Here is a 57671-nt window from a genome sequence, read left to right as displayed (position 1 = left end):
CATTTGATCCCTTTTTCAACTCTATTTCAGAAGCTTTGAAAAGTACTTTTAACACGGATACGTTTGACTTTTTAGTAAACAATGCCGGAATTGGACTCCACAATTCATTTATAGGAACAACAGAAGCCGAATTCGACCAATTGACTAATATACAGTTTAAAGGCCCCTTTTTCTTAACACAAAAAGCACTAAAGCTCATGAATGATGGTGGCGGAATTGTAAATATCTCAACCGGTCTGGCAAGATTTTCTTTTCCGGGTTATGCGGCCTATGCCTCTATGAAAGGTGCTATTGAAACGCTAACAAAATATCAGGCCAAAGAATTGGGCGAACGAAAAATCAGAGCCAATGTAGTGGCTCCGGGCGCTATCGAAACCGATTTTGGTGGCGGAGTGGTACGCGACAACGAACAATTAAACAAAAACTTAGCTGCAGTTACCGCCCTGGGAAGAGTGGGCTTACCGGACGATATTGGTGGTGTAGTTGCCTTTTTATGTACCGAAGATGCACGCTGGGTAAACGCGCAACGCATCGAAGTTTCAGGCGGAATGAATTTGTAATTTTTATTTTGCGAATCTATAATTAAACCCGACAGGTTTTTGAAACCTGTCGGGTTTGGTAAACGGATTTCGACTATTTCGTTTTAAATAACTTATTGCGGTACTAAAAAACTAAACCCGACAGGTTTTAAAAACCTGTCGGGTTTGTCCTTTTTAATATATTGAGTTAGTAAGAATGCTTTTTAATCTTTTTCGATGATTACATCAAAACCTCCATTTTTATCAAACACCACATCGTAGAATTTGGAGTTTTTTTGTACTCCGACCTCGTAGGTCGTTTTATTTTTATCATCAACTACAACCGCTAGTTCTTTGATAGCACTGGCAGGGTAATTTTTCTTCAGATAGGCTTGTGCTTTTTGTGGCAGCTGACTTAACGGAATTTGCAACTCAAAGGCTTTCAGAACTCCTAAATTATCGTAAACCGCCAACGCATTGGTATTTTTATCCTTTTTGAATTTGGCCTCATATCGAATTTCGTCATCATCATCTCCAACGTATTTTAAAGTCCATACCGGAACTTTACCGGGATATTCTTTCTGAAAAGTAAACACTACTTTTTCGGGTGGAGTCACCACTTTGTTGGGATAAACTTCATTTTGCCCTATTAAAAAGCTGCTATACAAAAAGAGAATCATTAGGAGTAGGTTTTTCATCTGGCCCAATTTTAAATTAACAGTCCTTACAATCACGTATTAAAATTACTACTTTATTCTGAAGAAAAAATGATCTTATAAAAAAATGTTAAAATAAACGGTAACAATGTTCTTTCTCAGGCGTCTTACGAGAAACCAAAACCACAAAAATGAATGCTAGCCTGAAAAATTTTGAAACCTCACCACAATTTTATGCCCGTATAGCCGGTGCCTTATATCTGGTGATTATTGTCATGGGATTCTTCGCCGAGACCTTTGTCAGAAACAAATTGTTTGTGCCCGCAGACGCTAACGCAACGGCCAATAACATTATACATTCACAATTTTTATGGAAAATTGGCATTACGGCAGATCTCATCATGCAAATTTGCGATTTACCTGTAATGATTATTCTCTATTACCTGCTAAAACCCGTAAACCGAAAACTGGCTCTTTTAAATTTATCGTTTAATTTGATTCAGACTGCCGTTTTAGTAGCCAATAAACTCAATCTTCTCGCGGCTTTGTTCTTTTTGGGTGACGCTGCTTATTTAAAATCTTTCCACCCGGATCAATTGCACACCTTGTCGTATCTTTCGATCAAACTGCATGATTTTGGTTTCGGAATCGGATTGATCTTTTTCGGATTTGTATGTCTGCTGGAAGGCTATATGATCTTTAAATCGGGCTACTTTCCAAAAGCAATCGGAGTTTTAATGGCCATTGCCGGAATCTGTTATCTCACCAATAGTTTTGCCTTAATTCTGGCTCCACAACTTTCGAGTATTCTTTTATTAATGCCTTGTTTAATTGCTGAATTGTCACTTAGTTTATGGCTTGTCTTTAAAGGCGTAAAACTTCCTGAATGGAAAGAGAAAATACTATCCTGAAACTTGTAACTAATACAAACATATCAAAAAAGCCTGCCGGAAATAACTCCTGAGCAGGCTTCTTCTTTGAAATAATTGAATTAGTAAGCTTCCTTATTTCCGGTTTTATATGAACTTTATTTATAGTTCAATCCAATATTACATCGGTATTATTTTTTCAATCGATCCGACAATTCTCTCTTGTACGTAATACCAATTGGCAGTCTTTCATTTTTAATCACTACAAAATCTTTGTCTGTTGCTTCAATTTTATCCAGTGCTACGATATAGGATTTATGGATGCGCATGAAATTCTTCTCCGGCAAACATTTCTCAAATTCACTGGTAGTGATAGAAGCCAGATACGTTCTTTTTGTGGTATGCAGTTTCACATAATTGCCAAAACTCTGCGCAAACAAAAGTTGATCTAATTCGATATCAATAAAATAACCATCAACTTTGACTGTAACAGCACTCGCAACAGCTTCTTCTGTTTTCATTTTACCATTTTCCGTCGCAAAAAAACGATCGATCGCTTTCAGGAATCTGGGAAAATAAATAGGTTTGAGAAGATAATCTATAACACCGTAATCATAACTTTCAAGAGCATATTCCGAATAAGCCGTCGTCAAAATTGTACTGGGATGTGTTGGAATAATCTTCAGCAATTCCATCCCCGAAATTTCCGGCATATTGATATCCAAAAACATCAGATCAACAGGGTGTTCCCTCAGATAGTCCATTGCCTCAATACCGTTATACCCCTGGAAAACCAATTCTAATTGCGGATTTTGTTTGATATAATTCGCCAGCACATAATGCGCTGCCGGTTCGTCGTCAACAATTATACATTTTTTAGGCTCTCTCATTCGACAAACTTTTTCAATTGCACTTTCAAATCTACAATGTAGGTATTTTTATCGTCCTGAATGTCTAACTTATAGGCTTTACCATAAATCAGATTCAAACGCTCAATGGTATTTTTTAAACCAATCTTAGTCGAAACCACATCGGTTTTTTTCTTTGGAATGGAGTTCACCACATGCAAATGCAACAAACCGTTCTCAACCGTAATAATGATTCTCACAAAACACTTCTCGATCGCACAGGTTCCGTGTTTGAACGCATTTTCGATAAATGCAATCAACAGCATGGGCGATACTTTATAGGCGTTTTCGTTGTCAATTTTACAATCATAAGTAATCTCACAGCGATAGCCTACCCTTTCTTTTTCCAGCTGCACATAACTGTTTATAAATTCCAGTTCGTCTTCCAGAGAAACACATTGTTTGTTGTTGCTTTCAAGCTGATAACGCATCAACTGCGATACTTTCATGATCAAATCCGGGGTACGGTCCGGAAACTCCAGACTAATTCCGTACAGTGTATTAAAGGTATTGAATAAAAAGTGCGGATTCAATTGTCCCTTTAACGAATTCAATTGCATTTGATTGAACAAAAGCGTCTCGTCCGTCTGTTTTCTATGGATTCGGTAAAATTTAAAAACAATTATCGGACTTAATATACAAACCAAAGTCCCCAAAACACTGGCCAACTGATACACATAACTGCGCTGATGTGAGTTTTGATACAAACGGCAGTTACTAAACATCTCCAGGCTCGTAATCTCATACAAAACAATCGAAAAGAGGAATACCCCTGCCAGTGTCAGAAAAATATAAGTTATAGGGCGCTGTTGTTTAAAAAGTATCGGAAGCAAAAAGAAACGGTTGAATTGGGCGTGCAGGTACAAAACCAAATAGAAAAAAATGCCCATTAATATGGATGTAAAAGAACTGAACAACATCCAGTCGTTTTTTAAGGTATAAATTGTAAATGAAAACGCAACCACGGCAATTTCCTGCCACCATTTGTGATCCAATATGTTTTCGAGTTGTCTCTTCATTCTTAAAACTTAAATAGTTTACAAATTAACCACATTTTTTTAGTTTTTATTTCCATTAAATGACAAATTGAATTGGTCATTTATAATCGTATTACATCATTTAAGAAGGCTTTTATCCGTGCAAGTAAAATAATTTTGAGAGATCAAATTCATACCCATTAACTTTATGTATTTCAAAAAAATTACTTTGTTAGTTTTCTTGATTTTTGCTTGTGGTAGTTATGCGCAAACCCTGTCTTTAAAAGAAGCCATAAAAACAGGTTTGGAAAACTACGGTTCCATCAAAGCAAAAAGCAATTACACCAATGCATCACGCGAGAGCCTCAAACAGTCCAAGCGTGATTACCTGCCTAATCTTAACCTATCGGCGCAACAGGATTACGGAACTGTAAACGGACAAAACGGACCTCTTTATGGTTTTGGAGGTTTAGGAGTTGCTTCGTCAGGATTGCCCTTACCACAACAAAACTGGAACTCCGCTTTTGGCGCTTTGTATCTGGTGAACATGAACTGGGATTTTTTCACTTTCGGAAAAACGCAGGAAAGAATCAATTTGGCTAAAATCGATGTTCAGGCCAAAGAAAAAGATCTGAAGCAGGAACAATTTCAGCAGGAGATCAAGATTTCGGCAGCCTATCTGAACTTACTGGCAAGTCAAAGATTACTCATTTCACAGCAAAAGAACTTGAGTCGTGCCGAGATTTTTAAGAAAACAGCCGTTGCCCGTGTTAAAAACGGATTATTGGCCGGAGTTGACTCGACATTGGCCACTGCCGAGGTTTCAAAAGCCAAAATTGCTTTGAATCTGGCTAAAAATTTCGTCAAAGAGCAAAACAGCAAATTAGTTGATTTGATGGGGGTTGCCCCTCAGGATTTTGTTACAGATACTTTATTTGTGAATCAAATTCCAAAACAACTATTAACAGGAATCGCTTCAGATAGTTTGCATCCTTTATTACAATTATACAAAACAAAAATCGATTACAGCAACCAGCAGGTTAACGTATACAAACGTTTTTACTACCCAACGATGACTGCATTTGGGGTACTGCAAACCAGAGCTTCAGGATTTGATTCGGCTTATGCATCCGATCAGACAGCTTTTACCCGAAACTACTGGGACGGCGTAAACCCGGATCGTACCAATTATTTGGTTGGAATTGGAATCACCTGGAACTTAACCACTCCGTTTCGAATGAGCAGACAGGTAAGTGCCCAGAAATATGTTTCTCAAGGTTTACAGGAAGAATACAACCAGGCCGACAGAGAATTAAAATCGCAGCTGGCACTAGCCGATGATAAAATAAAAATTACGCTGGATAACTATGCCGAAGCACCCATTCAGGTCAATGCAGCACAGAAAGCTTACCTGCAAAAATCGACTTTGTACAAAAATGGATTAACCGATTTAACCGATATTACCCAAACGCTGTACACCTTAAATCGCGCCGAAATTGACCGTGATATCGTCAACAACAATGTATGGCAGTCGTTTTTGCTAAAAGTAGCAGCTACTGGCAATTTTGACTTATTTATAAATGAATTTTAATTACAGATCCTAATGAATTTAATCCGTTTTGCACTCCGCAAACCCATCTCCATCTTAGTATTGGTTGCGGGTTTATTTTTCTTCGGAATTGGTGCCATCAAGGACATTAAGGTAGATATTCTGCCAAAAATGAACCTTCCGGTTATCTATATCGCCCATCCGTTTGGAGGTTATACACCTGACCAGATGGAGGCTTACTTTGCTAAAAACTATGTCAACATTTTACCCTTTGCCAATGGGGTAAAATCAGTTGAAACCAAGAATACACAAGGGTTAATGATCATGAAATTAACCTACTATGAGAACACCAATATGGCACAGGCAGCAGCCGAACTGAGTGCTTTATCCAATAGAATTCAGGCGGCCTTTCCTCCGGGAACACAGCCTCCGTTTATCATTCGTTTTGATGCTTCTTCCCTGCCTATCGGGCAATTGGTTTTAAGCAGTAAAATACGTTCGAATAACGAATTGCAGGATTTGGCCAACGTTTATGTGCGTGCCTCGTTTACCTCCATTCCCGGTTTATTATCTCCGGCACCTTTTGGCGGAAGCCCAAGAACTGTAGAGGTAAATGTTGATCCCGATTTACTGCGTTCGCACAATATGACACCGGATCAGGTGGTTGAAGCCATTCGGGTAAACAACCAGACTGCACCTTCGGGAAATGTTAGAATTGGAGACAAAAACTATATTACGCCAACCAATAATACCATCAAAGAAATTAAGGATTTCGAAAAAATTCCACTATTCAAAGGTGGCGTACAAAACCTGACTCTGGGCGATGTAGCAACCGTAAAAGATGGTGCCGATATTACAAACGGTTATGCTTTAGTAAACGGTAAACGCTCGGTATACATCAGTATTGCGAAAGCGGGAGATGCTTCCACCTGGGATGTTGTTCAGAAACTGAAAGCCGAATTGCCTAAAATTCAGAGTACCTTACCCGAAGACGTAAAATTGTCTTATGAGTTTGACCAGTCTGTTTATGTAATCAACTCCGTTAAAAGTTTGATTACCGAAGGAATTATCGGAGCCGTTTTAACCGGTTTGATGGTTTTGCTTTTCCTTGGAGACAAACGCGCTGCCTTAATTGTAATTCTAACCATTCCGATTTCGATTATTTCGGGTGTTTTATTTCTAAAACTCTTTGGACAAACCATCAACTTAATGTCTTTAAGCGGATTGGCTTTGGCAATTGGAATTTTAGTAGACGAAAGTACCGTAACCATCGAAAATATCCATCAGCATCTCGACATGGGCAAACCCAAGGCACTCGCTATCTGGGACGCCTGTCAGGAAATCGCATTGCCTAAATTATTAATCCTGCTTTGTATATTGGCAGTTTTTGCCCCGGCCTTTACGATGGTCGGAATTCCGGGAGCCTTGTTCCTGCCTTTGGCTTTAGCGATTGGATTCTCTATGGTAATTTCGTTTTTACTGTCTCAGACTTTTGTGCCTGTAATGGCCAACTGGCTGATGAAAGGACACGCCAAACACGAACATGGTCCTGAAATTACAGACGATGAAGCCGAATTTAATGACTGCGGTTTAACTCCCGAATCTGAAAAAGACCTCATCACACAGAAGAAAGCCTACGTTGAAAGAGAAGATACCGACAACAACGGGAAAATTGGCGCTTTCGAGCGTTTTAGAATTCGTTTTATGCGAACGCTGGATCGTTTATTTCCTTATAAAAAAGCAACAAGCTTGATTTACCTGATTGCCATTAGCTGTCTGGCAGCTATAATGATCACTTTTATCGGAAAAGACGTTTTTCCGAAAGTAAATTCAAGTCAGTTTCAATTAAGAATGAGGGCTGCCGACGGAACTCGTATCGAGCGAACCGAGGAAAAATCAATATTGGTTTTAAAAGAAATTAATAAAATGGTCGGCAAAGAACATGTCGGAATTACCTCTGTATATGTAGGACAGCACCCTTCATTGTTCTCCATCAACCCTATTTATCTTTTTACCGCAGGACCGCATGAAGCTGTTTTTCAAGTGAGTTTAAAAGACTACCATGTTGACATGGATGAATTTAAAGACGATCTGAGAGCCCGTATCAAAAAAATCCTTCCGGATGTGAAGCTTTCTTTTGAACCTATCGAACTTACAGATAAAGTATTGAGTCAGGGATCACCTACTCCAATTGAAATCAGAATTGCCGGAAAAGACAAAAAACGAAACGAGCTGTACGCCAATCAAATTGTTGAAAAACTGCAAAAAATACACTATTTCAGAGATGTTCAAATCGGACAGCCTATTCACTATCCGGCCTTAAATATAGACATCGACCGAACCCGTGCTGCCGAATTAGGTGTAGATATGAACGACATTTCGCGTTCGTTGATTGCTTCGACCTCATCATCAAGATATACTGAAAAAAATACCTGGATTGATGAAAAAACTGGTTTATCGGTTGCTGTGCAGGTACAGGTGCCGCTGAATCAGATGAAAAACAAAACCGATATTGGAGAAATTCCGGTACTAAAAAATTCGCTTCGTCCGGTATTAAGCGATGTTGCGAAAATTACACCTACCACAGTCAATGGTGAAAATGACAATTTAGGGGCTATGCCATACATTACCGTTACAGCAAACATCAACCAGACCGATTTGGGGACGGCTTCTAAGGATGTGGCTGCGACAATAAACGCTTTGGGAGAACTACCTCGCGGTTTGTTCATCAACCCAATTGGTTTGAGTAAAGTATTGGAGGAAACATTAAGCAGTTTACAAGTAGGGTTATTGGTTGCCATTATTGTAATCTTCTTAATGTTAGCCGCTAATTTTCAGTCCTTCAAAGTTTCATTGGTCATTTTAACCACTGTTCCGGCAGTAGTTTTAGGTGCCTTATTGATGCTAACGATCACAGGTTCAACCTTAAATTTACAGTCCTATATGGGAATCATTATGTCCGTTGGAGTTTCGATTGCCAATGCCGTTTTATTGGTCACCAATGCCGAACAGCTCCGCAAACGAAATGGCAATGCCTTAGAATCGGCTCGTGAAGCTGCGGCACTACGTCTGCGTCCGATTATCATGACCTCTGTGGCGATGATCGCGGGAATGCTTCCAATGGCGATTGGTCATGGCGAAGGTGGCGATCAGGTTTCTCCGTTAGGAAGAGCCGTGATTGGCGGATTGTTATTCTCGACCGTCACTGTTTTATTAATTTTACCATTAATATTTGCCTGGGCACAGGAACATACCACGACACAATCGGTTTCTTTAGATCCCGAAGACGAAGAAAGTATTCACTATATTTCATCACTAAATCCAAAAAACGGAGTCGCCAAAAAACACTAGTTAAAAGCGATAACCTAAATGACCCATAAAAAAATAAATTTCACCTTTTATGAAAAATAAATTCATACAATCGACCGCATTACTTTTTGTAGCCGTATTTCTTCTAACCGCCTGTAATTCGAAGAAAGAAGAAACCGTTGCAGCCGAAATTGAACCTAAAACAGAAACCTTTCTTTTACAAAAAGAAAAACTGACTACAGCCTTACGCCTGCCAGCCGAATTAACCGGTTTCCAGCAAGTAGACTTGTACGCCAAAGTAAGTAGTTTTGTAAAATTGCTGAAAGTAGACATTGGTTCGAAAGTAAAAAAAGGACAGCTTTTAATCATTCTCGAAGCTCCCGAAATCAGTTCTCAACTGGCGGCTGCCGAATCAAGACTAAAATCGATGGAGGCCATTTATGCCACCAGCAAAAGCACTTACAACCGCTTGTACGAAACCAGTAAAGTTGAAGGAACAATTTCTAAAAATGATTTAGAAATGGCCAACGGAAAGAAAAACTCCGACTACGCACAATATCAGGCAGCAATTGCAGCACACAAAGAAGTATCGATCATGAGAGGCTATCTTGAAATCCGTGCTCCTTTTGACGGAGTTGTAGCCGCCAGAAATGTAAATCTTGGTACCTTTGTAGGACCGGCAGGAAAAGGTTCTGACTTGCCTTTATTGACCATTCAGCAGCAGGACAAATTGCGTTTAGCCGTTTCGGTTCCTGAATTGTATACCGGATATTTACACAATGGCGACGAAATGAGTTTTAATGTAAAATCGTTACCAGACACTTTTAAGGCGACTATTCAGAGAATGTCGGGAGCACTCGATTTAAAACTGCGTTCTGAACGTGTCGAAATGGACGTTCACAACACCAAAGCAAATTTATTACCCGGAATGGTAGCCGAAGTGTTATTACCGCTAAACGCGAAAGACAGCACCTTTGTAATTCCGAAATCGGCTTTGGTAAGTTCGGCCGAAGGTTTGTTTGTGATTAAAGTTGTTAACCACAAAGCCACCAGAGTCGACGTTAAAAAAGGAAGAGAAATCGATGATAAAATTGAAGTCTTTGGCGATCTAAACCTCAAAGACAAACTGGTAAAAATTGCCAGCGAAGAAACTAAAGAAGGTGATGTTATAAACGAATAACCTGCGTTTTAGCTTTCTGTAGTAGTTTATTACAAACTGTACGCATTCTTTAGGAGTGTAAAATTAAAAATTTGCATTCGGACAGCTCTCTATTTGGAGGGCTGTTTTTTTTTTTAATAAATCAGGTAAAAATACCTGATTATTCAAAGTGTTAAATTGATATTTTTGATAAAATAATCAGCCTATATGATATGTAAATTATGCCTACAGGATAAAAAGCCAAAAAGTAATACACACTATTTAAGTGACTTCATTATTAAAACGGCACTTAATGAAGACGGAGTTACTACTCGTGGAAAAGGAATGTATTGGGAAATTAACAGTCGTAAATTAACTGTAGACTTCAAATTCCAACAGCAAGCCTCACCAAAAGCATTAGAAAATCTTTTAAAGCGTAAAACGACAGCCAAAGAAAATATAGATGCAGAAACAAATATTGATTTTACTGTTAGTGATTCTTTTTGCAAAGAATGTGAAGATATTTTTACAAAAATCGAAACTGAATTTGTCTCTAAAATTATACCAAAATTTCGGAATTCTAATCTTAAAAATGTAAGAGAAAAAATATTGAACGAAAAAGAATCTCGTATAGCAAGACTTTTTTTTCTATTGCAATTTTGGAGAACTTCCCAATGTGATTCTGGGTTAAATTTGTCAACACAGCTAAATGAGAAACTTAGAACAAAAATTCTAGCTATAGACAATACTGGCTTAGAAGACATTCCACTTTCTACCACTTATTTGGAAACAATAAGAGACCCTGATGATCGTAATAATGATAATAGTTATAAAACTTTGAATGTTGTATCTGTTCAAGAACGTTCTGATCCTTCCGCAATAATAATGAATGATTTTGTTATCCAGTTATATGAAAACTTACAATTTCCATTTTTTCATTTTTATGGAATAAATAATTTAGATGATTATGAAGACTATTTAAATTATAATCAACCAATAATTAAAATTAAAGTCTTATCTAATGAAAGAAGAAAAGGTATTTTGCGTGCGTATTTTTCGCAAGCGGCTAAACTATTCATTGGTAACCATGCTTTGTTTTTTTTAGATAATTTTACTCAACAATATAAAAAACTACCGTCCAATCATCAAATTGAGCATTATTTAAGGTATATATCAAAAAATAATGATTTAATGAAATTTAGCAAAGAAAATTTGGTACCAAATATTTTAAAATATTTCAAAAGATTCTATAAATATTAATCGAAGCTAAATTAGCAAACAATCATAATAAATTTTAAACTTAACATGATAATTTGATCAATAAATCTAGAATGAAAACGGATAAAAAGCACCAGCATTACATTCCCAAATTTTATTTACGTAATTTTTCTTATAACCAAAATAAAAATGAAATAGGGATCTTCAACATATTTAATAATATCTTCGTACAAAGAGCTAAATTAAGACATCAAGGGTCTAAAAACTTTTTTTATGGCATCGATGGCAAAATAGAAGATGCCTTAGCAAACATAGAGGGAAATCTTGCCGAATTAATTAAAAACATAATCTCTAACCAATCCCTACCAAGAAAATTTTCTATTGAACATATCGAATTATTATCATTTGTAGCAATAACTGATTCTAGAAATCCCGTTCGAATTGATGCAATGAAAAATCATTTTTCACAAATGGAAAAAACACTTCGAGAACTCGATCCAAATGTTGATATAGATAAAATTTTACCAAGATTATCCCACGAAGAACACATTAAACTTTCTTTATCTAATACTCATACTATAACTGAGCACATAGTCGATTTGGATTTTAAACTTTTAGTTAATAAAACATCAAATACATTTCTTACTTCTGACTTTCCAATTGTCAAGTACAATAAATTCCTTGAGTTGAAAAAATGGAAACATTCAAAAACGGGTTATTCACTTGTAGGCCTAAAAATATTCATTCCATTGAGTCCAATCTTAACTGTTGTATTTTTTGATTCTTTAATTTATAAAATAGGAAACAAGAAAGATAAAATAATAGAAATTTCGAGAAAAGAAGATATTGATCAATTAAACATCCTTCAATTTGTAAATAGTTTTAGTACAATTTTTTTTAATGAAGCAATTACTGAAGATTACATTAATTATCTTAAAGATAAATCTCAAAAATATATACGAGCTAATGATCCTAAATTAGAACTAAGCTATATAGTTGAGAAAAATGATGATGTTGATAAGGTATTAGCTGGCAAACAAAACTTAATGATTTTTAATACAACAGATTGTGAAATTAATTTAAACTTAAGCTTTTTAAAAATTCACTCAAACGGAAAACATTATAAACTAGATTCTAGATTTACACAAGTTCGAAAACCATATAAAAAGTATAAATATTAAAAAAACCTCGACCTAAAAAAAATCAAGGTTTTTCCATTTTATATATTTACTCCTCACACAAATAAGGATTCAAAATCTCCGCCAGTTCGTTGAGCCAATAAAAGCTATTTTCTAAATTGGTTCTTTCTTTTTCAAGAATTTCATGTTCTCTGATAACTCCTAAAGCAATTTCATCAAGCTTTTACCGCATTTTTGTCATTTCGACCGAAGGGAGACTCGAGCGATAGCGAACAGGCGAAGCAAATCACACCAGAAACTCCGCAAACTAAGTCGACAATCTTTGTCGCTCCACGTATGTGATTTCTCCCTTCGGTCGAAATGACAAGATTGCACAAACCTGAAACCTGAAACTTGAAACAACAAACCACCACCAAACAACCTTAAAACTTTGCTCCTCAGCGACTTTGCGATAAAATTTTTAAAAATAACTCTCAAAAAAATTGCGAAACCGAATAGTTGCACGTATATTTGCAACTGATTGGTTTCTTAATTAAAATCGGAACATCATGAGACGAGACATTTTTCAGGCCATAGCCGACCCGACAAGACGGTCCATTATCGCTTTGATTGCACTGCAGGCAATGACACCAAACGCCATTGCAGAGAATTTTAACACTACACGACAGTCTATTTCGAAACACCTGCGCATACTTGTAGAATGCAACCTGCTCAAACAGGAACAGCAAGGCAGAGAAATTTACTATTCACTTGAAGTTGAAAAAATGAAAGAGATTGATCAATGGTTAGTCCAATTCATAGCGATTTGGGAAACCAAGTTCAATCAGCTTGACGAACTACTAGTAACACTTAAAGAACAGAAAAAATGAAAAACGATTTGCAATTTGATTTTACCGTAGACAAAGCCACAAAAACGGTAATCATTAACAGAGAATTTAATGCCGAACTTCCGTTGGTTTGGGATGCTTTTACAAAACCGGAACTTCTGGACCAATGGGTGGCACCAAAACCCTGGTCATCTAAAACAAAACACATGAACTTTGAAGTTGGCGGACGAAGATTTTATGCCATGGTAAGTCCGGAAGGTTTCGAGCGCTGGGCCGTTCAGGAATATACTTCTATTACTCCAAAAACCAATTTCAAGATGTTCAATACTTTTGCAGACCAGAATGAAAATCGTGAGCTGCCCGGTTCCGATTGGGATCATAGTTTTAGCGAACAAAACGGCATTACAAAAGTGAGTATCTCAATTTTCAATGAATCTCTGGAGCGTCTGGAAAAAATGATTGAAATGGGCTTCGAACAAGGCTTTAAAATGAGTATTGACAATCTGGATCAATTACTGAAAACTTTATCAGAATAATAAATAGAAACGCTGATGACACGGGTTCGTTTCACGAAAACGCAGATCTACGCAGGTTTTTACGGTAGAAATACTTTGAAGACATCAATTAACTTCTACCTAAATAATATAAAAAAATCTGTGTTGATCTGCGTTTTCGCCTAGCGAATCAGCGTGATCTGCGTATTGGTTTTTCCAACTGCAAAGAGCATAAAAAATTATGCGCAGTACCCCGGAATTAATGACAGATCCAATGGCAAAACAAATCAACGGGTAATGTCTGATCAACTTCATAAAATAAATCTTATTTTTGATTAAGAAATATCTCGATATGGTTGCTATAAAAACATTTGACGAAGCAGTAGATCTGGAACACCCCCGACGTGTTTTAAAATACGTACTGGTTTACTGTACTTCGGGTTCGACTGTTATTTCTGTAGATGAAAACGAGTTTACCTTAACCGAAAATGCTGTAATCACCATCACTTCGGGGCAGATTCATTATTTTAAAAACATCCGCAATGCAACGGGATTTATCTTAGAGTTTACCTATAATTTTTTCTGTAAAGATGATACCGATATGGAATTGATTTTCCACAACGGACTGTTTTGTCATTTTGCCATGAATGAAATGATTGTGGTCGACAACAGCTCATTTATTATTGGGGAATTAGAAGCCATCAGCAAAGAAGTCAAACAAACGCCTTATCAATACCTCATCTCTATTCACAGCCGAATTGAGTTGATACTGGTTGAAATCAACCGAACCAAAATTAATCGCGGCGATGAAATCTATAAACCCGACGCGCTGTTTCTTCATTTTCTGGAAGCCATTTTACAAAACTTCGACAAGAACCTTTCTGTAAACGAAATCGCTGTTCTGATTGGTACAACAGAATCAAAACTAAACGAACTTTCGAAGCTGCATACCAATAAAACAGCTCAAAATGTAATTTTTGGATTAATCATTTCCGAAGCGAAACGTCTTTTTACGTATGAAAAACTATCCGTAAAAGAGGTCGCTTATGCTTTAGGTTTTAATGATCCCTTTTACTTCTCTAATTTCTTCAAAAAACACACCCAGATTTCTCCAAAATCGTATAAAGAAAAAGCAGTTAATTTCTAATGGGACTTTCACTTTAAACACATAGAAACATAGCTTTTAAATACCGCAAAAAAGATTACAAAAAGAGAAACTAGTTTCCCAACTCATAGACAGCCGTGTTCGCTTGAATCTTAGTTACATGCTTTTTCCAAGATTGTCTATTCTTTAGCGTAACCCTTTGCCAGATCTTTGTATCACTAATAATTACTAATAAAATAGTTTATGAAAAGATATCAGGATCATGCCATTTTACTGTTGCGAATGGCCTTAGCAGCAGGATTTCTATCTGCCGTTTCAAGTCGGTTAGGCTTGTGGGGAGAACAGTCTTCGGGTTGGGAGAGTTTTTTAGCTTATACCGAAAAAGTAAATTCTTTTGCTCCAAAAAACTGCATTCCTGCCCTTGCCATTCTATCTACCGTTATAGAGTCACTTTTGGCTTTACTCCTATTGCTTGGCTATCAAACGAAATATGCGGCTGTTGCGGCGGCTATGCTAACTTTCGTATTTGCGCTCGCCATGACCTATTCTTTTGGAGTTAAAGATCCTTTAGATTATTCTGTATTTGCATTTTCAATGGCCGCCTTTCTTTTGTCGACTATGGAAAAATATCACTGGAGTTTAGATCAATTCATTTCGAAAAATAAAACCAACTAAAAAATAAGCAAAATGGAAAAACAAATCACAAGAAGCAGCGAAACAGACTGGAAAATTCTTATTGAAGAAGGTGTAAAAACGGACGGTATTTTTGCCAAATCGCTACACTTTGATCCCACTACAAACAGACCTACTGTTTTTTTACTAAAATTCGAAGCGGGTACCTCCTACCCCAATCATGTTCATCCCGCCGGAGAAGAAATTTATGTACTTGAAGGTGAAGTACGCTCCGGAAAAGACGAGTTAAAAACAGGAGATTATATGTATATGCCGCCGGGAAGTAGTCACTCTGTGTTTTCTAAAACCGGTTGTGTATTACTCTTTAAAGTTCCGGAAGAGGTCGTGATATTAAAATAACCAACATTTCACATTCCACATTTCACAAAAAAACACCAACCCAACCCATTTTGCAGGACCCATTTTTTTATCCGGTCCTGCAAATTGCTTTTTCCCAGGCCTTGCTACAGTCACAAAATATAAAAAAAACTTAAAATTTAATTTCCTTTTTGAATATATGTAGTTAACTACGTAAATTTGAATATAAATTATATTTATGGTATTAGAAAAATCAAAATCATTGATATTAGGCAATCTTTTACAGCGTTTGAATGAAAACCTGAGAAAGGAAGCACAGCTGTTTTACAAAAGTCAGAACATCGATTTTGAGCCCAAGTGGTTTCCGGTGGTGTATGTGCTTTCGCAGAAAAAAGCCATAAGCGTTGTCGAACTTGCACAGGAAGTTGGTTACTCTCATCCTACTACTATTTCGTTACTCAAAGAACTGGAGAAAAAAGAATTGATTGGCTCTGCCAAAGACACCAAAGACGAAAGAAAACGCCTGATTACTCTCACTGACAAAGCCAACGAGATGATCGATCAATTGCAGCCATTGTGGCAAATTATGACCGAAGCTTTGATCGAACTAACCGATACCGAAAATAATTTATTTAAAGCCATAAACGAAGTAAATCAGAATTTGAAAACAAAAAATCTTTTTGATCGAATGACAACAATTAAAGAAATGAAGAGCGACACTGCTCAAAAAGCAACAGAAAATACCATAAAAGTGGAGAAGATTGACGATAACAAATTAGTCGAAATTGCCTTTGCCATTCGCCGACAAGTATTTGTAGAGGAACAAAATGTCTCGCAGGAACGCGAATCTATGGACGATGAAGGCGCCGTTCACTATCTCGCTACTGTTAATGGTTTACCGGCCGGGGCAGCACGATACCGAAAAATGGAAAAAGGTTTCAAAATCGAAAGAATTGCTGTTTTGAATGCCTACCGCGGGCAACGAATTGGTGAAGCAATCCTGCAAAAAATCTTGTCGGACTTAAAAGACGAAGAGAAAATTTATTTGTATGCACAAGTTAATGCCAGTCGCTTTTACATCAAAAACGGATTCAAACAAACCGATAATTTTTTCCTTGATGCCGGAATTGAGCATGTGGAAATGGATTATGTAAAGATGTAAAATGTGAGATGTGAGATGTGAGATGAAATAACAACGAGTCTTTTTTAGCAGGTAACCGCAATACTACTAAGAAAGACTCAATGATTTTTTAAATTCTGAAGGAGACATTCCGGTACTTCGCATCATAAATTTATTGAAATGACTGCTGTCTATAAATCCCAAATCGTTACTAATTTCCGAAAAAGTCAAAGTACTTCTGCTCAATTTCTCACTGACAACCTTGAGTTTCGTTTGCTCGATATAATCCCGTAAAGTAATGTTTAAATGGGTTTTAAAATATTCGCCGATGTAATTGACCGAAACATTAAAATGATTGGCCATTTCTTTTTTCTTCAGCAAATGGGGATTAGCGATATTAAAACGAATGTAATTTAAAATCGTATCAATTTTTAAAACCTCACTGGTACTGGCATGCAGGTTACTTTCGTGCATGTTCGCATCTCTTCGGATGATCTGAATTAATGACATCATCAGACTTTTGATGATGACTTCGCTTTTCAGCTTTTGTTGGGCAACTTCTTCCAGTATTTTTACAATCAACATTTCGCAAAACGTTTTATCCTGTTCAAGAAAAACCAGATTCCCATGGGTTTGATTGTGGTAATAAAACAACTTTTCGATCTCTTCGATTTCTTTCGTATTTGAGAAAAAATTAGGCAGGAAACGCAGGCAATGAAATTTGGTAGGCTCAAGTGTCTTAAAAGAATGATAATCTCTGGGCGTAAGCAAATAAATATCACGCTCTTTATACTGATGATGAATCGAATTTAAGATGTGGTTGCCTGTCCCGTATTCAATATATAGTAATTCGAAAAAGTTGTGTCTGTGCACCTCTTTCTTCCAGGTTAATTCCTCTACCGAGTAAATTTCGAAATCTTTGTATATAAAAAAGGTCTTTTCCATAATCCTTAATTTTTACAAATATAACCTATATTTTTACATCATTTACTAAGTTCGAACCCATTTACTTTGTAGTATACCCATTGGGTGTAATTTAAAATCTTAAACCATACAATATGAAATCAGATATAACAAAAATAGGAGTTCTTGGGATTGGCGGAATTGGTGGTTTTGTTGGTGCTCCTTTGGCAAAAAAATATAAAGACAGTGCTGTCAAAATCATATTCATCTGCAGAGGTGAAACTAAAAACCAAATACAACATGAGGGTTTGCAGTTTGAATCTAAAGGCACTACAGAAACTGTATTTCCGGATCTGGTATCTGATAATCCAACAGAAATTGGAATTTTGGATGTGTTGATCCTAAGCTGTAAATCCTATTCAATAAGCGCGATCTTACAAATCTACAAAGAGTGTGTAGGTCCCGAAACCACAATAATTACCCTGCAAAATGTAGTGAATGCCGGGGAAATTATTCGGGAAGCTTTACCAGAAGCTGGTCAGATTATGGAAGGGTGTATCTATGTAGCTTCCAATGTTAAGAAGCCCGGACATGTTCAGCATATTGGCGGACCAGGGAAAATTTTTATTGGCGGAAAAGAAAATAACTCCCTGATCAATCTCTTAAGCGATGGAGGTTTAGACATTACTTATGTAGCCCATATCAATGAAATTTTATGGAAGAAATATTTGTTCGTTGCGCCTGTTGCAGCAATAACTTCAGCATACAAAGTTACCTTTGGGCAATTATTAGAAGATCCGGATTTGATGCACATTCTTGAAAATATGATGCTCGAAATTCAGTCACTGGCCAGCAGAAGCAATATTCATTTAACCGCTCAGGACATTGAAACTTCTAAAGATTTATTGACTAAATTTCCGTTTGAGTCCAAATCATCGTTACAATTGGATTTTGAAAATAGGAACCAAACCGAAAAACGTTTTCTGGTAGATTACGTTATTGAAAATTCTAATAATCATCAACTTGAAACTCCTTATTATAATCGTGTAAACGAAAAAATAGAAGCAGCTTATGCGGTCTCATCAACAAGTGAAGTGTCTTGAAAATAATACATCGCTAAAGGAGCTTAAAAAGAAGCTTTGTTTTTGTCAATTTTGCAGAGTTGGATTTTTCAATCCGGCTCTGTAAAATTGATCATTGTTTCGGAATTTTACTTCTAATTAAAATTGATAATCTTATAAAAATGATTCGTCTTATCTAGCCCTGATTGCAACGGTATCCTTTTTCTGGCTTCTTTAGACAGAAAAAGATAGAGCGAAAAGCAGGACATCCGGTCTTAAAAACGCAAAAACCTGCTGCTCCTTAAAAAAAATATATCTTTAAAAATCGAGTAAAATAAAGCCTTAACGAGTTTTTCAGAGCATATCTATGACACGATAAGAAAATATTATGACAAAATTATTTCATAATCAGAAAAACCGTCCTACATTTGCCTAACGGTGTTAAACAATTTAATACTCAAATAAAATGGCTAGTAAAGATCGAATTTTAAGACAAAAAGAAGAGACAAGAAATAACATTCTTGGCGCTGCTTATGATATCGTAAAAGAAGAAGGCTGGAATGGTTTGAGTATGCGTAAAATTGCCGACAGAATTGAATATACTGCTCCAATTATTTACGAATACTTTTCGAATAAAGAAGCAATACTTGAAGAACTTACCGGTAAAGGTTTTTTAAAACTAACGAAGGAGTTGCAAACTGCAAAAGATAAGTTTGAAAACCCCGAAGATCAGTTAGAAGCCATGTGGATGACGTACTGGGATTTTGCTTTTAGTAATACTGAAATGTACCAATTAATGTTTGGTGTTCAAATGACCTGCTGTGCACAACGATGTTCGGCTCAGGAAGCACCTTACAAACTGTTCACTTCGGTAATTGCTGAAGTAATGAAGAACAGTAATCCGAGTGAAGATATTATCAAACAAAAATATTTTACTTTCTTTTCTGTTATTCATGGTTTGATTGCCATTAATATCATTAACAAAAGTGACATCCTCGAAACCATTAACGCTCAGATCCTGAAAGATGCGATTGGTGGTATCATAAAATCAATACAATAAAAAAAAAATTTCATTTTTACTTAACAGTGATAAATGATTTAATAGCCGATAATAAAATACCTTTGCCTTGTTACTTAACAGTGATAAATAATTTAATAGAGTAATTTAGAAGCCTTTTTTTCTCATTTTACTTAACAGTGATAAATAATTTAATACCAGTTTTTAGAATAGAACTGGAAGGGCTTACTGTATAGAATTTCAAGCTTAATTGCTTAACGACGTTAGATAATTTAATATAATTAAATATGAATTTCCGGAATGCCAGAATACCGCATCAATTAATCTCAAAAAATGTTCAACAAATTAAAACCAATAGTAAAATGAAAAAGGTTATCATAACCAGTTTTATTCTGGCACTCGTACTAAGTAGTTGTGCAGATAAATCGCAAGCCCCGGCAGCTCCTGCTGCACCTTTATTACCTGTTTTGGCCGTTACAAGCGAAAATACCACTACAGATGCTGAATATCCTGCCTCTATACAAGGAACCGTAGATGTTGAAATTCGCCCTCAGGTGAGTGGAAATCTGGAAAGAGTTTATGTAGATGAAGGTGCTTACGTTAATAAAGGTCAAACTTTATTCAAAATAAACGAACGTCCTTTCCGTGAACAATTAAACAATGCGCTGGCTAATCTTCATGCTGCCGAAGCTGCTTTAATCAACGCTCAGTTAGAAGTAGATAAATTAACGCCTTTGGTACAAAACAAAGTAGTTTCAGATTATCAGTTAAAAACAGCCAAAGCGACTCAGAAAATTGCAGCTGCCAATATCGAGCAGGCTAAAGCAATGGTGGGTTCGGCCAGAATCAACTTAGGATATACCAATGTTACAGCTCCTGTAAGCGGGTACATTGGAAGATTGCCTAAAAAACAAGGAAGTTTAGTTTCGGCAACTGATGTTGAACCTTTAACGAACTTATCAGATGTGCATGAAGTTTTTGCTTATTTCTCTTTGGGTGAAACCGATTTCATCAATTTTAAAGCGCAATACGCCGGCAGCAGTCTTGGTGATAAAATTAAGAAACTGCCTCCTGTAACTTTGATTTTAGCAGATAATAACGCTTATCCTCAAACCGGAAAAATCGATATGGTAGACGGTCAGTTTGATAAAACAACCGGAGCTATTACACTAAGAGCTACTTTTCCTAATACAGGCGGAACTTTACGTTCAGGAAATACAGGAAAAATTCGTTTAGGCCTTCACCATGACGATGCGGTTTTGATACCACAATCGGCTACTGTTGAAATGCAGGATAAAATTTTTGTTTTCACTGTTAACAAAGAAAACAAAGTAAACAAAATGCCGATCACGGTTGTTGGCAAAAGCGGTACCAACTACCTAATCAAAGATGGTGTAAAATCAGGTGATCAGATTGTGTTAAGCGGTATCGACAAACTTCAGGAAGGACAACTTATTCAGCCTGAAAAACCGGCCACAAAAGTTGCCCAAGTAATTACTAAAAAATAATTTTCACGCAAATGTTCAAAATATTTATACAAAGACCTGTACTGGCAACCGTAATCTCCATTTTATTGGTGATCCTGGGGGTACTTGGACTTACGAAATTGCCCTTACAACAGTTTCCTGATATTGCGCCGCCATCGGTTTTGGTAACGGCGGTTTATCCCGGAGCTAATGCCGAAACAGTTTTACGTTCGGTGGCACCTTCTTTAGAAGAATCTATAAACGGTGTTGAGAACATGACCTATATGAGTTCGACAGCCAGTAACGACGGATCTTTGGCTATTACCGTTTTCTTTAAATTAGGAACCGATGCCGATCAGGCAGCTGTAAACGTACAAAACAGAGTGGCTCAGGCCACCAGTCAATTGCCAGCCGAAGTTGTACAGCAAGGGGTAACCACTGCCAAACAACAAAACAGTTTTATCATGGCAATTGGTATGTACACCGACGACGAATCAAAATACGATCAAACGTTTGTGGCCAATTATGCGCAGATTAATATTATTCCGGAGATCAAACGTATTCCGGGAGTTGGATCGGCCAGTATTTTTGGAGGTGTAAAAGATTACTCCATGCGTGTTTGGTTAAATCCAACACAGATGTCAACTTACAAAGTGACTCCAAACGAAATCATGAGCGCGATTCAGGACAAAAGTTTGGAAGCTGCTCCGGGTAAATTTGGAGAAAGAAGTACAGAGGTTTTCGAATACGTAATCAAATACAAAGGAAAGCTAACCAAACCGGAAGAATATGAAAATATCGCTATTCGATCTAATGCAGATGGTTCTGTACTTCGTTTAAAAGATGTTGCCAGAGTTGAGCTTGGTGCTTATTCCTATAACAGTTTAACACGTTTGAACGGTAAAAAAGGAGTTGTAATTGGTATCATTCAGTTGGCGGGTTCAAACTCCAACGATATTCAGGTGGCGATCAACAAATTGATGGTGAAAGCCTCGAAAGATTTCCCTAAGGGAATCAAACATAACATTTTCTATAGTACAAAAGTATCTCTGGATCAATCTATAGAACAGGTGGAACATACTTTAATCGAAGCATTTATATTAGTATTCATTGTAGTATTTATATTCCTGCAAGATTTTAGATCGACATTAATCCCGGCTATTGCTGTACCTGTAGCAATTTTAGGAACGTTCTTCTTCATGCAGTTATTCGGATTTTCGATCAACCTGTTAACGCTATTCGCTTTAATTCTGGCGATTGGTATTGTGGTCGATGATGCCATTGTGGTCGTCGAAGCCGTGCATGCCAAAATGGAGCACAAACATTTGTCTCCAAAAGTAGCTACACATGAAGCAATGCACGAAATAACGGGTGCTATTATCTCGATTACGCTGGTAATGGCTGCTGTATTCCTGCCGGTTGGTTTTATGGAAGGCTCTACGGGAGTTTTCTATCGTCAGTTTGCTTTTACGATGGCAATTGCAATTGTAATTTCGGCGGTAAACGCTTTAACTTTAAGTCCGGCACTTGCTGCCTTATTCTTAAAAGACAATCACGGTGCTTCCGGAGATGCTTCTTATGAGAAAAAAGGATTTAAAGAGAAATTCTTCAGCGCATTCAACAAAAGTTTTGATTCCTTAACCAATCGTTATGTTGGAGGTTTGAAATTTTTAATTCGCAGAAAATGGTTGAGCTTAGGTGGTTTAGCATTAATTACAGTTGCAACAATTGTAATGGTAAAAACGACTCCGACAGGATTTATACCTACAGAAGATCAAGGATTTATTGCAATTGCGGTTAACACTCCTTCGGGAACCTCTCTTGACGGAACACAAAAAGTAATGACTCAGGCAGAGAATTTACTAAGAAACGACGAATCATCACGATTTGTAACAGCGATTTCAGGATTCAATTTATTAACAAATTCAACCAGTCCATCCTCTGCCGTTATTTTTGTCTTGCTTAAGCCGGATGAAGAGCGTGGAAAAATCAAAGGAATCAACGAAATAATGGCCGATGTTCAGGGAAAATTAGGAAGTATTAGCGGCGGAAGTTTCTTTGTATTCAGCTTCCCTACTGTTCCCGGATTTAGTAACGTTGAAGCTTTAGATTTGGTACTACAGGATAAAACCGGAGGCAAATTGGATAAGTTTAGCGGTGTCTCTCAAAGCTTCATCGGAGAATTGATGAAACGTCCGGAAATTGCGGTAGCTTTTACAAGTTTCAAAGCCGATTATCCACAGTTGCAACTGGATATCAATGACGAAAAAGCGAATCAATTGGGTGTGAACGTAAAAGACATTTTACAAACCATGCAAACTTATTTTGGTAGTGCACAGGCCTCTGATTTTAACCGATTTGGTAAATATTACAGAGTGGTCGTTCAGGCTGATATTGCCGACAGAGCTGACCCCTCCTCTATTGACAGAGTTTTTGTGAAAAACAAAACCGGCGAAATGGTACCTATAAATACTTTGGTAAAACTAAGCCGTATTTATGGGTCTGAAACTGCTTCGCGATACAATTTGTTTAATTCGATTTCGATTAATGCCATTCCGAAACCAGGATTTAGTTCGGGAGATGCCATTAAAGCAATCGAAGAAGTGGCCGCACAACAATTACCTGCAGGTTATAGTTTTGAGTTTTCAGGACAAACCCGTGAAGAGATTTCTTCCGGAGGACAATCCGCAACGATATTCTTACTGTGTTTGATATTCATCTATTTCTTACTTGCTGCACAGTACGAAAGTTACATTTTGCCTTTGGCCGTAATCTTTTCAATTCCTGCAGGTATTTTTGGAGTATTTGTAGCCATTGGTTTAACCGGAATTCAAAACAACATTTATGTACAGGTAGCTCTGGTAATGTTAATTGGACTGCTCGCTAAAAATGCGATCCTGATTGTAGAGTTTGCCGTTCAGAAGAGAAAATCAGGCCAACCCCTGATCAGAGCTTCAATCGATGCTGCAAAACTGCGTTTGCGACCAATTATCATGACGTCACTGGCTTTTGTTGTGGGATTAATCCCGATGATGAATGCCAAAGGACCATCAGCACAAGGTAACCATTCGATTAGTATTGGTGCCGCCGGAGGTATGATTTCAGGGGTAATTCTAGGATTGTTTATCATCCCGGTTTTATTCATCATCTTCCAACATTTACAAGAAAAGGTTTCCGGAAAACCGGTAGCCGTAATTCATAACGAAGAAAAATAAAAATGGAAAACTATATCACAACAGTACTCGTAGCCATTATCATTGGCATCGGATACATCTCCTATAAAATTTCAAGAGATCTTGAAAACAGAAAAGATACTTGTACAGAAATTTAATGACAGCATTTAAAATGAAAAATCATATAACCAAAATCGTAATGATCGCTATTTTGATCACTACCTTAATATCCTGTAAGGTTTCGAAGGATATTGAAACTCCAAAAGATGCATTTCCTGAAAATTTCAGGAATGCATCGGTTTCAAAAGATACGGCCAGTATCGGAGACACGGAGTGGAAAAACTTCTTTACCGAGAAAGATGTTATTCAGTTAATCGACAGTGCGGTTGCCCGAAATAACGATCTGCAAATTGCTACTAAAAACATCGAGATTGCACATTACCGATTTACACAATCGAAATGGGGAAATGTTCCTGAGGTGAATTTATCGGTAGCGGCTAGCAGCAGCAATCCGTCAGACAATAGTTTTACCGGAAAGAATTTAGGTCAGGCATTGGGTCAGAATCATATTAATGACTTTACAGCCGGTGCCACACTTTCGTGGGAAGCTGACATTTGGGGGAGAATAAAGAACCAGAAGAAAGGGGCTTTTGCCGGTTATCTTCAATCAGAAGAAGTTAAAAAAGCTTTGCAGACCACTATTGTTGCCAATGTTTCGAAAGGATATTACAATCTTTTAATGCTGGACGCCCAACTGGATATTGCCAGACAAAATCTAAAATTAAACGATAGTACCACCAACATTATCAAATTAAAATACGATGCAGGTCAGGTCACTTCCTTAGCGATTCAGCAATCAGAAGCACAAAAATTAAACGCTGCACAATTGATTCCGTTATTGGAACAAAACATAGCGATTCAGGAAAATGCCTTGAGTGTTTTAACTGGCTCTTTTCCAAACTCAAAACAAAGAAGTCTTCGTTTGAGTGCACTGGAAGTTAAAACCAATAATTCGATCGGAATTCCATCTTCATTAGTAAGCCGCAGACCGGACGTAAAAAGCGCCGAACTGGCTCTTCAAGCAGCCAATGCGAACGTGGGAGTCACAAAAGCCAATTTATATCCTGCCCTTAGAATTACTGCTCAGGGTGGTGTAAATTCATTCGAAACCAGCAATTGGTTCAACATTCCAGCCTCTTTGTTCGGAACTGTTGCGGGAGGACTGACACAGCCTTTACTGAACAATAAAAAGGTGAGAACACAATACAATATTGCCGTTGCCGAAAGAGAAAAAGCTGTTTTTGGTTTCAGACAAGCTGTTTTAGTTGCCGTTAGTGAGGTTTCTGATGCTTTGGTAAAAGTAGAGAAACTGCAGCAACAGGAATCGTTTTTGCAACAACGCGTAAAAACATTACAGCAGGCTATAAAAAATGCCAATCTGTTATTCAAAAATGGTATGGCGGAATATCTTGAAGTGCTTTCTGCGCAATCGAATTTATTGCAAAGCGAACTGGAACTCGCCAACATAAAAAGAGAGCAACTATCTGCCAATACCGAGTTGTATCGTGCCTTGGGTGGTGGTTGGAAATAATACCCGTTAATTATTTATTTTTTGAGATGAAAACGCTGTGAGACTTTTAGTTTCATGGCGTTTTTTTATGGAGTGACGCATGGTAACGCGGATTACACAGATTCGCTTTGCGAAAACGCGGATTTACGCGGATTTTTTATTCTCGCAATCTTTTATGCGCAATCTTGTCATCCTGACGAAGGAAGGATCACACAAGTAACTCCGCAAAGTATTTCACTAATCTTTGTCGACTCACAATTGTGATTTACTTCTCCTCTTCGCTATCGCTCGAGTCTCGTCCTTCAAAATGACAAAAAGGAGAGAAAAAAATCAGCGAAAATCCGTGTCTTCGCGCTAGCGAATCCGCATCATCCGCGTGCCCTATAATCCGTAATATTTCCTTACTTTTGAAATTGTCAAGCCTTCAAAAAATGGCTCCAGACAATGAATATCGCATCGAATATCAATAAAAAATAAAACAAACCTCTTAATCAATACATTAAAACCCATGAAAAGAATCGCATGCATTGCAATTTTAGCATTACTATTTACAAACTGTAAAGAAAACAATTCGGAAAAAGAAGTAAAAGCGACAAAAGAACCGGTAAAGACAAATTCTACTGTAAAAAAAGTAGAAGAGAAAAAAGAAGATTGTAAAGACATCGAAGTAGAAATGGGTTCCGGAAGAGAATGCATCCTAAAAAACACGGATCTTGCTCAGGTCTATCAAAACATTATTCAAAATAAGGAGGTTGAAGAATCTGCTTATTTTTTAAGTACAATCCCCAACGAAAGCAAATCTGTACCCGTAAATAAAAACGGATTGATCTCCATTGATTATGAAATCACTAAAGAAAAAGTCATCATTACTATGAATTATGAAGGTGGTGTAACCGAGGTAACGCTTGAAAAAATAAAAGATACCATTAAAAAAAGTATTTATCATTATGCCGATTAAACTCTAAAATAAAGAGATTTAGACCGAAACGGTAAAGAACTTTCCTCATTAAACCGCTATAAAACGTAAAAGTTTTTTGGCGGTTTTTTTTCTCACAATGGTTGATCTTTCCTTCGTGAGAATGACAAGATTGCGCATAAAAAAATCAGCGAAAATCAGTGTCTTCGCGATAGCGAATCCGCGTCATCCGCGTACCCTATAATCCGTAATATTTCCTTATTTTTGATAGGTAAAACTTCAATAAAAATGTCAAGCAATCAAGATAAGTACCTCAATGATTTGAAACTAAAATTCGAAAGCTACGCTCCGATTTCGGCAGCTTCCTGGCAGTTAATCGAGGACATTACTGAAATTCAATCCATTAAAAAAGGAGAAGTTTTATTAGAGAGCGGACAAATTGCTAAAGAAATTTATTTTGTAGTCAAAGGCGCTATGCGGGCTTTTATTACTGATGCCGCGGGTAATCTCTATAACAAAAACATTTTCCTCGAAGGTCATTTTGCTGGTTCGAAGGCTTCGTTGTTACAGCAAACTCCCTCTCATTTTACCATTGAGGCACTCGAAGATTCTATTTTAATTCAGCTTGACTACAAAAAATACAGAGCGCTCATCGACCAGCACAACGATCTGAAAAATTATTACATCGCCTACTTAGAAAAAAACTGGGTGATCGAAAAAGAACAGCGCGAAATAGCACTGGTCATGCAAAATGCTACCGAAAGATACCTGCATCTTTTGTCGAACCATCCCGATCTTTCAGAGCGCATTCCGCTGCTTCATATCGCCTCGCACTTAGGAATTACGCCTACCCAGCTAAGCCGTATCCGAAAAAATCTCGAAAAAGATTTGTAAATCAACATATGTAAAGGTTTCCCATAAAAGCCCGAAGTATCTTTGTCTTATATTCTTATAACTAGTATCAAAATGAAAAATGTAAATTTAATCGAGGACAACATAAACAATCTTACTGAATTGTGGAAAACCATTAGCGGCTCTTTCCTATCCTATCATACCACTCCACTTTTTGAATATAGCAAAATCGAAAATTCAGGCTGGCCCAATAAATTGTGGTTTCGAAAAGACATCTCTGAAAAGGATGTTACCGAAATTAGTACAATCCTGCAGGCCAATTCAGAACTGGCTTTTGCTTATTGGGACATCTTCGGAACCAAATCCTACGAAGTACTGGATGCCTATGGTTTCCAATTAAAAAGCGAGCAGGTAGCGATGGCTTTAAAGTTAGATCAGAAATTTTCACTGCAACACCAACTGACTTTTAAAAGAGTTTCCACAGAGCAGGATGCTAAAATATGGTCCGATTTGTATCCCCATGCTTTCGGTTATGTGATCAGTAAAGAAATTCTGATTCATAATCATCAGGATGTTCAGTTCTATCTGGTTTCTTTAGACCAACAGCCCATCGGAACTTTTATGCTGTTTCAGACTCAAAACACAGTTGGAATTCATGGTCTTGGGGTCATTCCGGAAATGCGCCGAAAAGGTTTCGCCGAAGAAATCATGAAATATGCACTCAATCTTTCTATCGATTTAAATGCAGATTATGCCTTATTACAAGCCTCTGCCATGGGAAAAGATATTTACACCAGATTGGGTTTTGAAGATTTGTTTGTTATTAAAAATTATGTTTTAAACAACAACTAAATGCTCTTTGGGGTGAAATTAAAAATTCCAAGTTTCAGGTTTCAGGTTTGCACAATCTTGTCATTTCGAGGAACGAAACTCGAGCGATAGCGAATAGGCGAAGCAAATCACATACGAGGAGCAACAGAGATTGTCGACTTAGTTTGCGGAGTTTCTTGTGTGATTTCTCCCTTCGGTCGAAATGACAAAAGTGAATAATTGGAAAGTGTATGAAGCGAGGAGACCAGGCTGAGCAAGAGGTTTTCAGGTTTCAAGTTTGCGCAATCTTGTCATTTCGAGGAACGAGAAATCACATTAGTGGAGTAACAAAGATTGTCGACTTAGTTTGCGGAGTTTCTTGTGTGATTTATTTCATCTATTCGCTATCGCTCGAGTCTCCCTTTGGTTGAAATGACAAAACTGAGTATGAAGTGAGGAGACTAGGCTGAGCGAGAGTTTTCAGGTTTCAGGTTTCAAGTTCCAGATTCCAAAAATCTAATTATCAAATTATCAAATTATCTAATTGTCTAATTGTCTAATTGTCTAATTACCCTCTCTCTGTCCCAAATGCCCCTAAAATAGTCGTAAATGTGTATTCCATCCAAAAGATAAGAATCGTAAGTTTGTAATGAATTAATTAACAACCTTTTAAAAACAACCCCATGAAAAAAGCGAAAATTATTTTTTGGATTACCACTACTATTATCTTTTTATTCGAAGGCGTTATGCCGGCTTTAACTTCACAAACCGAATTGGCTAAAGAAGGAATCAAACATTTAGGCTATCCTGAGTATTTCGGAAATGCCTTAGTCATTTTTAAAATTCTTGGAGTTTTGGTGCTCGTGATACCGTCAATTCCAAAAAACGTAAAAGAATGGGCTTATGCCGGTTTTGGTTTCGACTTCATATTTGCCTCCATAAGCCATGCTGCGGTTGACGGAATCAATTTTCAGGCCTTTTTCCCTTTGATCTTTTTAGTAATTCTGGCGATCTCTTACGTCTATTATCATAAAATAGAACGTTACAAAAACATCGCTTTGTAAACGTTTGGCGTGATGATAGAAGTTTATAAAACAAATGTTCAGGAAGTGGAGCAATCGCTTTTGATTGTGAGGAAACTTCTTGAACATTTTCCTGATAGTCTTATTAATTTTGATTTAGAAGACTGTGATAAAATTTTACGCATACATGCATCGTCAATTTCGAATCAAAAAATAATAGAACTTCTTGATTCCTATGGTTATCACTGTGAAGTTCTGTTATAATTTTTTAAAACAACACAAACAACTGATTTATAAAGTTTTGTAAATAAAATTTGTAAATTTGAAATACTATCAACCCTCAAACCTTAGCAGATGAATTTACCGGCCGGACATCAGACCATAATGCCTTATTTAATTTTAAATGGCGCCTCACAATTTATAGAATTTACTAAAAAAGTATTTAATGCAACAACTTCTTCCGATCATGTACTGCGCGAAGACGGAACGGTTATGCATGCCGAAATTATCATAACCGGAAGTACTATCATGGTCACAGACGTAGTGGAAGACTGGTCCAGACAAACCGCTAACCTATTTGTCTATGTCCCAAATGTCGATGAAACCTATAAAAAAGCATTAGAAAATGGTGCTACGAGCATAATGGGAGTCAGCGATAAAGAGTATGGCAGAACTTGCGGCGTTACCGATCCGTTTGGAAATGTCTGGTGGATCACTACAATTCTTTCTTAAAAACAAAAAACACTTATGAAAACGGAATTAAAACAAGACATTACCACTACTATTGGACAATTTTACGATACGCTTTCTCTTTTTACGCAGAACGAAGTAAATCAAGTACCGTTTGAAGGAAGCTGGACTGGCGGACAGGTTGCCCGCCATATTATAAAATCGACCTCAGGACTGCGTCAGGTTTGCGAAGCGAATACACAAAAACTTCCCGCCAACTACGACGAAAAAATTCCTCTAATCAAAGAGATATTTCTCAATTTCAGCACCAAATACAACTCCCCTGATTTTATATATCCCGAGGATCGCGAATATGATAAAACCGAGCTGCTTTCGAGTCTTCAAAGAATTGAAAAGGAAATGCAGGATATTGCTGAAAATTATGATTTAACACTCACTTGTATGGATTTTGAAATACCGGGTATTGGAAATTTAACGATCTACGAATTATTAAACTTCTGTGTCATGCACTCCAAAAGACATTTAAATCAATTGAAAAACGTTTATAATGTTGTAAAAAACTAAATATGAGATCCAAAACCAAAACCATTTTAACCGCCTGGCTCGTTGCCGGGACATTAGACCTGACGGCAGCCATTACAGTTTATGCTTTTATACTCCAAAAAACCACTGCAATAAAACTGCTGCAATCCATTGCAAGCGGCGTTTTTAAAAAGGAAGCCTATAGTGGGGGCTCGCTAATGGCACTCTTCGGTGTTGGATTCCATTACTTAATCGCACTAAGCTTTGCCTGGTTTTATTTTATCATTTATCCCTATCTGCCATTTCTCAAAAAAAGCGCAATTGTTTCCGGATTCCTCTATGGAATATTTGTCTGGATCATTATGAATTTAATTGTATTGCCAATTACCTTCCCTGTGCTTCCCGAAAAACACTTAGATTTCCCGCTATTCCTGTCCATGTTGATTCTGATGTTCTGCATCGGACTTCCCATCGCACTTATAACGCGAAAATATTATAGTTTTCAGACGCAGTCCTAACGGTAAACCTGAAATACAAAACGTCAAAAATCCCTTTTCATACAAAGGGATTTTTTTGTTTTTGCCCCCTAACGTAACTTTTCTACTTTTATTTTACTGATACAATGTTAATTATATAAACATCCGAAAAAGTTGTGTAAGATTTATACTTCAGTAATGAGGTAACTTTAATCTTTGATACTAAAAAGGAAATCAGTCTTTTAAAAATTCGTATCAGCCGATTTTTGATTTAATTCTTAAAACACAACATTTTGATTCTCACTATAAAAAATACATTCACCGAAATAGGAAATGCAACTTTGTTTGCCAAGCAGTTTTTTAAGGAGGTTTTTGTGCCTCCTTATGAGGCCAGAGAGTTTATCAAACAATGTTATGCCATTGGCTATAAATCATTGCCTTTGGTAGCCATAACCGGTTTTATTATGGGGCTGGTCCTCACGCTGCAATCACGTCCGACACTTGTTAATTTTGGGGCCGAATCATGGTTACCCGGAATGGTAGCTCTTTCGCTCATAAGAGAAATTGCTCCTGTAATTACGGCTTTGATCTGCGCTGGGAAAATTTCCTCCGGAATTGGTGCCGAACTGGGCTCGATGAAAGTAACAGAACAAATTGATGCGATGGAAGTCTCCGCTATTAATCCGTACAACTATCTGGTAGTGACCCGAATTTTAGCCTGCACGCTAATGGTTCCTATCTTAGTCATTTTTGCAGATGCGGTAGGGATACTAGGTGGTTATGTCGGAATTAATATTCATGGGGATGTTAATTTTTATCGTTATCTGACTCAGATTTTACAGTCATTGGAATATTTAGACCTCATTCCCGCCACGATTAAAACTTTCTTTTTTGGATTCTTTATCGGAATGATAGGATGTTTTAAAGGATTTAATGCCTCTAACGGAACTGAAAGTGTAGGTAAAGCAGCCAATTCAGCAGTTGTAACGGCTTCTCTCAGCATTTTTATTATCGATATGGTTGCCGTTCAAATAACCGATTTATTCTTTTAACCATGATTAAAGAAAAAGAAAATAAAGCCACGACAAAAGTAAAAAGCAAAACTCCAATCATAGAGATTAGGGATTTGCACAAGACTTTTGGTACTGACAATACCGTTTTACAGGGTGTAAATCTGACCGTAAATAAAGGAGAAGATTTGGTGATTCTGGGACGTTCGGGCTCCGGAAAATCGGTCACCATAAAATGCATCGTGGGACTAATAACCCCGGATCAGGGTGAAATAAGAGTGTTTGACGAAAATGTACTGAACCTGACCAAACCATAACTCAATAAAATCAGAGTCCGAATTGGTTTTTTATTTCAAAGTGGCGCTTTATACGATTCCATGTCGGTACGCGAAAATCTGGCTTTCACTTTACAAAAACACAAAAGGGATTTGACGCCCGAAGAAGTCGAGCATGAAGTGATGGAAGCGCTGGACAACGTAGGTTTGAGTGATGCCATCGATAAAATGCCCGCTGAATTATCGGGTGGAATGCAAAAAAGAATCGGCTTGGCCAGAACCTTGATCTTACAGCCGGAAATCATTTTATACGACGAGCCTACAACTGGCTTAGACACTATAACCTCCCGGGAAATAAGCGAATTAATTCTGGACATTAAGCACAAGCGCAAAACCACCTCGATTATTATTACACACGATATGGCCTGCGCAAAATTGACTGCCGACCGGATTATGGTTTTGAAAGATGGCGTCATACATGCCGAAGGAACTTATGAAGAACTGGAAAAAAACGAAGATGAATGGGTGCGCTCATTCTTTGAATAAAGCAAAATAAATAGTAGAAATCATGGATAAACAATCTGGATATACCTGGAAATTAGGAATGTTTGTAGCAATTGGATTGCTACTTTTTATAATGGCCATTTACTTTATAGGGAAACAAAAAAATCTCTTTGGCTCCACATTTCACATTAGCTCCCGATTTAAAACCGTGAGTGGTTTGGAAGTGGGCAATAATGTTCGCTTTTCGGGAATTAATATCGGTACGGTTGAAGAAATCAGACTGATTAATGACTCGTCTGTAGTGGTTTCGATGGTCATTAAAGACGATGTACGGGAATTTATCAAAACTGATGCCCGCGCCAGTATTGGTTCGGACGGATTGATGGGCGACAAAGTCCTGACTATTTCTCCCGGTGTAAAGTCACAAAAGGCTATTGAGAACAATGGTGCCATAGCTTCAATCGACGGAATTGAAATGCAGGACATCATGAAAAGTGTCAAGAAAAGCGTTGATAATGTAGGGGTAATTTCAAACGAACTGGCCATTTTCAGTCATAGCATGAACAACGGAAACGGTGCTTTGGCCAGATTGGTTCGCGATGATAAGATGGCCAATAGCGTTTCGAATACCCTTTCGAATCTTGAAAGTGGTACCAAAGGTTTTAGTGATAATATGGAGGCTGCCAAAAGCAATTTCCTGTTGAGAGGATACTTTAGAAAAAAAGAGAAAGAAAAGGAAAAACAGAAAGAGGAAGCCAAAGAGAAAAAGGAAGAGCAGCAGGAAAAAGCCAACAAAGAGAAAGAAGAAAAAGCTAAAGACGAGAAACAAAAACAGGAAAAGCAAAAGGAAGAAGAGGCTAAAAAAGCAGCTGCCGGGAAAGAAAAATCATAGTTGTTTTTGCCAATAAATAAAAACACAAGTTACACATCCTTAGATATTTACCGTCAAAAACAAACAAAGATATAACATAACAAAAACTACAATGAAAACGAAGAAACAAAATAAAAGCAGTACCTTTGAGAAATTCGCCACCCATGTTTCTAAGGCGGCAGGAAGTACTCCTGCTTTTATTAGTGCCTTTTTGATTGTGGTCGCCTGGGCAATTTCGGGGCCCTTTTTCGGTTATTCGGAAACCTGGCAACTGGTGATTAATACCGGAACTACTATTATTACTTTTCTGATGGTTTTTTTAATTCAGAAAGCGCAAAATAAAGATTCACTTGCCATTCAGTTAAAACTAAACGAGCTGGTTGCTTCCAACGAATACTCAAGCAACAGCCTGGTAGATATCGAAAGTATGACGGAAGAAGAAATGATTATTGTGCAGAAATATTACCAACATCTTAGTGCGCTTGCCAAAAAAGATGAGAGTATCAGAAACTCGCATTCGATTGCAGAAGCCCACGAGCAGCACCAGCGCAAAGACAAAACCCGAACAAAATCCCGTACCCCAAATCGCACTAAAAAATGAAACTACGATCGACCGAAACTTTCTGGCTCCTGAGGAATGCTATGAAAACTAGCTATCCTTCTATCGATTCCAACAAAAACACAGCAATTTTAATCATCGGCGGCGGAATAACCGGAGCCCTGATCGCCTATAAATTAATTGCTGAAGGAAAAAAAATTATATTGGTGGATCGCCGTGATATTTGCAACGGTAGTACCGCGGCCAGTACAGCTTTACTGCAATATGAAATTGATGTTTCCTTACACGAACTCATCGAAATGAGAGGGTTAAACTGTGCTCTTGACAGTTATAGAAACGGTAAAAAGGCAATTTTTGACCTCCGAACGATAATCGATACCATAAAAAGCGACTGTCAGTTTGAATTCAAAAAAAGTATTTATTATTGTTCTTTAAAAAAAGATCTTCCCTTTCTTAGAGCCGAATTCAATACCCGAAAAGAACACGGATTTGACGTGAACTGGCTGGAAAAATGGGATCTCGAAAAACTGGGTTTAAATGCCCTAGCAGCAATCGAATCTAAAACTGCGGCTGTGATGGATCCTTTTAAACTCGCCAATGATCTGCTGATCTACTGTCAAAAAAAAGGTATGGAAATTCTGGACAGAACTAACATTACTGCTATAGAAAAGCAAAACGGGAAACTGATCGCCAGTACCGAAAACAACTACAACATTACCGCAGACCACATCATACATTGCAGTGGTTACGAAAGCACCGAAACGCTCAAGGAAAAAGTGGTAGACCTGAAAAGTACTTATGTCATTGCCTCCGAAAGCCTGCCCGTTCTGCCGGCAGCGTTCCGGAATGCTATTTTCTGGGATACCTCCTCTCCTTATCTCTATTTCAGAGCGACTTCCGACAATCGCATTATTATGGGCGGTGGTGATGAAGAATTTAAAGACCCTGTAAAACGCGATAAATTATTACCCAAAAAAGAGCAGCTTTTATTGAAGAAGTTCCAACGAAAATTTCCGGATATTGATTTCAAAATCGATTATGCCTGGGCCGGAACTTTTGGAGAAACAAAAGACGGACTTCCTTATTTTGGGAAACCCGACCCCCATAAAAATGAGCATTATGTACTGGGTTTTGGCGGAAACGGAATTACCTTTAGCGTCATAGGCATGAACTCGATCCTGGACTCGATTAACAATACCAAAAATCAGGATTTAGATTATTATAGGTTTGGAAGATAGCTTTTTTTTGAGGGGCAAAGAGGCAAAGATTCAGAGTGGCAAAGGTTTTTGTTGCATTCTGAAAGTTGGTTATTTAAGCTGAACTGCAAATGCAGCAAACGTTATTTTCCTCTCAAAGTTTTAATGAAATGCTTTAAAATTAGAGTTTAAAGTCTTTACTTTACTACAGTACAAACGCACTATTCATGAAAAGTTTTTCATTTTCTCCTTTATCCGACAAAGAGGCTACTATTTTGATTTTAGGGACTATGCCCGGAACAAAATCACTGGAACTGAACCAGTATTACGGACATAATCAGAATAATTTCTGGAAATTTATGTTTGCCATTTTGAAAGAAGATTTCTCGAACGATTATGAAATTCGAAAAGCGTTGCTGCAAAAAAATAATATTGCCGTATGGGATGTTTTACAACATTGCGAACGAGTGGGAAGTCTGGATAGCGCTATAAAAAATGAAACCGCAAATGATTTTGAAACGTTTTTGCAACAGCATCCCAAGATCACCACTATTCTTTTTAACGGACAAAAAGCGGCGGCATTCTTCAAAAAATATGTTCAACTGAAAAAAGCCTACCAGCTCATCACCTTACCCTCTACAAGTCCTGCAAACGCTGGTAAAACCTATCAGTCTAAACTGGAGGAATGGAAATTTGCCCTTGGCTCACAACACCATAATCCGGACAGCCTTCAAACCCATTAAAATACTTCCTTAAAAGTATCGAAAACCTCTAAAACCTTCTAAGGATTAAAGTATAGCAGAAACATTTGTTGGCTTAGTCATTTTTTGGAAAAAGTTAATCTATTTTAGGGTAGCTTTGTTATATCATTCAAAACCAAAACGATATCATTATGAAAATTCAAACCTATTACAATCATATCCGGTTTTATACTCCACATCATTTTGTTTATTATCCGGTTTTAGTCTTATTTTTAGGAAGCAGTATTTACTTTGCTTTCACTACCGAAAACACTCTTATTTGGTGCTTTATCAGTGTTTGTTTTGTGTTTTTATTCTGCCTTGCGTATATGCTGCGCCAGCATTATGCCCTGACGCTTCAAAACCGAATTGTACGATTGGAACTTCGCTATCGCTATTTTACACTGACCGGAAAAAGGCTCGAAGAATTTGAATACAAACTAACCGACGATCAGATTTTTGCTTTAAGATTTGCTCCCGATAACGAAATTCTGCCTCTTCTTCAGGATGCCCTTAAAAACAACCTCAGCGGAGACGCTATAAAAAAAGCCATCGTACACTGGAGAGCCGATTACAACAGGGTATAAAAAAGCAATTGGTCTCTCATTCACCTGGCTTAAGCCCCCATTACCACTCAGCTCTTTCTTTTCTTATTGAATAAAATATAAATTAGAAAAAGAATCACCCAAACCATTGCAATCACACCAAAAAAGAGCGCTATAATTGACGGATGCAGATAATTGGGTTCGTAAAACAGCCTCTCAAGAGTTGAAAATTTCTCCGTTAATGCTTTTCGGTCAAAATTGTTTCGAATCGTATTCAGTACCTCATCCTTATGGTCTCTAAAGTAAAAAGCATCTGCCGCAAGCTGCTTCGGAACGATATTACTTTCGATTTTATACTTTTTCAGAAGTGTATCTAATTTTTGAAAATTCAACTGTAGCGAATCTTTCCCGTATTTGTACAACAATTTATATCGTTGCACAGCAGCTTCCAACTGTTGTTTTTCAGGTGTAACTCCTGCTACAGGTTTAAAAAGCGACTTATTTTCGAGAAAAATACAAATGCTATCATCGTACTGAGGGCGTACTTCCTGGCCTTTAAAGATAATTTCGGTACTGTCGTTAATGGTCTTTTTGGTTATAATTCTTCCGCTAAGTTCTTTTTTATCAAAACCTAATTGATCCAGAACGCTACTGGTCACCGTCGAAGCTTTATCAAAATCTTTGGTCAGTACTTTTAAAGTGTCGATACTATAATATCTGCTTTCTGTATTGTAATACCCATTTGAGATCAAAACACTATCCACTTCCTCCACCACCGGATATGGTTTTGGATATAAAATATGAACCGGATTAAACAATTTCTCCGAACTGTACGAGGTATAATTGTATAAAAACGGATTCAAAACATTCAGTAGCGTTTTGTCTTCATTTAATTTATGCTCTGACAGTTCAATTCGTAATTTGGCATTCAGTCCAAAACTGTAACTGATAAAAAAGGAGAAACTCAAAAAACAAATCAGCAGCAATAACAGGCCGATTTTAAACAAGTTGCCAAAAGCATAGTCCTTTCGGGAATGTTTTTTAACTAAAAAAATCAGGAAGAAAAATAAAAATAAACCGCTGATAAAAAAATGGGAAATGGAAACATCATCATAAAATTTGAATCTGTAAAATTCAAAGTAGGGGTTGATAGCGGCAAGACCTTCAAACTTAAAAAAGCCATATAAAAAATAGCCTAAATGAATCAACAACAGCACTACAAGTGACTTTACGAAAAATTGCTTTAATTTTTTATCCATATTGTATTTGAGAATTTACTCTCAAATATAGCCAATCCGATTTAAAAATGAAATTTTTCTACGCTGGCGCATAAAAAAACAGAGCCTCTAACTCAGGTTAAAGGCTCTGTTTTTTTTTAGAAAAAGCGTCTTTCCGTAAATTCCTCTGACGAAAACTTTATTATTCTGATCGTTCCAATTGAAGAACAACGTTTTGATAATGGGTGCTTAACGAGAATAATTGTTCGGCAAAAATCATAATGGCCAGCGGAATAAAGAAAAAGGACAGTAAGTTTTCCTGATATAAAAAGTAGGTCGTTACCATAAATATTCTCAGGTATTCCAGATAGTAAATCCATCTTCTTTGTTCCAATAGTGCACCACAATATACCAGGGTTACCAGAATAATTAAAAGCACAAAAACTTTATCCGGCAGGTACAGCCAGTCAAAATAATACGTAAAAACGGTTAGAAATAAAGTACAGATTCCAAGCTGTATATAAAGATAGTTCTTAAACCGAAGTCTTTGATGCGGGTTTGCTTTGTCCTGTAAAAAACGTTTCTCCAGGGTTGGCCGAATGTCCTGATCCATATGCGCGGGACTGCCAAATACCGCCTTCCATTTTGCTTTAAATCCTGTAGAGCGTTTCCACAATTCATAGATTTCAAAATAATAGTGAAAATGCTGCCACAAAAAGCTATAGCTCTTGAGCGGATGTGTTAAACCGTACTTTGGTTTTTCTTCTTCTTCCTGAAAAGTTCCAAACAAACGATCCCAAAAGGTAAACATATCACCATAATTTTTATCCAGATACTTCTCGTCAGAAGCATGGTGTATGCCATGAACAGAGGGTGTTACAAAAATATACTCCAGCCATTTTATTCTGCCTATAAGCTGTGTATGCGTAAAAAAAGAATAAGCTCCGTGCACGATCAGCATGGTAATGACCATTGACGGATGAAAACCAAGCAGCGGCAGTACACACCAAAACCCAGTTCTGATTACCGCCTGAAAGGTTGTAATTCTGGCTGCTGCCGTAAAATTAAACTCTTCGCTATGATGATGCACGATATGTGCGGCCCAGAAAAAATTGACTTCGTGCCCCAATCGATGGTACCAATACCAGACAAAATCAGTCGCAAGAATTAAGGTAATCCAAACAAAAGCATTGCTTGGAATGTCAAAAATTCGATAGTTATCATAAATCAAATAATACAATTGGTAAAAACTGGCTGCGATAAACAAATTGATTAAACGCTCTGCAATACCAATGCTGATATTTGAAACTGAACTTTCATAATTAAAAATTTCCGGTCTCTTTCGGCGCTGTGCAAGCTTGTACTCTAAAAAGAGGAAAAGAAAAAAAGCTGGCATCGCGAAGGCTAGAAAATTAATATGTTCCATTCTAAAAATTACTTTATTAATTCATAAAAAACTTAAAAAAACACTTCAACCTGTCGAACAAGATTATTCAACAGCTTACTACTCCTCTTAAACAAAGATATTTTCATCAATTAATACCTTCTCTTTTGAAAATACTATTAATCAATGAAAACAATCTTTATGGACTAAAATCTAATTTTTAATTCTGCTTAAATTTTGGAGTATCCAGTGCCACTTCTTTTACGGATTGTGTGTCGGCCACTTTTTGCAACGCAATAATATAGGCTGCAATACGCGGCGTAACATTGTGTTTGGAAGCGATTCTAAAAACCGTTTCAAATCCTTTTTCCAATATATCTTCTAAACGCGTATTGATCTGGTGAATTCTCCAGGACTCTAAAAGCGAATTCTGAAGCCATTCAAAATATGAAACCGTAACACCGCCTGCATTGGCCAGAATGTCCGGAACTACCAAAACATTATTGTCGTGCAGTATTTTATCGGCATCCGAAGAAACCGGTCCGTTGGCACCCTCCACAATAATTTTAGCCCGAATGTCGTGAGCATTCTTTTGTGTGATTACATCTTCTTTGGCGGCAGGAATCAGTACATCAACATCTAACAACAACAAATCTTCGTGTTTAATGGCAACGGAATTCGGATATCCTTTAATACTCTTATTGTTCAGGTTGTAATACAAAATCAATTCCGGAATATTAAGTCCTTCAGGATTGTAAAATGCTTCAGAAACATCACTAACCGCTACAACTTTTAGTCCTTTTTCAAACAAAAACAAAGCCGAATGCAATCCCACATTTCCGAAACCCTGAATGGCTACACTAGATCTCGCAGGTCTTAATTTTAATTTTTCGAGTGCCAGTAAAGTTATAATACTAACTCCTCTTCCTGTTGCTTCTACTCTACCCAATGAACCTCCGGAATGCAAATGTTTTCCGGTCACTACGGCGTGAATTGTTTTACCATGAACAATAGAAAATTCATCCATTAACCAGCCCATTTCGTCGGGTCCCGTTCCCATGTCCGGTGCCGGAACATCCTTTTCAGGTCCAAAAATATCCGACAGGGCTTTGGTGTACGCTCTTGTAATTTTTTCCAACTCACCTTTAGAAAGCGTTCTGGGATCGCAAATAATTCCGCCTTTTGCTCCTCCAAACGGAATGCCTGTTACAGCTGATTTCCAGGTCATCCAGGCTGCGAGTGCCTTTACCTCATCGAGATTTACTGCGGTATCGTATCGAATTCCACCTTTTGAAGGCCCTAAAGCCGTATTGTGAATAACGCGATAGCCTTCAAAGTTTTTTTCGGAACCATTGTCTAGTGTAATCGAAAAGTTAACGACAATTTGTTTTTCCGGACGCTGAAGTTTTTGCCTGATCGCTTCATCTAATTTAAGAATATCAGCCGCAACGTTAAAACGATCAATCATCGATTGAAAGGGATTCTGTTTTATTAATTCTGCACTCATAACTATATATCTTTTAATTGGGGATTTAATTTTGAACTTTATGTTTTAAAAAGTGTTTTTACTATTGGTAAACTCCTGCACTAGCAAGGGATTTTCCTGAGACAGCATCGCATCATAATGTTGGTATTTCTATTAGACCTCATTTCTTTAATTTTTTGACCGTTCTAAAAAAAGCCTTTCATGGTGCATGAAAGGCTAAAAAAAAAAATAATAACAAGTACTTTTCTATTAACGCCATTTCATCGCATAGTCCTGCATGCGGCACATCGTGAAGCTGCATAAAAATGTGATGATATATTGACTATAGTTTCTCATTGTTATTGCAAATCTATAAAAATATTTTATAAATTCTATAGAATTAGTAGAGTTTATTTTTAAATAGTAACATACAACCGCAAAAACAGCTGTAAACTAACGATTTAGCGCCATAAAAAATTTATTTGAATTGCGAAAAAACAATAAAAACAATCGCTATTAGCGCCAGAAAGATTCCGATAAAGTTAATTTTAGATAGTTTTTCTTTAAAAAAAAGCAAGCCGACAAGACTTCCTAAAATGATAACCCCCATGTTCATTCCTGCAAAAACGGTTGATGGATTTTCGGCGAAAGCCTTATGTGCTTTTAAATAGAACAATATGTTTCCGAAATTAAAGATTCCGACCAGAGCACCAAAAAGAATGTTTTTAGACTCCAGCTTTACTTTTTTAACGCCAATTTCATAGATCGAAATTAAACATGCAACCCCAAAAGCGATACAAAAAACAACAAATAAAGACGTTGGATACGGCAAAGTGGTATAAAGTGCAATTTGCTTAAAAAGGATATCAATGATCCCGAAACCTACTAATACAACAGCAGGGAATATCCATTTATTTTCGGTGTTTTCCGATTGCTTTTTCAAGATGAGCAAAAGGGCCAAAAATCCAATGATCAGCCCAATGACTTTATAAGAATTAAATTCTTCCCTAAAGATCAGCCAGGCCGCCACAATTGGTATGAATAGTGATAATCGTTGGGCAGCGTCAGTTTTTACAATTCCCATATTTTTGATGGAGGCCACCAGAAACAAAAAAACAACCGGTAACAAAACTCCAATAGCGATGTAAATACTCCAGGGTGCTGCTGCGTCAACTTCACTCAGATTTGGACTAAAGCTAAAATAACACAGTGTTAAGGCCACAACATAATTAAACGCTATAATTTGAGTGGGTTGTGTATGGTATTTTCGGGTAATTTTAAAAATTACACCAACAATCACACTGCACAATATACTGAGAACAAGAAACAACATAGGATTATATTTTGAATGCAAAAATAACGCTTAAACTCCTTTTGTTCTATTTTTTATTTCTTTTATTCCTGCCTTTCTGATTTCTACTTGTATAATTTTTCCTTTACCGTTTTTAATAAATTCCAATGTTATATCGTTATTGTCTGAGCGAAAGAATTTTGTTGGTGATTGCGGCAGCAGTTCAATGGTATAACCCGCATAATACAGCTTGTTTTCTTTTTTTACAATTTTGATATTTTCATATTCGCCTATATACTGATCGTAAACCTTAGCATCTGCAGCTACCTGAATGTGTTTGTACGGAAGCTCGGTCTCTTTCCCAAAACATATTCCGGCCAGACCATAAGAGATATAATACGATTTTGACTGATTGTTGGATAAAACAGTAATAAAAACTTTATCGTCAGTAAATTTATTAAAAGAGGTCATTGCCCCATAAAAACCTCCATCGTGCGCAATTAACGAATGTCCCTGATTGTAAACCGGATTGATCATTAAACCAAAACCAAAATTTTGCGCATTATACGATGTAAACATCTTTTTCTTAGATTCTTCCGACAGCAAAGTCTCACCATCGAAAAGCGCTTTATTCCACAAATTTAAATCGTCAACCGTTGAATATATACCGTCATGACCAAGATTAAAATTCCAGTTGATGTAGGGGTTTTTAGTCAATTTATTGTCCTTAAAATAATACAGTTGAGTCATTTTATCGACAACGGCATCATTAGTCGAAACTCCGGAATTGTACATTTTAGCTTTATCAAATAAATTTTGCTTTAAATACTCGGCATAAGATTGTCCGGATACTTTCTCAACAATGCGTGCTAATAAGTGATATCCAATGTTACTGTAGGCTGTACTGGTTCCTGGTTCAAACAGCAAAGGCTTTTTTGCCAGATACGTATAAATGGAATCTTTATTGAGATCTGTTTTGATCAGATACAATTCGTCAAAATCCATTTGAAAACCCGCATTGTGGGATAACATCATCTTCAAAGTAATCTTATCTCCTTTAGGGAAATCAGCAAAGTATTTACTCAATTGATCGTCTAGTGACAGTTTTTTATGCTCTGCCAATTGCAAGATCGCAACAGCGGTAAATTGTTTTGAAACTGATGCCAAACTAAACTTTGAATCTGTTTCATTTTTTACTTTCCATTCATAATTTGCAAAACCATATGCTTTTTTCAACAGTATAGAATCGTTTTTAGAAACCAATACCGTACCGCTAAAACCATTAACAGCAGATTGTGCGTCCATGTATTGTTCTAGCGCTCTGCCAAGTTCTTTTTGTGAATATCCGAAAGTAAATACCAACAATACGATTAATGTTAATCTTGATTTCATGCTACTTATTTTTACAATTAATGATGATTTTATGGAGTGTTTTATCCAGTAATGCTATTTCTTCTATAGACAGCCCCTGAAGTGCAGTTTGCCGGTTGGTCTCAATAACCGGTTGTATTTCCTGAAGTGTTTTGATCCCTTTTTTAGTGATCTCCAGATTAAATTTTCTTCGATCCTCGAGATGAATGGTGCGGGTGATGTATTCTTTTTTGACCATCAATTCGATCATTCTCGTAATTGAAGCACTGTCTTTAAATACCAGATTTGCCAGTTCGTTTTGGGAAATGTCCGGATTATCGTTTAGTATAATTAAAACCAGGCATTGATCTACCGTAATATCTTTTACAACCTTTGTAATGTTTTTTTGCGCCAGTCTTCGATATTCTTTTATTGCTTTCTCTAAGGAGTACAGCGCTGTTCCGGTTGGATTTTCAAGTTTCATGTTTTTTTTATTTGATACAAATATAATTGATATATCAATATAATTTCAAAAAACTTTAAACCCGACAAGTTTTTTTTAACCTGTCGGGTTTAATGATTCAAATTTTAGTCGCTTTTTAACCAGCCTGTAATACTCATTCTGGTGTTTTGAGTAACCAGAACTTCATGCACCAATTCATTACTTTTAAAGAAAACAGTTTTTCCCTGAGTAGGTGCAATTTTTTGATTGTTATTTTCCTGATGAATCATTAATTCTCCACCATCACTTTCCTGCCAATTGCTGTTCAGATAGCTGATCATCGAGTATTTTCGGCCGGGATTGTTTTTAAACTGATCCAAATGCTTCAAATAAAAATCTCCGGTTTCGTATAACGAATAATGAAATTCATAGCCCGTAATTCCGGTATAACAACTTCTATTCAAATACAATATGAAAGCATCTATTTTATCGAAAAACTCATTTTCAAAAACATTGTTGTGCTTTTTATCCAGCCAGTAAATAGAGTCGCTGCGTATAGCACCATCGTAAGACAGTTTTTCTGAGTTTCCGATTCCTGCAGCCTGCAATAAGCTTTTACGATTTAAATCTATCAGATTTTGCTTTAAATGATTGGCCAGTTCAGGACTTAAAAAATGCTCCGATATTCCAACTTTGTTTTCTATATAACTCGCAATCAAATCTTCAAAACTATCTTCCATTTTTATTTTGGGAAACTGCAAATACAGTCAACGGAGCAAGGTAGCCGAAATAAAACTGGTAATGGGCTTTTTACAAAATAATAAACCCGACAGGTTTTAATTATCAAAAAAATATCGTTTTTTTCTTAAACAACAAACCCGACAGGTTTTAAAAACCTGTCGGGTTTAATAATAAAAATAGATTATAAACTACAGTTTACTGATATAGCTTCCGTACATATCTTTAAACTGATGTCCTTTTGCAAAACGGTCTTTGCTCAGTTTTCGGTATTCGACCAATCCCCACAGAATAAATTCTTTCATGAAATACAGATCCTTTTTATCCAATTGAGGCTGGTATTTCTTTATTAAAGTATCTAAGGGTGTGACTTCATCTAAAATGCTCTGATACTCCGCGTCTGAAGCATCGTCTAACAATTCGAAGCCGCTTTCGGCAAAAAACCACTCGATTACATCTGAATAAGGTGTTTTTTCTCCAGGTTTCTCCAGCTTTTCAATTTTAGGCAGAAGTGTTGGAAATAAAGTTCTGATGGACAAACCAATTAAGTTTTGTGCCACCACAGCAGCTCCCTCCTGCTCTCCTTCATAAACCAATTCTACTTTTCCGGTTATTGCAGGAATGATCCCGACAAAGTCAGACAAACGCAAAGTTGTTTTTTCCAGCCCCGCCTTCAAGGCACGACGCTCGGCGGTACTCATTAAATTTTCGAAAGCAGTAATACTCATTCTCGCGCTTACACCACTTTTATTGTCGATGTATTCGCTTTCCCTCGCTTCAAAACTAATCTGCTCTAAAATATCTTTGGCCAGACCTGGTACGTAAACCGATCTGTGCTGTGTTTCATCCAATTTTGCTTCCTGCTCTGTAATAGCTCTTGCAATGGCAATAGTTTCAGGATAATGCGTCAGGATCTGCGAACCAATTCTGTCTTTTAAAGGGGTAACTATACTTCCCCTGTTGGTATAATCTTCGGGATTTGCCGTAAAAATAAACTGCATGTCCAGTGGCATTCTCAATTTAAAACCCCTAATCTGAATGTCACCTTCCTGCAAAATATTAAAAAGCGCTACCTGAATTCTGGCCTGTAAGTCCGGCAATTCGTTAATCACAAAAATGCAGCGGTTTGCTCTTGGAATCATTCCGAAATGTATCACGCGATCGTCTGCATAAGACAGCTTTAAATTGGCTGCTTTTATAGGGTCAACGTCACCAATTAAATCGGCTACCGTAACATCTGGTGTGGCTAATTTTTCGAAAAAACGCTCGTTTCTGTGCAACCATGAAATCGGAGTATCATCGCCTTTTTCGGCAATTAAATCTTTTGCAAAACGTGAAATTGGGTTTAACGGATCATCGTTAATTTCAGAACCTGTAACAAACGGAATGTACTCATCGAGCAATTCAACCAGCTTACGCGCCAGACGTGTTTTGGCCTGACCGCGAAGTCCTAATAAATTGATGTTGTGGCGGGATAAAATAGCGCGTTCCAGTTCCGGAATCACCGTATTTTCAAAACCGTGAACGCCTTCAAAAACAGGCTTCCCCGATTTGATTTTCTCCCTAAGGTTATTTCGCAATTCATCTTTGATGCTAATACTTTTATATCCTGCGGCTTTTAACTGACCTAATGTGTTTGTATTTTTTATTTCCATTTTTACTGATTGAAAAATTTCTAATTTGCTTCTCTTTTTTAAACTTTTAATGGCCTTTTGTTTCTCTCCCGCTTCGACTTCACTCAGCAGGACATTTGTCACTGCGACTCATTCTTAGGCTTCGCTCAGCAGGACAACAGTGACTGAGACTGAGACTAAACAACTACCTCACTCTCTTCTTCCTATTCGTTTCGTAATCTTCAAAAATCATCTCTCCCAAACCTTTTAATCCGGTGTAAAATGCTTTTCCCTGATTGGCTTCGGTAAAATGATTAACAAAACGTTGCAAATACGGATCGTTTGCAATCATAAAGGTGGTAATCGGAATGTGCAGTTTTCGGGCTTGTTGTGCCTGTGTGTAACATTTATCAACGATGTATTCGTCGAGTCCGTTACTATTCATATAATACGAACCGTCGCGCTCGCGCACGCAGCTTGGCTTTCCATCGGTAATCATAAAAATCTGTTTGTTGGTATTTCGTTTTCTGCGTAAAATATCCATAGCCAATTGAAGTCCGGCAACCGTATTGGTATGATAAGGGCCAACTTGCAAATAAGGCAGATCTTTAATCGGAATGGTCCAGGCATCATTTCCAAAAACCAAAATATCAAGTGTGTCTTTAGGATAACGTGTTGTGATTAGTTCAGCCAAAGCCATGGCTACTTTTTTTGCCGGTGTAATCCGGTCTTCCCCATACAAAATCATGCTGTGACTGATATCGATCATCAAAACAGTGCTCATTTGGGCTTTGTATTGTGTTTCTTCTACAACCAAATCATTCTCGGTTAGCATGAAACTTTCAACACCATTATTAATCTGAGCATTTCGCAGACTTTCGGTTAACGAAATTCGTTCTAAACCATCCCCAAAACTAAACTCCCGAAATTCTCCTGTATGTTCGTCACCATTTCCGGCATGTTTTGTTTTATGATTTCCGTTTCCGGACCGTTTCAAATTGCCAAAAATCTGATCCAAAGCTTGTTGTCTGATGGCGCGTTCTGTTTTGGCGGTAATTCCAAAACCTCCGGTTCCATCAGGTTTCACTTCGTCTTTTATATAACCTTTCTTTTTTAAATCTTCGATAAAATCATCGATCGTGTAGTTTTCGTCCGTTAGCTTGTATTCTTTGTCTAACTCCCGAAGCCAGTTGATAGCTTCGTCAAAATCACCCGAAGTATGGGTGATCAGCTCTTTGAAAATACCAAAAAGCTTTTCAAAAGGAGACTGAAACGGGGCTTCATACGTCTTAAAATAAAAACCCTTTTTAATTTCATTTTTCATAATTCTAAAATTACGCTATTTTAGAATTATGAAAAAAGAAACAGTTATTAATTTTTAGTTAAAAATTTTGAATAAAATCAGCTAAATTTAGCGAGAAGCTTAGTAATTATTCAAACTTTCCATCCAGATAATACCAAGCATTATTTTCGAATTTAAAGGTCGAAAATTCATAATGTATCTGAGGTTTATGATCTGCATCCAGAAAATAAGCTTTAAACTCAACCGTATTTTCGGAATGGCTTAAAATTTCCAGTTTTTGCCAGCTGTTGCTGGTAGCCCATTTTAAAATCTCTGCTTTTGAATAATACTTTCTTTCTGAAACAGCGGTAGTTTCTAAAAGATAATCCGCATTATGCGTAGCATAGGCAGAGTAGCGCGAACGCATTAATGCTAAAGCTGTCGGGGCTTTCTGGTTGTTTTCCAGATACAAACCACAACAGTCTTCAAATCTTAATCCGGTGTCGCAAAAGCAGTTTTTACTCTCCATCAACCTGCTCTTCTCCATTAATTTTTACATGCAGCTGATTCAAGAGCACCTGATACCTGCTGATTTCTCTCAGGTCTTCATCTTCTTCGGCATGGTCCAGCATTTCATCTAAAACTTCATTTACTTCCAGTAATTTGTTGTTAGCTTCTCTGTTATTTTTTGCAGCAATTAAATCTATGATTTCCTGTACACTTATTTTTAAATCTTCGAATTTACTCATGTCTGTTGTTCTATTTTTTTGTTTCAGGTTTCAAGTTTCAAGTTTCAGGTTTCAAGTTTCAAGTTTCAGGTTTCAGGTTTCAGGTTCCTATAAAAACTTGAAACCTGAAACCTTTTTTACTCCTCTTTACTCTCGTTAAACTTTTTAATAATTTCTTTTAGCTTTTCTTTACGTGCAATTTCAGCCTGTTTTACTTTGTTTTGGGCTTTGTGCAATTTGTCGTTGTGCTTTTTGATGTTCCTTTCGTTGTTGCGTCCCATTATATTTCTCTTTTAATTTCTTCTAAAGTTTTCTCGGTATAAATCAGCTCGTTGATGATTTGTTTCCTCAACTCGTCTATGTCTTCATAATCAAAATGTTTCGCCCATGAAGTGAGTTGTTGCAGATTCCGAATCTGTTTGATGCGCTTGGTGGTTTCAAAACTGGTTCTTAAAACAGGTTTTCCATCGTATTTTGGGTTTTTCTTATGCTGGTACGTTACTTTGTTCTGCTCAAAATCGGCTTCAATATAATAAAGCTTTTCTTCGGCATTATCAGGGTAAAATTCGCTCCAGGCAGCAAAACCTATTTTTGTTTTTGAAGGCGTTTCCGGCTCCATAGCAAGCAAACGCCATTTGCTGTTGGCCAATCGACCCCAGTGATTTGACACTCTGTACATCCCGGCTTCTGTATAATAATAGGTACTCCCGGCTTTGCTTTCAAACTGTTTCTTTAGACCTTCAATTTCATTTGAAAGTACTTCGTGAAAAACACAAAAGGTATTTTTGAACGAATTAGGATGTGGCTTGAAGTTTTTTTGCATGTGCAAATATACTGAGATTGTCACGAACTCCCTAAAACAAACATAAATTGATTAACTTTGTACCTTCAATTTTAAAATAAAAAAGTCATGTCTAAAGATTCACACGAAAAAATGTTGCAAAAAGGAGTTTATACGGGCATCATAGAAAAAGATGAAAACAACAACTATTTTTGTGGTGAGTACCTTTTAGATTATAAAATAGCACATTCGAACTTCAACATTGGCGATTGGATTACGATTAAATCTATTATCGAAAATCCGAGCGATATCAGTTATGATAAGTACCCTAAGAAGTCTAAGAACTTTGATAAAGCCAATAACAAACCTGAAAACAAATAAGAGAAACTTCCATCAAAAGAAGGAAAACACACTCACTCACGTTACTATTTTATAAAACGCAAAGTTTGCAAAGCTTTTAGCTTGGTTAACCTTGCGTTTTTTTATATCATTTACCGTAAAATGAATCTATTTTCGGTCTTCCCGTTTCATTTATCCGTTAATACTTAACCGCTAACCTTTTATTTTTTTGATTATTTTTTCGATCAAATCTAAAAAGTTAAAAAAAAGTGTACCTTTGCAAAAAATTTGTCGTTTTGAAGTAAAAAACACTCATTTCAAACTAATAGACAAGAAGTTACCTTTTATTTATGAAAAAAATAGTTGAATACCGCAAGTTACTAAATGTAGACAAAACTGCTGAATTAAAAGATTTAAAAACAATCTATCGTAATGCGATGAAAGAATCTCATCCTGATAAATTTCAAGGTGATGATGCTGGTTTAAAAGCGGCAGAAGAAAAAAGTAAAGCTATTATTGAGGCTTATCACTTCTTGGTAAGTATTAATCCTGAAACGATTAAACTTAATTTACCAGAATACACTGAAACAATTTCGACTTGTTCAATTACTGATTATAAATTTGTTGAAGGTCGTTTGATTATCGATTTCTCTAACGGAAGTGTTTACGAATACATCAGTGTTCCAAAAGCAACTTACGTTAAAATGGTAAATGCTGATTCTCCTGGAAGATTTGCAAAAAGACACATTTTGAATTCTTTCACATGGAGAAAGAAAACAAATCAGGAATAGATTTATACCAAAATATTTACAAAAGCACTCTCTCACAAGAGTGCTTTTTTTATGCATAAAAATTAAAAAAAGCGTTATTTATTTTCATAATAACAATATAATTAAGAGTTTTAAATCAAATCAGGCCAGTAAACAAGCTGATTCTATGCGAATTAAACTCAAAAAAACTATAACAAAATTTTAGGTTCCAAAATTCTTTAAGTTTTATAATTTTAGATACTTTTGTTGCACAAATCAATTAACTAATTAATTTTTTATAATGAAAAAAATACTTTTTTTACTAACCGCTTCTGTAGCGATTATTTCATGCAGCAAAGTTAAAGACGGAGAATACCTAATCACAGGAACTGCAACAGGTATCGAAAACGGAAAAACCATCATTCTTCAGGGTCAGGACCCAACAACAAAAATGGCTGTATCTCTAGACACAGTAAAAGTTGAAAACGGAAAATTTGAAATAAAAGGAAAAGTAACTGAACCAGCTTTCCATACTTTAATTGTTCAGGGAGCTAACGGTCCTATTCCTTTCATCTTAGAAACTGGAGAAATCACTATTGCAGTTGACAAAGACAGTATCCACAAATCTAAAATTTCTGGAACTTACAACAATGACGAGTACGTAAAATTCAATGAGGACATGACTAAAACTCAAAAAAGTTTAGTTGACTTCCAAAAGAAAAACACTCAAAAAATGCGACAAGCTCAACAAGCACAAGATACAGCAACGATCAATGGCTTGATGAAACAATACATGACACTTCAAACAGAAGTTCAGGAAAATTCTAAAAAGAAATATTTAGCTTACGCTGAAACTCACCCAAAAGCTTTTATCTCTGCATTAATCATTCAAAGTATGATTAACGATCCAAGCACTGATGTTAAAAAAGCAGAAGGTTTATACAACTCTTTAGACGAGTCTTTAAAAAACTCTGCTCCAGGTAAAGAAATCAAAACAAAATTAGGACAAATGAAAAATCCTGCAGTTGGTGCATCAGCAGCTCCTGTTGGAAGCCCTAAATGAAGAGCAGATTTTTCAGCTCCCAATCCGGAAGGAAAAGTAGTTTCGCTTAAAGAAAGCTTAGGCAAAGTAACTATCGTTGATTTCTGGGCATCATGGTGCGGACCGTGCAGAAAAGAAAACCCTAATGTTGTAGCGATTTATAAAGAATTACACGCGAAAGGTTTAAATATTATTGGAGTCTCTTTAGACAAAGAAGCTGCTGCCTGGAAAGAAGCTATCGCAAAAGATGGATTAGTCTGGACACAAGTTTCGAATCTGAAATTTTGGGATGAACCAATTGCAAAACAATACGGAGTAGAATCTATTCCGGCAACTTTTATCCTTGACGCGTCAGGAAAAGTAGTTGCTCAGGACTTAAGAGGTCCTGAATTAAAAGCAAAAATAGTAGAGCTTTTAGCCAAATAATAGCTCTACTCTGCATAAACAAAAAAATCTCCCTAGTGGAGATTTTTTTGTTTTTACTCCACTGCTAAAAATCAAACCTTCATTCACAAAGACAAATATTGAAGAAAAGAGATTAAGCGAAACCTATAAAGGGAAATCACCCGCATTTGCTGCAACAACTCCTTTTTTTGGCATCTCAACTAAAATTCACATTTTTTAGCGCTTAAATCCGGAAATAACAATGTTGATAAAGAAACTCAACCTAAAAACAGGAACAAGCTTATTTTCCTTAACAGCGAGCAATTACTAAAGAATACCTGATAGATTTGTTTCGTATCGTTTTCCTCGATACCTCAGGAAAAACGCCTGCTAAACACTTAATAGTTCTAAAAACAGGACTAAAAAACCACAATAAAATCAAAAGAATAATCCTACTTTTAAAAACAATTCCTAAAAACATCTAAAAAAGGTGTTTTTTATTTTATTCAATTCCAACGAATTAAAAAATAACTTTAAGATAACTTAAAATTAAGTTCCTTTTTTGTTTGTAAACATCGAAAACGTTCCTATATTTGCAACCGCTTAGAACAACAAAGCGCAACAATACAAGCTTCGGGGAGATACTCAAGCGGCCAACGAGGGCAGACTGTAAATCTGCTGTGTGAACTTCGCAGGTTCGAATCCTGCTCTCCCCACGGAAAGGCCTAAAAGGCGGAAAACTTAAAGTTTTCAATCTTTTCAAAAAGCCACAAAAAATGTCTGAAGACCTGCAAATTCAACGATTTGCAGGTTTTTTTTATTTTAGGCCTGTTTTCAATATTTATAAATCCTCACAAAATTAAAGGTGCAGAATCGGTGCACTTTCCGGCGCGCTGAAAAGTGCACCAGAAACAGTAAAAATCCCTTATACCATAGGGGTTAACGAGATTAACGACTTGATTTGGCAGTAATATTATTCTACATTTATTAATTTAAAAAGTAGGATTATGTTGGAAAGCAGTTTTGGTTTGGGATTCTTTTTAAAAAGACCCAAAATAGAAAGTAAAGAATGGATCGTATATTTCAGAATAACTGTTGACGGTATCCGTAAGGAAAGCTCAACTAAAAGAAAATGGGATAATACACGATGGGATCAAAGGTTCGAAAGAGCGGTCGGCTCAAAGGAAGATGCAAAGTCGCTGAACTTCTTTTTGGATTCGCTGACTTTAAAAATCAATGAAATCAAAACCGAAATGATGTACAGCGGCAAAACCATAACCGCTGAGAAAATTATGGACGAGGTTCTGGGAAGGACAGCGCCAAAGATTAAGGTGCTCGAAGAATTTCAAAAGCATAATGATGAAATGGAGGCGCTTCTTGGAAAAGGCTATGCAAAAGGCACCCTTGACCGGTTTACCATTACTAAAAACCATTTGACTGCTTTTATAAAATTCAAGCTTAAAAAGCACGATCTTGAATTTGCGGATTTGAATCTCGAGTTTGTAAAGGACTTCGAGTTTTACCTTAGAACTGTACGCGACTGCAGCAACAACACCACCCTAAAGTATATTGCAAATTTCAAAAAGATTGTAATCCGCGCCATTGATAAGGAGTTAATCACCAAGGACCCATTTAAGAACTTTAAGGGACGTAAAACAAAACTGGTAAAAAAACCACTCACCGCACAGGAATTGTACGAACTTGAAAGTCATTATTTCACAACTGACAGGCTCAATGTCGTAAGGGATGTATTTGTCTTCCAATGCTACACTGGCCTGGCTTACATAGACGCATATCAATTAAAGAAAACTGATATCAAAGAAGGCATTGATGGAAATCTATGGATTATGTCCGAAAGGCAGAAAACAAACTCATCATTTAATGTCCCTCTTCTTCCCCAAGCACTGAAAATAGTTGAAAAATATAAAGAGCACCCGCTGTGTATCCAGCGTGGAACCGTGCTTCCTGTTTCATCCAACCAGAAAATGAATGAGTATCTAAAAGAGGTGGCAGTCTTGTGCGGCTTTCCTTTTACATTAAACACGCATATGGCACGGCGTACTTTTGGAAGCACTGTGACATTAAACAACAACGTCCCTATTAATGTAGTTAAAGAACTGCTGGGTCATGCATCGGTAAAACAGACTGAGGCATATGCTATAACTGAGCAGGCCACAATCGGACGTGAAATGTCTATTCTCAATAAAAAACTCAATAAAACTGGGTCCAAAATGTCTAAGCCTGATTTGGTGGTTCTCAGCAGGCTCGAAAAGGAAATTCAGGCAATCAAAAAGAAATACAACATTTCTTAGTGATAAATAATTTTAAAATATCTTTAAACTTAAAAGAGGCTATCTCAAATATTTTGAGATAGTCTCTTTTTACACAACTTAACTTCGCTTTTATATCCTGGATGATAAGATGGGGTGTACTTAATGTATCCTAAATCCTGAAGCTGTTTAAAATACTTATGATAAGTCGGTAACGTATTCACATGCGACAGCTCCATAAGTTTACTTCGGCTGACTTTAATCCTATGCCTCTCCCCTTGCCTGAATCCTAAACTTAGAATTGCTGCTAAAAGAGCCAAATGCCAAACGTTGAGTTTGGGATCATCCATATAAATGGATAAGTGACCTATGATTTGTTCTTCTCCTTTATTATTAGTTTGACTCATCATTGAAAAGTTTTAGCAGATCTTCTTTATTGTAGTAGTACGAGCCAAGCACTTTTTTGAAACGGACTTTTTGGCTTGTTCTAAGATTCTGAACTGAACCTGCTGAAATATCAAGCAGTTTTCTGACGGCTTTACTTTTTAACCACTCTGGATCTGACGATTCGTTTTGCTGAGAATTCTTTTCTTTAAATATAGTTTGTATTTTATCCAGTAATAGAAGACCAAACTGCCTTAGATCTTCCTTTGTAACAATTTCTTCCATAACATCTTTATTTATGATTCTAAATGAAATAAATGCTGCTCCTTTTATTTTTATTTTTCGTTGGAACATAAAAAAGGTATCCATATTCATGCAATTCACGCATGCACTTATGATATGTCTTAGGTGACATTATTTTAGCAATCTTTTGAATTTCTATGCTGTATGCTTGTATTGGGTTTATAAAATCTCTGTTTGCCCGAAATTGAAGCAGTGCGGCAAAAATTGCAATGTGAGTTGTGCTTATTCTGAAGTCATTGTCAATTGCCTGAAAAAATCCCGATAAAAGTTTAAGATTTTCCATAACTATATAAGATATATTAACATCACATGTGATGCGACTTTTTTGCGCTCTGAGTCTCAATATTCTGCTGCGGTTTTCGCAGCGGACTAATTTTACAGCCGTTTTTAATTTCTGTCAAACTAACTTTCTGCATCCTGTCGTTATAAAAAGTCAAGGTCTTAAAGCGTGGATTTGCTTCCAAAAAAACTTTCATTTCTCTCCCTTGAATCAGAAGCACTGCTTCTTCCCTCCTGCCCTTTTTCAAAGAATCGGCCAAGGATTCGAATGTCTCATGTTCATCATTTTTAATAGGAATTGCTCTTAAAACATTGCTGACGTTATATCCATACGCTTCCGGAAATTCATGCATCCGATAATTGTCATTAAGGTCTCTATCGTAGAAGTTAAACTGTTTCCAGGTTCCGCTCTTAAGAACTGCTCTTCCCGCAAGCATTTCGTATGCCTCTGCAGCGTTAAAACTCTCAGATTTTTCATTCTTAAAGTAGTGCGTACTGCGGCTAGATGGCGACGAATCAGTATCTAGACTAGATCTGAATCCATCAAACTGGTAAGCCCCCTGTGCATCTTTTACAAATTGCAGTGAATGTTCAAGTCTTTCATTTTCTGAGATGTGATAAGAAACGGGAACAGAAAAATTTAACTGCTGTTCCTGCATATGCTCCAATACTTTGCTATAAGCCTCATGAAAACCGCTTTTTATAAGCTGTTCCTCTAAAGTCTTCTTGTTTAATTCCAGATCTCTAACATAATCACGTTTATCTATCCTTTCAAAAACAACAGCACTAATCGCTTCATTTAAAAGCCGGTCAATGATATTAGGATAGACCTGATGTCTTAATTTATTATATTCATGCTTAAGAAATCTCAAAGTTATTTTTTCGTCTACTGCTTTCGTCTTTTTATATTTAAAAAGCAGCATCTTAAAAAATTTCAGTTTCTCTATGCCAAAAGAGCGTTCTATCGGTGGGCTGTTTTGAAATAAAAATTTTAATTTTTCTTCCTTTGACATCCACAATTTTATCTCGTTTTCTACTCTATTGTTTTCAGAAGACATAGCCTATCCTTATTACTGCAGAGCCTTAAACCGATCTGCCCGCTTTTTTTGAACGGGAGTTACTGTTCTTTTCCTTCTGAGAGGGCTCATCATCGTTATTATTCTGGCTGTGATCTTTCTGCTTTGACTCAGTCTTTTTTTCCTCCTTGCTTTCGCGATGATTAATTCGCTGTTTATCACCGTCGTAGACATTTAAAGTTTTAAATTGCGGGTTTGCCTCTACGTACATCTTGCTTTCCACGCTCGCTACAACAAAAGTTACAGACTGCAGATTTCCTTTTTTTAGCGAGTTTAAAAGATCTTCTTTGTACTTTGGAGTATTGAGTTCTTTAATTGAATGTTTCTCAAGACTTGCTTCCAGATCGTAACCGTAATTTTGGTGGTATTGATCCAATTTGAAGTTTGAATTGCCGTCGCTTTCTTTGAAATTCATTTTCAACCACGCGTTATAAACTTCACCCTCTTTGGTTTTCAGATCTTTATTTACCGAGCGTCCTTCCATTAAATTATAAGCTTCTTTAAGGGTAATATTACTGCTGTTGTTATTAATATAAAAAGTCTGTTCCAATCCTTGTTTGGAATCTTCTTTTTTAAGGTTTACATGATAGGAATTAAAAAAATACAAATCGCTTTGATCTGATTTTTTAAAATTCAGCACTGCAGTCATGGAATCTGTTCCATAGACACCTTCCTTCATAAGCTTAAATTCTGTTTCTCCTTTAAGCATTTTCTCCTTCAAGTCCTGGTCGAACGTTTCTCCAAATCCGGTATATTTCAGCTGATCTTTCAAGAATTCTAAATTTTTCTGATTCATGACAATTATTTTTTTTAGTTATTACTCATTTATAAGCTGTTTAGAACATCGAGATTTATTAGATCGTTATTCTTAATATCTATTTCTATATGCCTCCCGCCATTTTTTTCAATAAGCTGTATAGTGAGGTATTTCTTTTCGGGGATCGTAAACTTGGATACGGCATAAACTATATTCACTTCAGATTTGTCCGGAATTACAGAAGAGGCAGAAGTTGAATACAGAGGTATTACCTCTATTTCCTGAGATGCGGTGCGCTTTGATTTCTTGCGGTCTCTTATAAAAAACCTCAGCTGGTCTATCTCATAATTAATTTTTGAATTATTACCCAGCACAAATCTGAAGTACAAAACGTCCTGATGAATAAATATTCCGGTAACATTCAGTTTCATTTCAAATCTTGAACGTTTTAGTCCTTCTAATTTTTTCTTTTTAGACAAAGCAAGGCTGGCATAGTGCTCAATTTTCTTTTGATTATCGTTCTCCATTGAAAACAAAATATTCCCACTTACAACAGCTGTATTATCCGCTTTAATATTTAAATCAGGACAGGATTCATCATAGTTCAGAACAAATACATACAGCCTATTGTCAGCTGTCACTACAGTGAGGTTAGTCTGATTGAAATTCTCCTTTGCTGCAAATTCCGGTTATATTGATCACCCCATTCCGTTTTAAAGTGAGCACCTGATTCCAGTTCAAAATGACCACCTAATTCCGGAGCAAAATGACCACCTCCGTTTTGATTAAAAACTATATTTT

At 36.8% G+C, this 57671-nt stretch carries 56 protein-coding genes, 1 tRNA gene and 2 pseudogenes (1 of these 59 running past the window's edge); 38 read left to right on the top strand and 21 right to left on the bottom strand.

Annotation, left to right across the window (positions count from 1 at the left end; genetic code table 11):
- Positions 1 to 560 carry the 3' portion of an SDR family NAD(P)-dependent oxidoreductase gene (locus ACN1CN_RS18995; RefSeq protein ID WP_419136793.1) on the top strand. The gene continues 205 nt to the left of window position 1, outside the view, so 560 of the gene's 765 nt are visible here — the last part of the coding sequence; its start codon lies beyond the left edge, outside the window; its stop codon occupies positions 558 to 560.
- 182 nt (positions 561 to 742) lie between these two features.
- Here the strand turns inward: ACN1CN_RS18995 and ACN1CN_RS18990 are convergent, their stop codons facing one another.
- Complete coding sequence (locus ACN1CN_RS18990; protein ID WP_419136791.1) at positions 743 to 1216, bottom strand: PepSY domain-containing protein; 474 nt, start codon at positions 1214 to 1216, stop codon at positions 743 to 745.
- 149 nt (positions 1217 to 1365) lie between these two features.
- Between ACN1CN_RS18990 and ACN1CN_RS18985 the strand changes: the two genes are divergently transcribed.
- Complete coding sequence (locus ACN1CN_RS18985) at positions 1366 to 2085, top strand: DUF4386 domain-containing protein (protein ID WP_419136789.1); 720 nt, start codon at positions 1366 to 1368, stop codon at positions 2083 to 2085.
- Positions 2086 to 2234: 149 nt separating this feature from the next.
- Here ACN1CN_RS18985 and ACN1CN_RS18980 read toward each other — a convergent pair whose 3' ends face one another.
- A complete protein-coding gene (locus ACN1CN_RS18980) occupies positions 2235 to 2933 on the bottom strand; it encodes a LytR/AlgR family response regulator transcription factor (protein ID WP_291287244.1) in 699 nt (232 codons plus the stop codon).
- Entirely contained in the window at positions 2930 to 3970 is a 1041-nt protein-coding gene (locus ACN1CN_RS18975) for a sensor histidine kinase (protein WP_264524347.1), read from the bottom strand. The genes ACN1CN_RS18980 and ACN1CN_RS18975 overlap by 4 nt, the downstream gene beginning before the upstream one ends.
- A 166-nt stretch (positions 3971 to 4136) precedes the next feature.
- Between ACN1CN_RS18975 and ACN1CN_RS18970 the strand changes: the two genes are divergently transcribed.
- From ACN1CN_RS18970 to ACN1CN_RS18920, 11 genes are all read left to right on the top strand, one after another.
- On the top strand, positions 4137 to 5519 hold the full coding sequence (locus ACN1CN_RS18970) for a TolC family protein (protein ID WP_419136787.1): 1383 nt from the start codon (positions 4137 to 4139) through the stop codon (positions 5517 to 5519).
- A 12-nt stretch (positions 5520 to 5531) separates the two neighbouring features.
- Positions 5532 to 8828, top strand: a complete 3297-nt coding sequence (locus tag ACN1CN_RS18965) for an efflux RND transporter permease subunit (RefSeq protein WP_419136785.1) — start codon at positions 5532 to 5534, stop codon at positions 8826 to 8828.
- Positions 8829 to 8877: 49 nt separating this feature from the next.
- The gene (locus ACN1CN_RS18960; protein WP_419136783.1) at positions 8878 to 9966 is read left to right on the top strand and encodes an efflux RND transporter periplasmic adaptor subunit; all 1089 of its coding nucleotides are present in this window, start codon (positions 8878 to 8880) and stop codon (positions 9964 to 9966) included.
- 186 nt (positions 9967 to 10152) lie between these two features.
- Positions 10153 to 11184 carry a hypothetical protein gene (locus ACN1CN_RS18955; protein WP_419136781.1) on the top strand — a complete coding sequence of 344 codons (1032 nt, stop codon included), beginning with the start codon at positions 10153 to 10155 and terminating at the stop codon, positions 11182 to 11184.
- 71 nt (positions 11185 to 11255) lie between these two features.
- Positions 11256 to 12323 (top strand): DUF4238 domain-containing protein, encoded by a 1068-nt coding sequence (locus ACN1CN_RS18950; RefSeq protein WP_419136779.1) that lies wholly within the window; start codon positions 11256 to 11258, stop codon positions 12321 to 12323.
- Between the two features lie 506 nt (positions 12324 to 12829).
- Complete coding sequence (locus tag ACN1CN_RS18945) at positions 12830 to 13150, top strand: ArsR/SmtB family transcription factor (protein ID WP_419136777.1); 321 nt, start codon at positions 12830 to 12832, stop codon at positions 13148 to 13150.
- Complete coding sequence (locus ACN1CN_RS18940) at positions 13147 to 13644, top strand: SRPBCC family protein (protein ID WP_419136775.1); 498 nt, start codon at positions 13147 to 13149, stop codon at positions 13642 to 13644. The genes ACN1CN_RS18945 and ACN1CN_RS18940 overlap by 4 nt, the downstream gene beginning before the upstream one ends.
- A 289-nt stretch (positions 13645 to 13933) precedes the next feature.
- Positions 13934 to 14749 carry a helix-turn-helix domain-containing protein gene (locus ACN1CN_RS18935; RefSeq protein WP_419136773.1) on the top strand — a complete coding sequence of 272 codons (816 nt, stop codon included), beginning with the start codon at positions 13934 to 13936 and terminating at the stop codon, positions 14747 to 14749.
- A gap of 201 nt (positions 14750 to 14950) precedes the next feature.
- On the top strand, positions 14951 to 15382 hold the full coding sequence (locus ACN1CN_RS18930) for a DoxX family membrane protein (RefSeq protein WP_419136771.1): 432 nt from the start codon (positions 14951 to 14953) through the stop codon (positions 15380 to 15382).
- A gap of 12 nt (positions 15383 to 15394) precedes the next feature.
- Entirely contained in the window at positions 15395 to 15739 is a 345-nt protein-coding gene (locus ACN1CN_RS18925) for a cupin domain-containing protein (protein WP_419136769.1), read from the top strand.
- A 196-nt stretch (positions 15740 to 15935) separates the two neighbouring features.
- Positions 15936 to 16859 (top strand): GNAT family N-acetyltransferase, encoded by a 924-nt coding sequence (locus ACN1CN_RS18920; RefSeq protein WP_419136768.1) that lies wholly within the window; start codon positions 15936 to 15938, stop codon positions 16857 to 16859.
- 66 nt (positions 16860 to 16925) lie between these two features.
- On the opposite strand, the gene ACN1CN_RS18915 is transcribed toward ACN1CN_RS18920, so the two are convergent.
- On the bottom strand, positions 16926 to 17762 hold the full coding sequence (locus ACN1CN_RS18915) for a helix-turn-helix domain-containing protein (protein WP_419136766.1): 837 nt from the start codon (positions 17760 to 17762) through the stop codon (positions 16926 to 16928).
- A 113-nt stretch (positions 17763 to 17875) separates the two neighbouring features.
- Between ACN1CN_RS18915 and ACN1CN_RS18910 the strand changes: the two genes are divergently transcribed.
- The 19 genes and pseudogenes from ACN1CN_RS18910 to ACN1CN_RS18820 all read left to right on the top strand — a co-directional run bounded on the left by ACN1CN_RS18910 (position 17876) and on the right by ACN1CN_RS18820 (position 37038).
- Positions 17876 to 18823, top strand: coding sequence for a ketopantoate reductase family protein (locus ACN1CN_RS18910; protein WP_419136764.1), 948 nt, complete (start codon positions 17876 to 17878; stop codon positions 18821 to 18823).
- A gap of 424 nt (positions 18824 to 19247) precedes the next feature.
- Positions 19248 to 19841 carry a TetR/AcrR family transcriptional regulator gene (locus ACN1CN_RS18905; protein WP_264524360.1) on the top strand — a complete coding sequence of 198 codons (594 nt, stop codon included), beginning with the start codon at positions 19248 to 19250 and terminating at the stop codon, positions 19839 to 19841.
- Between the two features lie 245 nt (positions 19842 to 20086).
- Positions 20087 to 21307 carry an efflux RND transporter periplasmic adaptor subunit gene (locus tag ACN1CN_RS18900; RefSeq protein ID WP_419136762.1) on the top strand — a complete coding sequence of 407 codons (1221 nt, stop codon included), beginning with the start codon at positions 20087 to 20089 and terminating at the stop codon, positions 21305 to 21307.
- Positions 21308 to 21318: 11 nt separating this feature from the next.
- A complete protein-coding gene (locus ACN1CN_RS18895) occupies positions 21319 to 24480 on the top strand; it encodes an efflux RND transporter permease subunit (RefSeq protein ID WP_419136760.1) in 3162 nt (1053 codons plus the stop codon).
- Positions 24481 to 24610: 130 nt separating this feature from the next.
- A complete protein-coding gene (locus tag ACN1CN_RS18890) occupies positions 24611 to 26029 on the top strand; it encodes a TolC family protein (RefSeq protein ID WP_419136758.1) in 1419 nt (472 codons plus the stop codon).
- Positions 26030 to 26516: 487 nt separating this feature from the next.
- Positions 26517 to 26966: a hypothetical protein gene (locus ACN1CN_RS18885; RefSeq protein WP_419136756.1), complete on the top strand. Its 450-nt coding sequence runs from the start codon at positions 26517 to 26519 to the stop codon at positions 26964 to 26966.
- 246 nt (positions 26967 to 27212) lie between these two features.
- Positions 27213 to 27818, top strand: a complete 606-nt coding sequence (locus ACN1CN_RS18880) for a Crp/Fnr family transcriptional regulator (protein ID WP_419136754.1) — start codon at positions 27213 to 27215, stop codon at positions 27816 to 27818.
- Between the two features lie 72 nt (positions 27819 to 27890).
- A complete protein-coding gene (locus ACN1CN_RS18875; protein ID WP_419136752.1) occupies positions 27891 to 28628 on the top strand; it encodes a GNAT family N-acetyltransferase in 738 nt (245 codons plus the stop codon).
- A 641-nt stretch (positions 28629 to 29269) separates the two neighbouring features.
- Positions 29270 to 29650 carry a DoxX family protein gene (locus ACN1CN_RS18870; RefSeq protein WP_419136750.1) on the top strand — a complete coding sequence of 127 codons (381 nt, stop codon included), beginning with the start codon at positions 29270 to 29272 and terminating at the stop codon, positions 29648 to 29650.
- A gap of 312 nt (positions 29651 to 29962) precedes the next feature.
- On the top strand, positions 29963 to 30340 hold the full coding sequence (locus ACN1CN_RS18865) for a VOC family protein (RefSeq protein ID WP_291287218.1): 378 nt from the start codon (positions 29963 to 29965) through the stop codon (positions 30338 to 30340).
- Positions 30341 to 30355: 15 nt separating this feature from the next.
- On the top strand, positions 30356 to 30862 hold the full coding sequence (locus tag ACN1CN_RS18860) for a DinB family protein (protein ID WP_249965603.1): 507 nt from the start codon (positions 30356 to 30358) through the stop codon (positions 30860 to 30862).
- Between the two features lie 2 nt (positions 30863 to 30864).
- Positions 30865 to 31338, top strand: a complete 474-nt coding sequence (locus tag ACN1CN_RS18855) for a DUF1440 domain-containing protein (RefSeq protein ID WP_419136747.1) — start codon at positions 30865 to 30867, stop codon at positions 31336 to 31338.
- A 251-nt stretch (positions 31339 to 31589) separates the two neighbouring features.
- On the top strand, positions 31590 to 32348 hold the full coding sequence (locus ACN1CN_RS18850; protein ID WP_264524371.1) for an MlaE family ABC transporter permease: 759 nt from the start codon (positions 31590 to 31592) through the stop codon (positions 32346 to 32348).
- 2 nt (positions 32349 to 32350) lie between these two features.
- A pseudogene (locus ACN1CN_RS18845) lies at positions 32351 to 33127 on the top strand (ABC transporter ATP-binding protein).
- Positions 33128 to 33149: 22 nt separating this feature from the next.
- Positions 33150 to 33977, top strand: a complete 828-nt coding sequence (locus ACN1CN_RS18840; RefSeq protein WP_264524373.1) for an MlaD family protein — start codon at positions 33150 to 33152, stop codon at positions 33975 to 33977.
- A gap of 91 nt (positions 33978 to 34068) precedes the next feature.
- Complete coding sequence (locus ACN1CN_RS18835) at positions 34069 to 34557, top strand: low affinity iron permease family protein (protein WP_419136744.1); 489 nt, start codon at positions 34069 to 34071, stop codon at positions 34555 to 34557.
- On the top strand, positions 34554 to 35753 hold the full coding sequence (locus tag ACN1CN_RS18830) for an NAD(P)/FAD-dependent oxidoreductase (protein WP_419136742.1): 1200 nt from the start codon (positions 34554 to 34556) through the stop codon (positions 35751 to 35753). The genes ACN1CN_RS18835 and ACN1CN_RS18830 overlap by 4 nt, the downstream gene beginning before the upstream one ends.
- A gap of 185 nt (positions 35754 to 35938) precedes the next feature.
- The gene (locus ACN1CN_RS18825; protein ID WP_419136740.1) at positions 35939 to 36454 is read left to right on the top strand and encodes a DNA-deoxyinosine glycosylase; all 516 of its coding nucleotides are present in this window, start codon (positions 35939 to 35941) and stop codon (positions 36452 to 36454) included.
- Positions 36455 to 36603: 149 nt separating this feature from the next.
- Positions 36604 to 37038 carry a DUF6526 family protein gene (locus ACN1CN_RS18820; protein ID WP_264524377.1) on the top strand — a complete coding sequence of 145 codons (435 nt, stop codon included), beginning with the start codon at positions 36604 to 36606 and terminating at the stop codon, positions 37036 to 37038.
- Between the two features lie 47 nt (positions 37039 to 37085).
- Here ACN1CN_RS18820 and ACN1CN_RS18815 read toward each other — a convergent pair whose 3' ends face one another.
- The 13 genes from ACN1CN_RS18815 to ACN1CN_RS18755 all read right to left on the bottom strand — a co-directional run bounded on the left by ACN1CN_RS18815 (position 37086) and on the right by ACN1CN_RS18755 (position 49329).
- Positions 37086 to 38255 (bottom strand): hypothetical protein, encoded by a 1170-nt coding sequence (locus tag ACN1CN_RS18815; protein WP_419136738.1) that lies wholly within the window; start codon positions 38253 to 38255, stop codon positions 37086 to 37088.
- 160 nt (positions 38256 to 38415) lie between these two features.
- Positions 38416 to 39639, bottom strand: coding sequence for a sterol desaturase family protein (locus tag ACN1CN_RS18810; RefSeq protein WP_419136736.1), 1224 nt, complete (start codon positions 39637 to 39639; stop codon positions 38416 to 38418).
- A 178-nt stretch (positions 39640 to 39817) separates the two neighbouring features.
- On the bottom strand, positions 39818 to 41104 hold the full coding sequence (locus ACN1CN_RS18805; RefSeq protein WP_264524380.1) for a Glu/Leu/Phe/Val family dehydrogenase: 1287 nt from the start codon (positions 41102 to 41104) through the stop codon (positions 39818 to 39820).
- 436 nt (positions 41105 to 41540) lie between these two features.
- Positions 41541 to 42395, bottom strand: coding sequence for an EamA family transporter (locus ACN1CN_RS18800; protein WP_419136734.1), 855 nt, complete (start codon positions 42393 to 42395; stop codon positions 41541 to 41543).
- A gap of 30 nt (positions 42396 to 42425) precedes the next feature.
- Positions 42426 to 43745, bottom strand: coding sequence for a serine hydrolase domain-containing protein (locus ACN1CN_RS18795; protein ID WP_419136733.1), 1320 nt, complete (start codon positions 43743 to 43745; stop codon positions 42426 to 42428).
- 1 nt (position 43746) lies between these two features.
- Positions 43747 to 44187, bottom strand: a complete 441-nt coding sequence (locus tag ACN1CN_RS18790) for a MarR family winged helix-turn-helix transcriptional regulator (protein WP_419136731.1) — start codon at positions 44185 to 44187, stop codon at positions 43747 to 43749.
- 104 nt (positions 44188 to 44291) lie between these two features.
- The gene (locus ACN1CN_RS18785) at positions 44292 to 44885 is read right to left on the bottom strand and encodes a 2OG-Fe(II) oxygenase (protein ID WP_419136729.1); all 594 of its coding nucleotides are present in this window, start codon (positions 44883 to 44885) and stop codon (positions 44292 to 44294) included.
- Between the two features lie 189 nt (positions 44886 to 45074).
- Positions 45075 to 46538 (bottom strand): AAA family ATPase, encoded by a 1464-nt coding sequence (locus ACN1CN_RS18780; protein WP_419136727.1) that lies wholly within the window; start codon positions 46536 to 46538, stop codon positions 45075 to 45077.
- Positions 46539 to 46701: 163 nt separating this feature from the next.
- Positions 46702 to 47820: a vWA domain-containing protein gene (locus ACN1CN_RS18775; protein WP_419136725.1), complete on the bottom strand. Its 1119-nt coding sequence runs from the start codon at positions 47818 to 47820 to the stop codon at positions 46702 to 46704.
- Between the two features lie 106 nt (positions 47821 to 47926).
- The gene (locus tag ACN1CN_RS18770; protein WP_419136724.1) at positions 47927 to 48325 is read right to left on the bottom strand and encodes a YchJ family protein; all 399 of its coding nucleotides are present in this window, start codon (positions 48323 to 48325) and stop codon (positions 47927 to 47929) included.
- The gene (locus tag ACN1CN_RS18765) at positions 48297 to 48527 is read right to left on the bottom strand and encodes a hypothetical protein (RefSeq protein ID WP_173967418.1); all 231 of its coding nucleotides are present in this window, start codon (positions 48525 to 48527) and stop codon (positions 48297 to 48299) included. Before ACN1CN_RS18765 ends, ACN1CN_RS18770 begins: the two co-directional genes overlap by 29 nt.
- Before the next feature lie 116 nt (positions 48528 to 48643).
- Entirely contained in the window at positions 48644 to 48787 is a 144-nt protein-coding gene (locus ACN1CN_RS18760) for a hypothetical protein (RefSeq protein WP_173967417.1), read from the bottom strand.
- Positions 48787 to 49329 (bottom strand): hypothetical protein, encoded by a 543-nt coding sequence (locus ACN1CN_RS18755; RefSeq protein ID WP_419136722.1) that lies wholly within the window; start codon positions 49327 to 49329, stop codon positions 48787 to 48789. The genes ACN1CN_RS18760 and ACN1CN_RS18755 overlap by 1 nt, the downstream gene beginning before the upstream one ends.
- An 87-nt stretch (positions 49330 to 49416) precedes the next feature.
- Here ACN1CN_RS18755 and ACN1CN_RS18750 point away from each other — a divergent pair, with 87 nt between their 5' ends.
- From ACN1CN_RS18750 to ACN1CN_RS18725, 6 genes and pseudogenes are all read left to right on the top strand, one after another.
- Positions 49417 to 49668, top strand: a complete 252-nt coding sequence (locus ACN1CN_RS18750) for a hypothetical protein (protein ID WP_173967415.1) — start codon at positions 49417 to 49419, stop codon at positions 49666 to 49668.
- A 308-nt stretch (positions 49669 to 49976) separates the two neighbouring features.
- Entirely contained in the window at positions 49977 to 50417 is a 441-nt protein-coding gene (locus tag ACN1CN_RS18745) for a KTSC domain-containing protein (RefSeq protein WP_017495548.1), read from the top strand.
- 259 nt (positions 50418 to 50676) lie between these two features.
- Positions 50677 to 51438, top strand: a complete 762-nt coding sequence (locus ACN1CN_RS18740) for a DUF4369 domain-containing protein (protein ID WP_419136721.1) — start codon at positions 50677 to 50679, stop codon at positions 51436 to 51438.
- Positions 51439 to 51456: 18 nt separating this feature from the next.
- Positions 51457 to 51843: pseudogene (locus tag ACN1CN_RS18735) on the top strand (peroxiredoxin family protein); the annotation flags it as partial.
- Between the two features lie 593 nt (positions 51844 to 52436).
- A tRNA-Tyr gene (locus ACN1CN_RS18730) sits at positions 52437 to 52517 on the top strand.
- A 291-nt stretch (positions 52518 to 52808) separates the two neighbouring features.
- A complete protein-coding gene (locus ACN1CN_RS18725) occupies positions 52809 to 54113 on the top strand; it encodes a site-specific integrase (protein ID WP_419136720.1) in 1305 nt (434 codons plus the stop codon).
- Positions 54114 to 54464: 351 nt separating this feature from the next.
- On the opposite strand, the gene ACN1CN_RS18720 is transcribed toward ACN1CN_RS18725, so the two are convergent.
- The 4 genes from ACN1CN_RS18720 to traN all read right to left on the bottom strand — a co-directional run bounded on the left by ACN1CN_RS18720 (position 54465) and on the right by traN (position 57511).
- Positions 54465 to 54824, bottom strand: coding sequence for a helix-turn-helix domain-containing protein (locus ACN1CN_RS18720; RefSeq protein WP_419136719.1), 360 nt, complete (start codon positions 54822 to 54824; stop codon positions 54465 to 54467).
- Positions 54825 to 55063: 239 nt separating this feature from the next.
- Positions 55064 to 56050 (bottom strand): hypothetical protein, encoded by a 987-nt coding sequence (locus ACN1CN_RS18715; RefSeq protein ID WP_419136718.1) that lies wholly within the window; start codon positions 56048 to 56050, stop codon positions 55064 to 55066.
- 70 nt (positions 56051 to 56120) lie between these two features.
- Positions 56121 to 56909 carry a hypothetical protein gene (locus ACN1CN_RS18710; RefSeq protein WP_419136717.1) on the bottom strand — a complete coding sequence of 263 codons (789 nt, stop codon included), beginning with the start codon at positions 56907 to 56909 and terminating at the stop codon, positions 56121 to 56123.
- A 29-nt stretch (positions 56910 to 56938) separates the two neighbouring features.
- Positions 56939 to 57511, bottom strand: a complete 573-nt coding sequence (traN, locus tag ACN1CN_RS18705) for a conjugative transposon protein TraN (protein ID WP_419136716.1) — start codon at positions 57509 to 57511, stop codon at positions 56939 to 56941.
- Positions 57512 to 57671: the final 160 nt, after the last annotated feature.

Source organism: Flavobacterium sp. T12S277 (assembly GCF_048514875.1).
Classification (GTDB): Bacteria; Bacteroidota; Bacteroidia; order Flavobacteriales; family Flavobacteriaceae; genus Flavobacterium.
The sequence above is the reverse complement of the archived record's forward strand: the minus strand, read 5'-3'. Positions and strand labels throughout refer to the sequence as shown.

Coding starts and splice junctions, on each gene's coding strand:
- ACN1CN_RS18805 (WP_264524380.1), bottom strand. CDS start 41,104: ATGAGTGCAGAATTAATAAAACAGAATCCCTTTCAATCGATGATTGAT.
- ACN1CN_RS18780 (WP_419136727.1), bottom strand. CDS start 46,538: ATGGAAATAAAAAATACAAACACATTAGGTCAGTTAAAAGCCGCAGGA.
- ACN1CN_RS18960 (WP_419136783.1), top strand. CDS start 8,878: ATGAAAAATAAATTCATACAATCGACCGCATTACTTTTTGTAGCCGTA.
- ACN1CN_RS18885 (WP_419136756.1), top strand. CDS start 26,517: ATGAAAAGAATCGCATGCATTGCAATTTTAGCATTACTATTTACAAAC.
- ACN1CN_RS18710 (WP_419136717.1), bottom strand. CDS start 56,909: ATGAATCAGAAAAATTTAGAATTCTTGAAAGATCAGCTGAAATATACC.
- ACN1CN_RS18880 (WP_419136754.1), top strand. CDS start 27,213: ATGTCAAGCAATCAAGATAAGTACCTCAATGATTTGAAACTAAAATTC.
- ACN1CN_RS18765 (WP_173967418.1), bottom strand. CDS start 48,527: ATGAGTAAATTCGAAGATTTAAAAATAAGTGTACAGGAAATCATAGAT.
- ACN1CN_RS18860 (WP_249965603.1), top strand. CDS start 30,356: ATGAAAACGGAATTAAAACAAGACATTACCACTACTATTGGACAATTT.
- ACN1CN_RS18920 (WP_419136768.1), top strand. CDS start 15,936: ATGGTATTAGAAAAATCAAAATCATTGATATTAGGCAATCTTTTACAG.
- ACN1CN_RS18925 (WP_419136769.1), top strand. CDS start 15,395: ATGGAAAAACAAATCACAAGAAGCAGCGAAACAGACTGGAAAATTCTT.
- ACN1CN_RS18775 (WP_419136725.1), bottom strand. CDS start 47,820: ATGAAAAATGAAATTAAAAAGGGTTTTTATTTTAAGACGTATGAAGCC.
- ACN1CN_RS18965 (WP_419136785.1), top strand. CDS start 5,532: ATGAATTTAATCCGTTTTGCACTCCGCAAACCCATCTCCATCTTAGTA.
- ACN1CN_RS18720 (WP_419136719.1), bottom strand. CDS start 54,824: ATGGATACCTTTTTTATGTTCCAACGAAAAATAAAAATAAAAGGAGCA.
- ACN1CN_RS18980 (WP_291287244.1), bottom strand. CDS start 2,933: ATGAGAGAGCCTAAAAAATGTATAATTGTTGACGACGAACCGGCAGCG.
- ACN1CN_RS18715 (WP_419136718.1), bottom strand. CDS start 56,050: ATGTCAAAGGAAGAAAAATTAAAATTTTTATTTCAAAACAGCCCACCG.
- ACN1CN_RS18890 (WP_419136758.1), top strand. CDS start 24,611: ATGAAAAATCATATAACCAAAATCGTAATGATCGCTATTTTGATCACT.
- ACN1CN_RS18950 (WP_419136779.1), top strand. CDS start 11,256: ATGAAAACGGATAAAAAGCACCAGCATTACATTCCCAAATTTTATTTA.
- ACN1CN_RS18865 (WP_291287218.1), top strand. CDS start 29,963: ATGAATTTACCGGCCGGACATCAGACCATAATGCCTTATTTAATTTTA.
- ACN1CN_RS18790 (WP_419136731.1), bottom strand. CDS start 44,187: ATGAAACTTGAAAATCCAACCGGAACAGCGCTGTACTCCTTAGAGAAA.
- ACN1CN_RS18990 (WP_419136791.1), bottom strand. CDS start 1,216: ATGAAAAACCTACTCCTAATGATTCTCTTTTTGTATAGCAGCTTTTTA.
- ACN1CN_RS18760 (WP_173967417.1), bottom strand. CDS start 48,787: ATGGGACGCAACAACGAAAGGAACATCAAAAAGCACAACGACAAATTG.
- ACN1CN_RS18870 (WP_419136750.1), top strand. CDS start 29,270: ATGAAAAAAGCGAAAATTATTTTTTGGATTACCACTACTATTATCTTT.
- ACN1CN_RS18745 (WP_017495548.1), top strand. CDS start 49,977: ATGAAAAAAATAGTTGAATACCGCAAGTTACTAAATGTAGACAAAACT.
- ACN1CN_RS18830 (WP_419136742.1), top strand. CDS start 34,554: ATGAAACTACGATCGACCGAAACTTTCTGGCTCCTGAGGAATGCTATG.
- ACN1CN_RS18975 (WP_264524347.1), bottom strand. CDS start 3,970: ATGAAGAGACAACTCGAAAACATATTGGATCACAAATGGTGGCAGGAA.
- ACN1CN_RS18875 (WP_419136752.1), top strand. CDS start 27,891: ATGAAAAATGTAAATTTAATCGAGGACAACATAAACAATCTTACTGAA.
- ACN1CN_RS18970 (WP_419136787.1), top strand. CDS start 4,137: ATGTATTTCAAAAAAATTACTTTGTTAGTTTTCTTGATTTTTGCTTGT.
- ACN1CN_RS18930 (WP_419136771.1), top strand. CDS start 14,951: ATGAAAAGATATCAGGATCATGCCATTTTACTGTTGCGAATGGCCTTA.
- ACN1CN_RS18800 (WP_419136734.1), bottom strand. CDS start 42,395: ATGTTGTTTCTTGTTCTCAGTATATTGTGCAGTGTGATTGTTGGTGTA.
- ACN1CN_RS18900 (WP_419136762.1), top strand. CDS start 20,087: ATGAATTTCCGGAATGCCAGAATACCGCATCAATTAATCTCAAAAAAT.
- ACN1CN_RS18855 (WP_419136747.1), top strand. CDS start 30,865: ATGAGATCCAAAACCAAAACCATTTTAACCGCCTGGCTCGTTGCCGGG.
- ACN1CN_RS18895 (WP_419136760.1), top strand. CDS start 21,319: ATGTTCAAAATATTTATACAAAGACCTGTACTGGCAACCGTAATCTCC.
- ACN1CN_RS18825 (WP_419136740.1), top strand. CDS start 35,939: ATGAAAAGTTTTTCATTTTCTCCTTTATCCGACAAAGAGGCTACTATT.
- ACN1CN_RS18755 (WP_419136722.1), bottom strand. CDS start 49,329: ATGCAAAAAAACTTCAAGCCACATCCTAATTCGTTCAAAAATACCTTT.
- ACN1CN_RS18910 (WP_419136764.1), top strand. CDS start 17,876: ATGAAATCAGATATAACAAAAATAGGAGTTCTTGGGATTGGCGGAATT.
- ACN1CN_RS18810 (WP_419136736.1), bottom strand. CDS start 39,639: ATGGAACATATTAATTTTCTAGCCTTCGCGATGCCAGCTTTTTTTCTT.
- ACN1CN_RS18785 (WP_419136729.1), bottom strand. CDS start 44,885: ATGGAAGATAGTTTTGAAGATTTGATTGCGAGTTATATAGAAAACAAA.
- ACN1CN_RS18815 (WP_419136738.1), bottom strand. CDS start 38,255: ATGGATAAAAAATTAAAGCAATTTTTCGTAAAGTCACTTGTAGTGCTG.
- ACN1CN_RS18795 (WP_419136733.1), bottom strand. CDS start 43,745: ATGAAATCAAGATTAACATTAATCGTATTGTTGGTATTTACTTTCGGA.
- ACN1CN_RS18915 (WP_419136766.1), bottom strand. CDS start 17,762: ATGGAAAAGACCTTTTTTATATACAAAGATTTCGAAATTTACTCGGTA.
- ACN1CN_RS18725 (WP_419136720.1), top strand. CDS start 52,809: ATGTTGGAAAGCAGTTTTGGTTTGGGATTCTTTTTAAAAAGACCCAAA.
- ACN1CN_RS18770 (WP_419136724.1), bottom strand. CDS start 48,325: ATGGAGAAGAGCAGGTTGATGGAGAGTAAAAACTGCTTTTGCGACACC.
- ACN1CN_RS18985 (WP_419136789.1), top strand. CDS start 1,366: ATGAATGCTAGCCTGAAAAATTTTGAAACCTCACCACAATTTTATGCC.
- ACN1CN_RS18840 (WP_264524373.1), top strand. CDS start 33,150: ATGGATAAACAATCTGGATATACCTGGAAATTAGGAATGTTTGTAGCA.
- ACN1CN_RS18820 (WP_264524377.1), top strand. CDS start 36,604: ATGAAAATTCAAACCTATTACAATCATATCCGGTTTTATACTCCACAT.
- ACN1CN_RS18955 (WP_419136781.1), top strand. CDS start 10,153: ATGATATGTAAATTATGCCTACAGGATAAAAAGCCAAAAAGTAATACA.
- ACN1CN_RS18905 (WP_264524360.1), top strand. CDS start 19,248: ATGGCTAGTAAAGATCGAATTTTAAGACAAAAAGAAGAGACAAGAAAT.
- ACN1CN_RS18945 (WP_419136777.1), top strand. CDS start 12,830: ATGAGACGAGACATTTTTCAGGCCATAGCCGACCCGACAAGACGGTCC.
- ACN1CN_RS18750 (WP_173967415.1), top strand. CDS start 49,417: ATGTCTAAAGATTCACACGAAAAAATGTTGCAAAAAGGAGTTTATACG.
- ACN1CN_RS18835 (WP_419136744.1), top strand. CDS start 34,069: ATGAAAACGAAGAAACAAAATAAAAGCAGTACCTTTGAGAAATTCGCC.
- ACN1CN_RS18940 (WP_419136775.1), top strand. CDS start 13,147: ATGAAAAACGATTTGCAATTTGATTTTACCGTAGACAAAGCCACAAAA.
- ACN1CN_RS18740 (WP_419136721.1), top strand. CDS start 50,677: ATGAAAAAAATACTTTTTTTACTAACCGCTTCTGTAGCGATTATTTCA.